We start from the raw sequence: 43,078 nt of genomic DNA, 5'->3' as shown, positions 1-43,078 counted from the left end.
GCACCGGGGCCGGCAATCGCGCTGTCGCGCAACGGCCGAATATCAACCGGGCGCGCGTCGGTGCGCGGCCGAATCCGGGCGGAGCACGTGCCCAGAGCATTCGCGCGGGCGGCGGTTTTCGCGGTGGCGGCGCGGCGCTTCGCGGCGGCGGCTTCCACGGTGGTGGAGGATTCCATGGTGGCGGAGGACGACGACGGTAATTGGGATCGTGCTGACGCGATAGAGAGCAGCGGGCTCAACGAAGGGTCAGACGATACTGAAATTTTTGAAGCCAGGAGTGTCGAATGAGTGACAAGACTTTGGCGGCCGGGAATTCGCAATCGCGCGAGTGAAAGAAACATGTCAGATCTCGCTACCAATCAGCAGCCATCGGCGGCGAAGTTGGAAAGCTCCAAGCATTCGACTGCTCGCGATGCCTTGTTCGATCTCAAGGCTCGGATCGGAAAGGCAGTGCTCGGCCAGGATCATCTGGTGGAGAGCATGCTGATCGGGCTGCTCGCGAACGGCAATCTCTTGATCGAAAGCCTGCCGGGACTTGCAAAGACCCGGGCGGTCAAGACGCTCGCAAAAAACCTCGCAGCCGATTTGTCGCGCGTGCAGTTTACGCCGGACCTGCTGCCATCGGACGTGACCGGCGCGGAAATCTACTTTCAAACCGACAAGGGCGGTCAGTTCCAGTTCCAGAAAGGTCCGATCTTCGCCAACCTTGTGCTTGCCGACGAGATCAATCGTGCGCCTGCCAAGGTCCAGTCCGCGTTGCTTGAAGCGATGGAAGAGCGGCAGGTGACGGTCGCGGGCAAGACCTACAAGATGCCAGATCTCTTCATGGTGCTGGCGACCGAAAACCCGATCGAGCAGGAGGGCACCTATCCGCTCCCCGAGGCGCAGCTTGACCGCTTCCTTATGCATGTCGTGATCACCTATCCGGACGAGGCCACGGAAGGCGATATCATCAAGCTGAACCGTGAGGAGAACGCGCAGAAGCCGAAGGGCCATGCGGCGGAGCCGCCAGCGGTGCCGCAGCAGGCCGTTTTCGATGCGCGCGGCGAGATCGACGGCGTCTTCGTCTCGGACCTGGCGCAGAAATATATTGTCGACATCATCTACGCCACGCGGTTTCCGGGTCGGTACGGCGAACCCTTGGGCAAATGGATCCAGGTCGGTGCCAGCCCGCGCGGCAGCCTTGCGCTGGATCGCTGCGCCCGCGTGCGTGCCTGGCTCGACGGCCAGGAATTCGTCACGCCCGACCATGTGCGTGCGGTGATGCACGACTGCCTGCGGCACAGGCTGATCCTCAGTTACGAAGCGGTCTCGCAAGGCATCAATGCCGACCAGGTGATCGACAAGATCACCGAACTTGTCTCAGCCGCGTGAGGGCGCCATGGCCGACGTGACAGTCAGCATGCCGGGTGTCTACGTCAGCTTCGATGATCTGCTCGCGCTTGAATACCGCGGACGCAAGGTCTCGTTTCTGCCGCGTCAGTCGGTGCGCAGCCTGTTGTCCGGCCGCTTCGCCTCTCGCATGCGGGGGCGCGGGCTCAACTTCGAGGAGATCCGCGACTATCGTTCCGGCGACGATGTCCGCTCGATCGACTGGAAGGTGACGGCGCGCCTGCAGAAGCCGCATGTGCGCGTCTTCAACGAGGAGCGCGACCGGCCGGCACTCCTGGTCGTCGATCAGCGGCTGTCGATGTTCTTCGGCAGCCGGCGCGCGATGAAATCGGTTGCAGCCGCCGAAGCGGCTGCGATCAGCGCCTGGCGCATTCTTGGCGCCGGCGATCGGGTCGGAGCCATCGTGTTCGACGACCGCGAATTCGTTGAATTCCGTCCCCGGCGCAGCCGCTCGACCGTACTGCAAATCCTGATGGCGATCGTTGCGCATAACCGGTCGCTCGGGGTCGGCCGCGGCTTGTCTGCATCACCATCGATGCTGAACAAGGCGCTGCAGCAGGCGCTGCGGCGCGCTCTGCACGATGCGGCGGTCATTATCATCAGCGACTTCGACGGCGCGGATGAAGAGACGCGCAAGATGATCGGCGCAATGGCCCGCCACAACGACATCGTGGCACTGCTGGTGCACGATCCCCTGCAGAGCGACCTGCCGGCCACAGCCAGCATGACGGTGACGGACGGCGAGCTGCAGATACATCTGGAAGTAGGGCGCGAAGGCGTCCGCCAAAACATCTCGCAGGCGCTGCAGGAGCGGCTCAAGGACGTGTTTGCCTGGACGCGGGAGCTTGGCGTCCCGGTGCTGCCGCTCAGCGCTGCCGAGGATACGGCCCAACAGCTTCGCCACCTGCTCGGTGCCCTGCCGAACCGCAGCGGACGCCGCGGCCATGCTCAGAGGGGGGCGAGCATTGGCTGACGCGCAAACCAAACAGGGCGATCCGCTCGCGGGCTTGATCGATATTCCGCTCCCGCAGGAAGTAAGTCTCTGGCCGCAGACCTGGCCGTTGCGCGTCGCAATCGCGCTGGTCGCGGTGTTGGCTCTGCTGGCAATCTGGCGGTTCGTGCATCAGTACCGCGCTAATCGATACCGGCGCGAGGCGCTCGCCGAACTGGACGGTATACGGCGTGCGGCAGACGCAGCGCCGGACCAGGTTGCGATGCGGTTGAGCGTGCTCGTGCGCCGAACGGCGCTGGGGGCCTTTGCGCGCGAGGCCGTCGCTCCGCTCGCCGGCCCGGCGTGGCTCGCGTTTCTCGACCGCAGTTATGGCGGACAGGAGTTCTCGCAAGGCGCGGGACGCTTGCTGATCTCGGCGCCGTATCAACGGACCCCGCCCGATCGCGACCAGCTCGAGGCGCTGGCCGACCTCGTCCATCGCTGGATCAAGGTGCACCATGTTTGAGTTCGCCTGGCCATGGATGCTTGCCTTGCTGCCGCTGCCGATACTGGCGTGGTGGTGGCTGCCGCCATACCGCGCGCGTCAGGCGTCGGTGCAGATCCCGTTCTTCGACCGGCTCGCGGCAGCCACAGGGCAGACTCCGCAACGGGGCGCGGTGGTGCTGGAGCGGCGGCGTGTTCAGATGATCGTGGCGATCCTGATCTGGACATTGATCATCGCGGCGCTGGCGCGTCCGCAGTGGGTCGGTGAAGCCATAACGCGCGAGGTTTCCGCGCGCGATCTCATCCTCGCGATCGATATTTCCGGCTCGATGGAGCAGAGGGATTTTCGCACCGCTGACGGTGCGACCCTCACTCGTCTCGATGGCGTCAAGCGGGTTATCAAAGATTTCATCGCGCGGCGGCGCGGCGATCGCGTCGCGCTGATCCTGTTCGGGACCAAGGCCTACGTGCAGGTGCCGTTTACGCAGGATCTGCAGACTGCGGCGCAACTACTCGAGCAGACCCAGGTCGGCATGGCCGGACAGCAGACGGCGATCGGGGACACTATCGGGCTTGCCATCAAGACGCTGGAGGGAAGCCGCGCAAAGCAGAAGCTTTTGATCCTGCTGACCGACGGCAACGACACGGCGAGCCGTGTGCCGCCCGAACACGCCGCCGACATCGCGCGCCAGAAGGATGTGGCAGTTTACACGATTGGTGTCGGCGATCCCGCGGCCTCGGGCGAGAACCGGGTCGATCTCGGCGTGCTGCAATCCGTGGCGGCAACAACAGGCGGACGCTTCTTCCGCGCCGAGGACGGCGCGCAGTTGCAGGCGATCTATGCCGACATCGACCGGCTCGCACCCGCAAAACTCGACGCGTTGTCGTGGCGCCCGAAGCTGCCGCTGTTCCAGTGGCCGCTTGGTGCTGCGGTCGTTCTAGGGTTGGCGTTGTGGCTGGGCCTGTGGCTGACCGGCGAACGGGAACGGAAAGGAGCGCTTCGTCATGCATGACGCAGCCGGCATTCCGTTCCACCTGTTGCGGCCAATGTGGCTGCTCGCGCTTATTCCGGTCGCGGCGATCTTCGCCATGCTGCTCCGGCGGCAGGACCCTCGAGCGCAATGGGCCGGCGTGATCGCGCCGCATCTCCTGCAGCACCTGATTGTGCGGCCGGGCCAAGGGCGCGGCGTTAGCCCGCTCTACCTCGTGACGGCTGGCATGGTGCTCGGCATTGTCGCCCTATCGGGACCGACCTGGCGGCGCGAACTGCCGCCTTTCGTCGAGGACAAGGCGCCGCTGATGATTGTGCTCGCCTTGAGCACGTCGATGGACCAGGCCGATGTCGCGCCTACGCGCCTCGAAAGGGCCAAGCAGAAAATCCGCGATTTGCTCGGCGTCCGCGCCGGCGCCCGAAGCGGACTGATCGCCTACGCCGGCACCGCCCACCTCGTGATGCCCCTGACCGACGACCGTTCGGTTACAGAGCCGTTCCTGGCGGCGCTTGCGACCGGCCTGATGCCTGGGGACGGAAAGAATGTCACAGCCGCCGTTGCGCTCGCGACCCAGTTTCTCGCAGCCGAGCCGGTAGCAGGTACCATCCTTGTCGTGGCCGATGACCTCGACGAAGCCGCGATCCGTCAGGCAGCCGGCCGCAACGGCGTCGCGATGTTGAGGATGGCGCCGGCACAAGCCGGGGAGGGGATGGGCCTCGGCTCCGACGTCGTGCACGTCAGTGTGGACGGCTCTGACATCCATGCGATCGAACGCCGGATCGAAAGCCGCTTCCAGTCAGCGCAAGGCGATGCGTTCGGCATGCAATGGCGCGACGAGGGCTATTGGCTGCTGTTTCCGCTCGCGCTTCTTTGCCTGCTCTGGTTCCGGCGCGGAACGACGGTGGCGTGGGCGGTCGCGCTGGTGGTCGCATTGCATGCATTGCCGGCGAAAGCACAGGAACGGCCGCACCGCTTTGCGGATTTGTGGTTGACGCCGGACCAGCAGGGACGGATTGCGTTCGATCGGGGCGATTACACCACGGCGGCTCAACGCTTTGACGATCCGATGTGGCGCGGGATTGCCGCATACCGCGCCCTCGACTTCCTGACCGCCGCGCAGGAATTTCGCAAGGTCGATACTGTGGAGGGTCGCTTCGCGCTCGGCAATGCCGAAGCGCAGAACCATGCCTGGGAAAAGTCGATCAAGGCGTATGACGAGGTGTTGAAGGCGCAACCCGGCCATCTCGCGGCAAAAGCCAATCGTGCGATCGTCGCCGCTCTTTTCGAGGCGCAGGAGGAAAAACGCCGCAAGCAGGAGCAGGACGACAGCGCGCCGCCGGACCAAAAGGCGGATGAGATGCGCGTCGACCCCAAACAGAAGGGCGGCAAGCGCATTCAGGTCAGGCCGGAAGACGTCACCACGGCCGGCGCCGCAGAAGCCTGGATGCGCGCGGTGCAGACAACGCCGGCGGATTTCCTCAAGCTGAAGTTCGCGATCCAGGCGACCGGTGCGTCGAGCGCAGGGAGCAGGCCATGAAACGCGCCTTCGCCATGGCGATCTGTGCCTTTGCAGCGGTAGCGTCGTGCAGCGCATGGGCACAGCAGACCAACGCACCCAAGCCGATCCTGCAAGTGACTCTCGATCCTCCTCGCGTCGTGGTCGGGCAGCCCACGACGCTGCGCATCGACGTGCTGGCGCCGAACTACATGACGTCGCCGCCGGAGTTGCCGGGCTTCCAGGTCCGCAACGCGGTGACGCGGCAGTTGCAAAGCGTCAATCTCTCTGAAGAACGTAATGGAGTGGCCTTTGCCGGGGTGCGCTTCGAGTTCACGATCTATCCGCAGGAGCCCGGCGCCTTCGCCATTTCAGATCAGAAGGTGAAAGTGAAGTACGCGGCAGAACCGCCCGCCGCGCGCGAAGAACTGCTTTCTCTGCCGCGCGTGTCCTTTGACGCCTTCATTCCCGATGCAGCGGCCGACTTGGACCCGTACCTCGCTGCCAGACGGTTGACGGTCGAGCAATCCGTCCAGCGTTCGTCGGACCGGCTCAAGGTGGGGGATTCCATCACCCGCACCGTGACGATCCAGGCGGCGGAAACGCCGGCGATGCTGTTGCCGCAAGTGACATTCCTGGCGGTGGAGGGATTGGCCGTCTATCCCGCGCAACCCTCGCTGCAGGACAAGACCGAGGGGCGAACCGACGCGCTGACGGCGACGCGGACGGATTCCGCGACCTACATTCTGCAGCAGCCCGGCGACTATGCGCTGCCGGCGATTGATGTGCGCTGGTGGAACGTAGGTGAAGGGCGCGTCGAGACCGCACATCTCGACGCAGTGACGATGCAGGTGGCGCCAAATCCGGCTGTGCAGGCAACCGGGACGAGCGCGCCGAAGGCGCGCCTGAACTGGACCGCCATCGTCGATCTCATTGCGGACCACTGGCTGTTCGCACTCCTTGCGACCCTCGTTGTCGCCGGACTGATCCGGGTCGCGCCTGGAGTAGCGCGAAGGATCGCAGCCTATCATCGCCGCCGACGGCAGGCGTATGAGCAGTCTGAGGCCTTTGCCTTCAGCCGATTTCGCCATGCGGTCCGTCGCGGCGATGCCAAGGCCGCTTATTTTGCCATGCTTCATTGGCTGCCGCATGTTGGCGCGGCAACACCGGACCACACGGTCGAAGCCTTCAAGGTGGCTGCAGGGGACCCCGTGCTGGACCGGGAGATCGACGCGATCGAAGCCGAGCTGTTTGCAGCACGACGCGACGCAGGCCGTTGGTCGCGGCATCAACTGCTGCACCGGGTGAGTGCCGCCCGACGAAAATTGCGACCGCGCGCAGGGCGCAGGAGCAATATGCGCTTACCCCAGCAACTGAACCCGGTCGGTCCTTCGAGCAGGTCCGTCCACGGGGGCAGAAAGCCGGCCCGATGAAAGGAGCATGCGAAGCCAGATCAAACACAGCACAAAATCCAGATCATGAGAACGAGTGACCCAGAGTAGCCAAGGAGCGTCGAATGAGTAGTCAGAAGAATTGGCACAACGACATCGTCACCGATACCAAGTGCAGTGGCAAAGCAGCCATGGACCGCCGTGCGTTATTGGTCGGCTCGTCATCCCTTGTAGCGGCAGCAACGCTGACATCGCAAGCACTCGCGCAGGCCCAGAAGGCCGCGCCCGCTGCGGCCCCAGCAGCACCAGCGGCCCCGGCGGCGCCAGCTGCCGGCCGTAGGCCGAACATACTCGTCATCTTCGGCGACGATATCGGCATTCCGCAGATCAGCGCCTACACGATGGGTATGATGGGATATCGCACGCCCAACATCGACCGCATCGCGCGCGAGGGCGCCATCTTCACGGATGCATACGGACAGCAAAGCTGCACAGCCGGCCGTGCCTCCTTCATCCTGGGACAGGAGCCTTTCCGGACCGGCCTCCTCACCATCGGCATGCCCGGAGATCCCCATGGTATCCAGGATTGGATGCCGACCATTGCCGACGTCATGAAGACCCAGGGTTATGCTACTGGCCAGTTCGGCAAGAACCATCTCGGTGACCGAGACGAACATCTTCCCACCAAGCACGGCTTCGACGAGTTCTTTGGAAACCTCTATCATCTCAACGCGGAAGAGGAGCCGGAAGGCTACTTCTATCCGAAGGATCCGAACTTCCGTAAGCAGTTTGGCCCACGCGGCGTCATCAAATCGTCAGCGGATGGAAAGATCGAAGACACGGGTCCCTTGAACACGGCGCGCATGCCGACCGTGGACGAGGAGTTCCTGGGTGCCGCCAAGGACTTCATCGGTCGCCAGGCCAGGGCAAATCGGCCGTTTTTCGTCTGGTTCAATGCGACGCGAATGCACATCTTCACGCATTTGAAGCCGTCATCTCGTGGCAAGACCGGCAAAGGCATTCACGCTGACGGCATGGCGGAGCACGATGGAATGGTCGGTGAGTTGCTCCAGCAGCTCGACAATCTTGGCATCGCCGACAACACCATCGTCCTTTACACGACTGACAACGGCGCTGAAATCGCTCTGTGGCCGGACGGAGCCATGACGCCGTTTCATGGCGAGAAGGGTACGACATGGGAGGGCGGCTTCCGCATCCCGATGATGGTGCGATGGCCGGGCGTGGTGAAGCCGGGGACGCAATACAACGAGATCATCTCGCTGATCGATTGGTTCCCGACGCTTTGCGCAGCGGCCGGGATTCCGGACATCAAGGAAAAGATGAGGGCGGGATTTGCCGGGACAGGCGGCAAGAGTTTCCGCGTTCATCTCGATGGCTATAACTTCATGCCGTTCTTCAAGGGCGAGACCCAGACGCCACCCCGCGATTCGATCTACTATTTCGATCAGGGGGGCAATCTCAATGCGATCCGCTGGAACGACTGGAAGCTCAGCTTTGCCACTGCATCGAAGGGAAACATCGCGACCGCGACCCGCGAAGTGCCGTCATGGTCGCTGATCGCCAACTTGCGCATGGACCCTTACGAGCGCGGCATGGAGGAAGGAGGAGGAGCGGTAAATTTCCTTGCCCAAAACATGTGGCTGATCGTGCCTGTGCAGGGAAAGATCAAGGAGTTCTTTTCCGATTTCGATCAATTCCCGTATCAGGAAGGCAGTTCGCTGAACGCGAGCGGCATAAATTATGGAATGCTCCGGCAGCAGGCAGCCATGAAGCGGCTTAGTGAAATCGAGCGCCTCAAGCCGAAGTAATGCGGATAGCCAAGGAGTGACGAAAAGTAGAAAGGACGATTGCCATGATGGTTCGGTTCAATGCTCTGTTGCTGGCGTTCTTTGCCGCCATCTCCGTTGTGGTGGCGCAGCCGGTGGACCATCTGGCGTCGTGGAATGACGGCGCGGCGAAAAAGGCGATTACCGATTTCGTCGCGCGCGTCACCACGCCAGGCGGCGCGGATTTCGTTCCGCCCGAGGAGCGCATCATCGGCAGGCGGCCGATCCTCGCGTTCGGGAATTCGGACGGCGATCTGCAGATGTTGGACCACGGCGGGGCCGGGCGCGCGCTTTGCGGGCATCGTGCATCACACTGATGCTGTACGCGAGTACGTCTACGACCGGCAATCGAAGATCGGCAAGCTGGATAAGGCGTTGGACGAGGCCAGGGCAAAGGGCTGGACCGTCGTCGACATGAAGCAGGACTGGAAAAAGGTGTTTGCGTTTGAGCCGGAGGGAGGAGCGAAATGAAGCGAGCTGTCGTTGCTCTTGCGTTGCTGGGTTTGGCTGGATCGGCATTCGCGCAGACACCGCAGAGTGATCGCCTCAAGCACAGCCGCGCGGTCGAAGCGGTCATCTGGGGCATGCCGGCGGTGAACTTCGACCGCATGTTGCAGGCGGCCGTTGCCAACGGTGCGAAGCCCAACCAGGTGATTTACTGGTCGCGACCCCTGAACTGGCAGAACCAGACGCTCACGCCCAATCCGGACACGATCTACCTCAACCCGTTTTACGACACGCGCTCCGGTCCGGTCGTGCTGGAGATCCCGCCTGCCGAGGGCGACGCGGTGATCGTCGGCAGCGCGGACAATGCATGGCAGAACGCGCTGGAAGATGTCGGTCCGGCGGGCGCCGACAAGGGCAAAGGCGGCAAATATCTGATCACGCCGCCCGGATATAAAGGCGGACCGCTGGACGGATATATCCATCTGCCGTCGGACACGTATCAGGGGTTCGTGATCCTGCGCTCGAACTTCAAGAGCCGCAGCGACGCCGACATCGCCGCTGCGGTCGCGTACGGCAAGCGAATCAAAATCTATCCGCTGGGCGGCAGTCCTGAGGGAACGGTCTATGTCGACGTTTACGACAAGCCGTTTGACGCGACGATCCCTTATGACTGGCGCTTTTTCGAATCGCTCCACCGCTTCGTACAGGTTGAGCCGTGGCTGGAGCGCGACAAGGTGATGATCGACCTGCTCCAGTCGATCGGCATCGAGAAAGGCAAGCCGTTCAATCCTGATGCGAAGACGAAGACGGTCTTCGAGCAAGCCGCGCGTGAGGCACGGGCTGAGATCGACTTGCGTTACGCCGGGCTGTTCGTCCCTCCGTATTTCAACGGAACGCACTGGGCGGTGCCGGCCTCGGCGAGCGTGGTTGAAGGCATGGGTACTGGATTCGCCGATCCCAACAGCTATCCCGTGACCGGCCGTGCTGTCTCGTACGCGATGGGATACTTCAGCGCCAAGCGCCTTGGGGCGGGGCAATTTTACCTCATGTCGATTCAAGACCGCGACGGGCGTCAACTCGACGGACAGCAGACCTACCGGCTGACCGTGCCGGCGAACGCCCCGGTGACGCAGTATTGGTCGGCGACAGCGTACGACCGCGAGACGCACGCGCTGATCCGTGAGACGTCGCGATCCAGCCGCGCCTCGAACAGCCCGGACGTGCGGAAGAACGCCGACGGATCGGTGGACATCCACTTCGGCCCGCGGGCACCAGCCGGGAAGGAAGCGAACTGGGTGCCGACGAACGGCCGCGATTTCGAAGTGCTGTTCCGCCTGTACGGTCCGGAGAAACCGCTGTTCGAGAAGACGTGGGTGCTGCCGGACATCGAGAAGGTCTCGCAGCAGTGATTGAAAGGAGCGAAATCATGAAAGCCATTCGCACCTCCATCTGCCGCACCTCCATCTGCGTCTGCGTGGTCGCGGCCCTAGTTGTGGCAACTTCCCCCGCACTCGCGCAAGTGCCTTCGGGGGACGCTGTACCGGTCACCGCTGACAACTTTAATCGCGCCGAGTCTCATATGTATTTCGCGTCGGCGATCAAACAGGCCGGCGGCATCGGCAAGTTCCACCATCACCGTGAGGTCATGCCGATCGACAAGCAGACCGTGATCCGCGCCAATCGCGACACAATGTATTCGGCGGCGGTCTTCGATCTCGATGCCGGGCCGGTGATGATCACGCTGCCCGATCCGTCCAACCGCTTCATGTCCATGATCGTGATTGATGAAGATCAGTACGCGTTGGCTACCGTCTACGCGCCGGGCAGTTTCACCTACTCGAAGGACAAGGTCGGCACGCGCTACGTGATGACGGGAATCCGTACTTTCGTTGATCCCGCGAATACGAAAGACATCGAACGGGCCCACGCCTTGCAGGACGCAGTCAAGGTCAGCCAGGTCAGTTCTGGCCGCTTCGAGGTCCCAAACTGGGATCAGGCAAGCCAGAAAAAGGTGCGCGAGGCGTTGATTGTTCTTGCCAGCACAATTCCCGACACCAAGCGCATGTTCGGACCCAGGGATCAGGTCGACCCGGTGCGGCATTTGATCGGAACCGCCACCGGCTGGGGTGGCAATGCCGAGAAGGACGCGACCTACCTTACCGTCGTGCCGACCGACAATGGCGGCAGGACCATCTATAGGCTTACGGTGAGGGATGTGCCGGTCGACGGCTTCTGGTCGATCAGCGTGTACAACGCGAAAGGTTACTTCGAACCGAACCAGTACAACGCATATTCGCTCAACACCGTCACCGCGAAGAGGGGCGCGGACGGTTCGGTCGCCGTTCAGTTTGGCGGATGCGACGGCATCATTCCCAACTGCCTGCCAACCACGCCTGGTTGGAATTATTGGGTGCGCCTTTATCGCCCGCGCGCTGAGATCTTGAAGGGCGAGTGGAAATTCCCGGAACCACAGGCGGTGAACTGAGGAATGATGCCATGAGCGGCCTCGCCATCTTCGCCTGGATCGTTCTGATCATCCTTGCCGCCAGCATTGTCGGCGTAGTCTGCATCATGGGCTGGCTACCGGGGCACATAGCGAAAGGCCGCGGCCATCCCTGGGCGCAGGCGGTCACGGTGGCGGGCTGGATCACGCTACTCTTCGGCTTCGCGCTGTGGCCGATTGCGCTGATCTGGGCCTATGTCGATATTCCCCGGGCGCGCGAGGAGACACGGCCATGATGATCGCACTGATGGCGGTCTATCTCATCCTGCTGTTTGCGATCGTGCGGCTCGGGATCGTGCGCTTCAATCTGTTCTGGAAGACATCGCCTTTCATCGTGCTGCTGCTGCTCAACCTCGGCCTGTTCATTCCCATGGGCTGGGGCGCGCCGCAGGGCCCAGCGCTGGTCGTGCGCAACGCGGTTTCGATCGTGCCTGACGTCGCAGGAGAGGTGGCCGAGGTTCCCGTCGTTGCCAACACGCCGCTGAAAGCGGGCGACGTGCTGTTCAGGATTGATCCCACGCCATACCAGGCACAGGTCAAAACGATCGAGGCGCAGCTAAAGCTGTCCTCTACGCGCCTTTCCCAGATGACGCAGCTGTTCGAGCGCGATGCCGGCCGTGGTTTCGACGTCGAGCAGCGGCAGTCCGAGGTGGACCAGCTCAAGGGGCAGCTTGAGGCGGCGCATTGGAACCTTGACAAGACCACCGTTCGCGCGCCGGCCGATGGTTATGTGACCAATCTCGCGCTGCGCAAGGGCGCGCGGGTCGCTAACCTGCCGCTCTCGCCGGTGATGGCATTCATCGATACGTCGGGCACCATTATCGGCGTCGAGATCAACCAGATCGATGCGCGCTATGTCGAGCCGGGGCAGGAGGTCGAGGTAACCTTCAAGTTCGCGCCGGGCCAAATCCATAAGGGCAAGGTCGAAAGCGTCCTGCAGGCGATCGCTACGGGGCAGACGCAGACGTCAGGCACGGCCGTCATGCCAAAGGCGATCGAGGCCGCTCCCTTCGTGGTGCGCATCAAGCTCGACGATGCTGAGGTCGCCCGCAACCTGCCGGCCGGCTCGGCGGGGACGGCTGCGATCTACACCGATCATATGAAGCCGACCCATGTGATCCGGCGCGTGATCCTGCGCCAGATCGCGATCGTCAACTACGTCAATCCGTTCTAACCTACTTCAGGTGACGCGGCCCGCGCGGCGTCGCCGGTTGCTCCGGGGCGGCTGGCGTAAAGCTCAAGGTCGCCATGAATGTGGAGTTCGTCGGCCGGTTCTCGGTGTAGATGTCCACGTAGCCGCGCAGGTTCAGATAACCTGTGTATCCCTGCCAGGCGGGAAAGAAGAAACCGATCTGTGGGCCGATGCCGATCGCCGTGCCCTTGTTGTCGCCGAGCCTGGCGCCGGTGCCGCTGTCGCCGGTGACCTGTTGATAGACATAGCCGACGAGGCCCGCGTGAACGGTCTTGCCGATGAACTGCGAGGCCGCGAAGTCGGCATGGAAGTCGATGCCGTTGCGGTAATCCAGAGCCGTATTTGTGCCGTTGAAGCTGAAGCCCGCGACCACCGAAAACTCCTGGCCAGTCTTCGGGTTGAGATAGGTGTAGCCGCCACCGGTATCGACCGAGACAAAACCGGGACTTAGATTGGCAAGGCGGGTGGAATCGTAGGTTCCGGTCGGGATATTGCCGAAGACGTAGGTCATGAAATTATTGACGCCGAAATTCCATTTCAGGGTGCCGATGTAATACACGTCGCCCCAGGTGACTCTGTTGTCGAAGGCCGAGCCGGAAATCGTGTTGCCGCGTGGCCCCGTCAGCGTCGCGTTGATATCGACCCCGATATTGCCGGGCACTGTCGCCGCACCGATCGTCAGCTGGCCGCCGAGCACAGGCGTTGCGAAAGTGTAGGTCGGCAGAAAGACGCCGACATCAGCCTTTGCATGCAGGCCGGCAACGATGTTGGCATTGTTCTGGAGGGCCCTGCCTCCGCCGGCTACAGCGTCAAGATGAATATACTGGAAGGTATAGCTCATCCCGGGCTGACCGGGCACCGCGGAGAGGCTACCCATGGTGCCTGGCAGCCAGAACCCGATGCCGCCGTTGTCAGCCTTTGCAGCAGCCGGCACCAGAGCGATCGTTCCGAACGTCACGGCAGCGAGAGCTGGTTGCGACCATCGGCCCATCATTCGGATTCTCCGGGGAGCGCCAAGTGATTCAGCGCATTTTAGGAGCAGGCAAGGCTGCTTGTTCGCCTCTTTTTTGATTGGCCGGCGCTGCCGTAAACTTTTTCCGGTAGTGACCTATCCGTCACGCCACCAAACCGGGCAGGGCATTCGGTGCCGCATTCTGGGACAGCGAATATGCAGTTTGTGCCAATGCGTCAGTTTGCTCTTTCGAATCAGTTTCTGCGGTCGGCATAGCGGGGCTATCCTGTCGTCGCAGGTTACAGGATTTTCCGCTGACATCGTCTCGAGGATGGAGCCGGAGATCGAGAGATGACCAACCACGGTCCGGTAGAGCCGCGCAAGCTTCGTATCGGGTTTCGCACTTCCATCGTCACGCTGTTCGTGGCCGTGGTGCTGTTTGTCGGATTGACGCTGGTCTATCTCAGTTTTAGCCGCGTCTCGCTGATCACGCAGACGGCGGCCAGTACCTTCATCGCCAAGGTGGCGCAACTCGGTGCCGGCCGCATCGATTCGAAATTCAGCACCGTGCGCGACAGTCTCGATATCCTTGCAGGCTTGCCGTCAATTCAATCGGCGGAAATCGAGGACAATTCGCGGCTCTACGGCCTGATGGCCTCGATGCTGCGCAACAATCCGCAGATATTCAATCTCTATGTCGGCTACGAGGATGGCTCATTCCTGGAAATGGACGTGATCGACCGCGCCAGGCCGGCCTTCCGCGCCAGCCTCGGCGTGGATGAAGACGCCGCCTTTCGCGTAGTCATCATCTCCCGCACCGGCAACGCGCCGTCGTCGCCCGTCACATTGTTCCTGTCGGAGAACCTGATCCAGGTCGCGGAGATCAAGGGACCGACTGGCTATGACCCGCGCCAGCGCCCCTGGTATGTCGAAGCGTTCAAGGATGAGAAGACGCTGCTGACCGGGCCGTATGTGTTCTTTGCCACCGGCCAGCCCGGCTACACCCTGCGCACGGTGCTGAAGGAGGGACGCCGCGGCGTAGTGGCGGCCGATCTCCTGCTCAATCGTCTGGAGGAAATGCTGTCCGATCAAAAACTCGGCAATTCCGGCCTCGCTTTCCTGTTCAACGATTCTGGGCGGATTGTCGGCCATCCCGAGATGAGCCGGTTGATGGAGGAAATTCCCGAACGCGGCGACGAACTGCCCCGTATGAGCGCCATCAAGCCGCCTGGTGTTTTGCAAGCGGTAGGGGCGTGGCGAAAAGGCGGCGCTTCGCAGCAGTTCTTTGCGGACGAGGCCGGACGCGCCTATGTGGCCGCTTTCCACGGCATCGAGACGGCGGGCAATGCCAATATCAAGCTCGCGGTGATCGCGCCGCTCGACGAGTTCTTCGCAAAGATCATCTCGGAGCGTACCGGCCTGTTTGCGCTGGCGCTGGGCTTTGTGCTCGGCATGCTGCCGCTCGCCATCTGGCTCGGCTCCATGCTGGCGCGGTCGCTGCGCAATCTCGCACAACAGACCGACGAGCTTCAGCACTTTCAGCTGGCGGATCGTCCGCGCCTGCACTCGGCCATCGACGAGATCGACGAACTCGGCCGCTCGGTGTTCGCGATGCGGACGGTGATCCGCAATTTTTCGAGCTTCGTGCCGCGGCCGATCGTGCGCCAGCTCATCGAGTCCGGCGCGTCGATCGAGCTCGGAGGAACGCGGCGGGAGATCACCGTGCTCTTCACCGATGTCGCCGATTTCACTGCCAAGACGGAAAAGGCGGACCCATCGGAGGTCATGATCTTCACGTCGCGCTATTTTGCGGCACTCTCCGAGACCATCATGAAACATCACGGCACGATCGACAAATTCATCGGCGATGCCGTGATGGCGTTCTGGAACGCGCCTGATGACGATCCCGATCACGTCGTCCATGCTTGCGAGGCCGTGCTTGCCTGCGTGAAGCGCAACAACGAATTGAATGATGAGTTCCGCAAGACCGGATGGCCTGCCTATGGCACCCGCTTCGGCCTGCATGTGGGTGACGCCGTGGTCGGCAATGTCGGCTCCTCCGACCGCATGAACTACACGGCGCTCGGCGCCAACATCAACCTCGCGGCGCGTCTGGAGGGGCTGAACAAGAATTACGGGACGCGGGTTCTGGTCAGCGCCGCCGTGAAGGAACGCGTCGAAGGACGCTTTGCCTTCCGCAGCGTCGACGAGATCAAGCCGAAGGGCTTTGCGGAGGCCGTACGGATTTTTGAACTGCGTGGCGAAACCGATGGCTCTGCGGAGGATGCCTTCTGTCAGCGCTGGGAAATCGTCTATGCCGCGATCTGGCAGGATCGGCCGGCTGCGGCGCTGGTCTGGATCACCGATTTCCTTGCACAGTATCCCGGTGACGGCATTGCGCAATACCACGCCGAACGGCTGCGGACGGAGTTGCAGGGGACCCACCTTGTTTCGGCCGGAGCGATGCGATGACTCGCGTGCTCCGCCCCTTGGACAGGCGTCAGATGCTGGCCGCCGGGCTGGCGGCTGGCGTCGCCTTTGCTGCTCCCGCGATCGCGCAGTCCAGGATGCGGGTTCGGCTGGGGTACCTCCATGTCGTCGCCGTCGACGGCCAGATTTTGACCGGCCTTGACCGCGGCGCGTTCGACAAGCAGGGCATCGACTTCGAGTTAGTCGAGCGTAACACCGGCCCCGAAGTATTCGAAGCCATGGCACGCGGGGAGGTGGACGTGCTGTCCGCCGGCGGAGTGATCTCGAACTATCTGGCACTCGGCGCTGGCCGCGCCTTTCTGATCAACGATATCGAGGTCGCGACCGCGCAGCTCTGGGTGCGGCCGGACCTCGGGGTGAGAACGTTTGCCGACCTTCGAGGCAAGCGTGTAGCAACGACCACGCAGACTACGGCCCACATCTTCCTCGACCGTGCCCTGCGCGCCAATGGCCTTGGCCTGACCGATGTTGAGGTGATCAACAGCAGTATGCCGCAGGCCGTCGGCGCATTCATTGCCGGGGAGGTGCCTGCCGTCGCCTTGTGGGTGCCCTTTAATCTCAGCGTACGCGACAAGCTGCCTAGTGCCATCAAGCTGGTGGATGCCTCCGCCTTCTATCCGCAGTCGGCGGTGATCGGCGGCTGGGTGGCGCGGCATGAATACTATGCCGCCAATAAGGACGTACTACAGCGGATTATCCGAGGCTGGGCGGAAGCCAACGACTACATAGTGCGTAATCCGAAGGCCGCGGCCGAGGCGCTGCAACAGCGGCACTACCAGCAGGCATCGATCGCCGACATCACCGAAGCGCTCAAGGCGCAGAAGATGTTCTCGTCGCGGGAATGGAAGCGGCTCTATTCCGATGGGACAGTCATCAAATGGCTCCAGCAGGTCAGCGATTTCTTCATGGCTGATGCAGGCGTGACGACGGCGACGCCGGCCAAGGATTACTTCGATCCTAGTTTGTACTTAGCAACAGTGAATTAGCAAGCAATCTGGTGCGGTATCCCAAAGGCGATGAAAACTGACGAGGGTCAAATCTGCATTCGGACCCCCCTCGGTTTTTTCGCGCTCAAAAATGGGCGAAAAAGACGGTTCGAAATTCGTCAATCGTATCAGGGGGATCTCAGATCGAGTCGTTCTCAAAACGAAATCGAGTCGTTCTTAAAGCGGAAATCGAGTCGTTCTCAAAGTGTCCGCACACACGAGCGAAGGCTGGTGGGCCCGGCAGGACTCGAACCTGCAACCAGACCGTTATGAGCGGAAAGTTCTAACCATTGAAGCCGTGCCCGCGGAGGGAGGGTACCCGCTCCAGTCCAGACATACGTGGCGCTGAGTCCAGCTTGGGTGGCAGAAGCCCAAACTTATATGGCGTCCTACAAAAACTGGCGCGCCAGCGTAGACGAAACTGATAACTACGTCTCCGCTGGAGCACTATGATATTGCAGCCTTCGGACCGCGGAGGTCACCGCGAGCATCCCAAGCTCGCCAAAGCTAATACGACTGATTGCGCTTTGGCTGAGGGAGCCACAACCTCGATCGCCGTCCAAATTGGTCGCAGGTCGCCGAGCGCTTGGCTGAGGCGCACCAACTCGTGGCTCGCAAGAAGGCGCGTGCAAAGACAACTGCGCGGCGCAAGCGGCGCTGGTAGGGTCATCCCGCCTAACGCTTTGGTTTCCTCTTGCACGCCGCAAGTCGATCCGCTATATACTGAACCATATGGTTCAGTATAACGAAACCCGCCTCGACGCTTCGTTCGCCGCGCTGTCGGACGCGACCCGGCGCGGCGTGCTGGAGCAGCTCGGCCGTGCCGACGCTTCGATCACGGACCTCGCCGAAAAATTCCACATAACGCTCACGGGCATGAAGAAGCACGTCAGCGTTCTCGAGCGGGCAGGGCTCGTCACCACGGAAAAGGTCGGGCGCGTGCGGACGTGCAGGCTAGGGCTGCGCGCGCTGGAAGAAGAAGCCGCCTGGATTGAGCGCCACCGCGGGCTTTGGAGCGCGCGCTTCGATGAGCTGGACAAAGTTGTCGAGGAATTGAAACGCAAGGAGAAGGCCGATGGCCGAAAAAAAACACGCTAGCCCCGCCGGCGCCACGACAGTGGAGCGCAAATCCGACCGCGAACTCGTCGTGACGCGCACCGTCAATGCCCCGGCGCACATCGTCTTCGAAGCGTGGAGCAAACCCGAATTGTTCAAGCGTTGGTGGGTTCCGAAGTCGGCGGGCCTGTCGCTGCTCTCGTGCGACATGGATGTGCGCACCGGGGGCGCGTATCGCCTCGTGTTCCGCCATCCGACCTCCGATCAACCGATGGCGTTCTTCGGCACGTACAGAGAAGTGACGCCGCACAAGCGCCTCGTCTGGACGAACGAAGAAAGCGATCAGGGCGCCGTGACCACGGTGACGTTCGAAGAAAAAGCCGACAAGACGTTGGTCACCCTACACGAACTCTACCCCACAAAAGCGGCCCTCGACGAAGCCCTCGCCGGTTCGGCGGAAGCCCTGCCCGAACAGTTCGCGCAGCTGGATGAGTTGCTCGCAGGCAGATCGTGACCACACCGCGGCCACCGCTCATCGGCCGCCTCGCCATTTCGCGTACTCGGCAAGGCGACGGCTTGGGGGCGCTGCTGCTCGCCGATGCGGTGCAGCGCGCATACGCCAGCGCGGAGACGGTCGGATCATCGATGCTGGTGGTCTGCCGATGCGCTCGATCGAGAAGTTGCTCGCGCGATGACGAACCGCAGCCAATAGATCACCGATGACCTGATCGCAGATGCTCCGGCCACACCCGCGCCGAAGGCGGCGCTCCATCTGCGTGTATCAACCGGCCGACAGGCGGAAAGCGACCTGTCAATTCCGGATCAACGCCGGCAGATCGGAGCCTATCGCGCGGCGAAAGGCTGGGAGGTGGTGTCGGAATTCGTGGAGCCGGGAAACACCGCCACCGATGATCGGCGGCCTTCATCCAGGCGATGATCGACGCCGCGCTTACCAGGCCGCCGACATTCACGCTCATAGTTGTCCATTCATTCTCGCGCTTCTTTCGCGATCAATTCCAATTCGAGTTCTACGTGCGGAAGCTTGCCAAAAATGGCGTCCGCCTGATCTCAATTACGCAAGACCTCGGAGACGATCCGATGAGCGTGATGATGCGGCAGATCATGACGCTGTTTGACGAGTATCAGTCGAAGGAGAATGCCAAGCACACCTTGCGCGCAATGAAGGAGAATGCGCGGCAGGGATATTGGAACGGCGCGCTTCCGCCGCTTGGCTATCGGATCGTGGCGGCGGAGCAGCGTGGTGCAAAGATCAAGAAGAAGCTCGAGATCGATCCGATCCACGCCGAAACTGTCCGACTGGTTTATCGGCTCGCGCTCAAGGGTGAAGGCGATAGTGGGCCGATGGGAATCAAGTCGATCACTAACCACCTAAACGCCCGCAATATCCGAACGCGCGATGGCGGTAAGTTCGGCATTGCATCGGTGCATCAGATCCTCACCCGCACGACCTATATCGGGCAGCACCGCTTCAATACGCGCGATCACAAGACCCGCAACGCCAAGCCCCAGGCAGAGCATGCGGTTATGGAAGTGCCGCCGATCATCACGGAAGCCGAGTTCAAGGCCGTGCAAGCAGCGCTGAAGGCGCGCAGCCCAAAATGGATGCTGCCCCGCGCTGTCAGCGGCCCAACGTTGCTAACTGGAATATGCTTTTGCGCATCATGCGGTGGGGCCATGACGCTGCGGACACGCAAAGGCGGCCAATATCGCTATTACACCTGCTCAACCAAGGCCCGTCAGGGCAAATCGGGCTGCAGCGGTCTGACAGTGCCGATGGACAAGCTAGAGCGGGCGGTGGCCGATCATCTCGAATGGCGCCTACTCGACCCACAGCGTCTGACGGCGATGATGGACCAGGTGCTGGAGCGCCGGCAGGAATGGAATGAGCATCGGCGCGGACACATCGCCGAACTCCGCAAGCGCGTCGCCGAGGCTGAAGCGAAACTGAAGCCGCCTCTACGAGGCGATCGAGAACGGCGTCATCAACGCTGCCGATCCTTCGCTTAAAGATCGGATCGCGGAACTGTCCGCTATCCGCGACCAGGCGCATGCGGATGCCGAGCGCGCAGCCGCAGCGCTTGAACGTGTTGGTCCGATCATCACTCCGGAGAGCCTTCGCCGTTTCGCGCTAAGCGCGCGGCGCAAGCTGCGAAACGAAGATGGAACATACAGGCGGGACCATCTGCGGGCGGTTGCCCAGCGCGTTGAGGTCGTCAGTCCGACCGAGATTCGCATGCTCGGCACGAAAACCGAACTGCTCCGGACACTTGTCGCTGCTGCTGGCGTAGAATCGGCGGCTGCTGGCGTTCGCAGTTTTATACCGAAATGGCGCACCCGACACGATTCGAACGTGTGGCCTTCGCCTTCGGAGGGCGACGCTCTATCCAGCTGAGCTACGGGTGCTTCTTGCTTACGCAGTGCTTACGCGGATTTCGCGTATGAGTTAACCTCAACGCGGGGCCCTCGCAAGCCATTGCAGTACAATACGCTTTCTTCCTCACTTTTCGCACCAGCTGTCTTGACACTTGCCTTCGGAGGGCAACGCTCTATCCAGCTGAGCTACGGGTGCTTCGCCGGTTCATTTAGCCGATTGGCCGGGCAGGGGCAACCGGCCCTTTTCGGGGGTGGGGAGACGAAGGCGGCATGACGCCGGCCGCGTCCCCTGCAAAATTCCGATCCGTCGCGGCGAATTGGTGCTAGTCTTGACGCGTTGATCTTCTAGACCATGGATGGGGACGTCCGATGTATAAGAAGGTTCTTCTCGCCTATGACGGTTCGGTCGAGGGGCGGCGCGCGTTGCGGGAGGGCGCAAAGCTCGCACAACTCTGCCGTTCCGAGGTCTTTTTGCTCGCCGTCGTCGAGGTCTCCTCGATCATGACGCCCGAGGCCGGGCTTACGATCCCGATCGAACTGCAGACCGAGGATTACAAGGCCATCCTGAACGAAGGCGCCGAGCGCCTGAAGGCGCTGGGATTTACGCCGACCACGCGGCTTGAGGTCGGCGATGCCGGGCAGAAAATCGCCGAGGTCGCCGAAGAGATCGGCGCGCATCTCGTCGTCGTCGGCCACCGCCCGCAGGGGGCGCTGGCGCGCTGGTTCGGCTCGATCGGCAGCTACCTGGTCAAGCGGCTGCGCTGCAGCGTGCTCGTGGCCCAGACCGAGATCAGCGATTCCGAGTTCGAGCGGCTGAAGCCGGCGGAAACAGTGGCCTCCGGATAATCCGTGACCGCTTCGAACCTAACTCGCGGGAACGATGATCTTGCCGATCGGCCACAGCGCGATGCCGGCAAGCTTGAGATGCGCCCAGGCAAAGGGAATGCCGATAATCGTCACGGCCAGCACGACCGCCGTGATGACATGCCCGAGCGCCAGCCACCATCCCGCCAGCACCAGCCAGATGATGTTGCCGATCACCCCGAGCGGCCCGGTGCCGATATCTTCCTGGCCCGTATAGGCGTCGCGCGAGATCGCCGTGAAGCCGAACGGGAACAAGGTGTAGGCCGCGATATTGAATGCGGCCCGCGCCCAGGGAATGCCGATGATCGTGATCGCCATGACGACGGCGGCAACCAGCCAGCCGAACGCCATCCATGCGCCGCCGAGCACGATCCAGATGATATTGAGAAGCAGTGAGACCGGTGACATGCTTAAGGACTCTATCTTGCCGTGGGCGCGATGGAAATCGAAAACCGCCCTGCAACCGGAACCCGATTGCTCCGGCTTTCGCAACCGCTAAACTCGTCTGCCAAAGGACCAGGCAACAAGCGTCGACGGGGAGACACGTTCATGCGTCCGCTCGAATTCGGCTGGTATTTGCCCACGCATGGCGACACCACGGCCTATGGCCTGATGGAAGCGCAGATTCCGGGCTCGCCCGAGCTGTGCGACCGTGTAGTGCAGGCGGCGGAAAAGGCCGGCTTCGAGTATCTTTTAATCCCGGTCGGCTCGGTGTGCTGGGAGGCGTGGATCACTGGCGCGTTCATGGCGGCGCGTTCGTCGTCCATCAAGCCGCTGATTGCGGCAAGACCAGGCTACATCAACCCGGTGCTGCTGGCGAAAATGATCTCGACCTTCGACCAGATGTCGGGCGGGCGCATCTGCATCAATCTGATCGCCGGCCAGAACGAGAGCGAGGTCGAAGGCGAGGGCGTGCGCTACCCCAAGGAACAGCGCTACGAATTGATGGAGGAGGAAGTCTCGATCCTGAAGGCGCTGTGGACGACGCGCGGGCCGGTAAACTTCGAAGGAAAATTTCACAAACTGTCCGGCGCCCATATCAGGCCGCGCCCGCACCAGCAGCCGTTTCCAAAATTCTATCTCGGCGGCGGCTCGCGCCAGGCCTGGGAATTGTCCGCCAAGCATTCCGACGTGCATCTGTTCTGGGGCGACCTGCCGGAAAAGATCGCCTCGAACATTGCCGAGATTAGGGAGATGGCACGCGCGCATGGCCGCGAAAACGACATCGGCTTCGGCATGCGGCTGCAGGTGATCTGCCGCGAGAACGAGGCGGACGCCTGGGAGGCCGCCGATCAACTGGTGCGGCATGCGACCGAGCGACAGAAGCAGGAAATGAAAACGCTGTACAACCGCTCGGAGGCGAATCTGCGCGTGCAGCAGCTCGCCCGCGAGCATGGCGATCTGCTATTGCCGCATCTGTGGACCGGCATCACCAAAGTCCGCCCCGGCGCCGGCATCGCCGTCGTCGGAAATCCCATCCAGTGCGCCGACACGCTGCAGCAATTCATCGATGCCGGCTGCCATTCGTTCTGCCTGTCCGGCTATCTGCATGACGAGGAGGCCGAGCGCTTTGGCCGGCTAATCCGGCCCATTCTCGCCGAAAACAATCGCGGCCGATGGGCGGCGTAAGGCAGGGCGGCGGCCCTCATGCTGCAGTGCACCGACGAGGCCGCTTGCGGCGGCGAATAGCCCCCTGCGCTCGGGCACAGTCTTTATATCGCTCGCGGTGATGTGTGCCCGGCGCTAGAGTTGGGCCGTTTCAACCGGGTACCGCCAAATGGATGGATCGAGCTCAATACTTGCGTTGGGCTCCGCCTCGGAGGACTTCGCGCTGTTTCGAACGCTCAGTTCCGAACAGCGGCTGAAGGCACTCAACGCGATGGTCCGCCAGGATCTGGTGCGCGGACAGATGCTGGTCGCGCAAGGCGGGCCGTCGGATTCGCTTTTCCTGGTGCTGCATGGCGCGCTAGCGGTGCGCAAGACCGGCTATCTCGAACCGATCGCCGAGCTTCGGGCCGGCGAACTGGTGGGCGAGATCGGCTTCTTCGCCAATGTCCCGCGTACCGCCGACGTGATCGCCATCCGGGACACCAGCGTGCTGGCGTTGACGCGTCCGGCCTACCAGAAGCTCGTCGAGGAAGCCCCCGCCATCGTCGAGGCGCTGCTCGCGGCGCTGGCGCGGCGGTTCGCCAAGGAGACCGCGCGCATCGCGCCGTTCCGCACCTCGCCGAAGGCGCGAACAGTGGCGCTGATCGACGGCGGATTGGAGCCGCTGCCGGGCGCTTTCGATCGCCGGATGCGCGAGGCACTGGCCGCGACCCATGCCGAGATCGTCGACGCCGCCCGCCTCCAGGCGATATTTCCCGGCCGCGCGCTCGATGCGCACGACGTCACCGAATGGCTCAACAAGCTCGAACACACGGCGCCGCTGGTGGTTTATCTCGGCGGCCGCGAGGCTTCGCCCTGGGCGCGCAAGGCCATCCGTCAGGCCGACATGGTCGTGTTCGCGTGCCGCGGCGATGCGCCGGCGGCAGCATTGACTGATATCGAGGCCTTCGCCTGCGAGGTTCATCCCGTTTCGGCCAGACGCCTCGTTCGCATTCATGACCGGCGAAGCGGCGAGGTCTCTGGCACTGCGGCCTGGCTGGCCCGGCTGCCGGCCTTCATGCATCACCATGTCGCCCTCGAAGACCAGGTCGACATCGACAGCCTGGTCCGCTTTCTGTGCGGCCGGGCGGTGGGCTTCGTCGCCGCCGGCGGCGGCAGCTTCGGAACCGCGCATGTCGGTATCTACAAGGCGTTTCGCGAACGCGGCCTAATGTTCGATATCTTTGTCGGCACCAGCGTCGGCTCCGCCATGGTGGCCGGCTTCGCCAAAAATCTCGAAGCCGAGCATCTCGAGCGCGGGACGCACGAGATCTTCGTCAGGAGCAGGAGCTTTCGGCGGCCGACCTGGCCGCGCTACTCCCTGCTGGATCACAAGGCATTCGACCGCGCGCTGGCGCAACAATACGGCCACGACTGCCGGATCGAGGATTGCTGGCGGCCCTTCGCCGCCGTCGCCACCAATCTTTCGACCCACAATCTCGAACTGATCCGGACGGGGCCGCTCTGGCAGGCGGTGCGCGCATCGAGTGCGATTCCCGGGCTGCTGCCGCCGTTCTACACGGCGGAGGGCGCGATGCTGGTCGATGGATGTCTCATCGACAACGTCCCGCTGGCGTCGATGCACCAGCTCAAGAGCGGTCCCAACCTGGTGGTGCATTTCGGCGAGCCGGCGGCGGAGATGTTCGACGTCGACTATGCATCGCTGCCGGGCCGGTTCGAGCTGATCGCCGCCATGCTGACGCCGTTCCGCAAGAAGCTGCTGCCCGCGGCGCCGAGCGCGGTGAACGTGCTGTGGCGAAGCCTGGTGGCACATCAGCGCTACGATACTTTGCCGGTCGGGCCGTTCGATACGGTGATGCGGCCGCCGCTTCCGCTCGATATCGATGTGACGGATTTCGATCGCCACACGGAAATCTTTGAAGCTTCCTACCTCTGGGCCAAGGAGGCTATCGCGTCGCTGGAGGCGGGAGGCAGTTCGGCCATCGCCGCCATACTCGGCACCGGGGCGTTGGAGCGGCGTCAGGCGACGGCTGTCGCAGCCTCCAATCGCGCGGCCAGCAATCGCCTCGTCTCGGCCGCCGGCTTCGGTGCGCTGAACAGATAATCCTGCATCTGGGTGCAGCCGAGCTGGCGCAGCATCTCGCAAGCTGCTGCGATGTTCACCACCACCTGCCTAGCGGCGATAGCCACCGCTGCGCGAGTAGGCGGCGCGGGTTTCCGGCGCGGGGCGGCTGACGAGGCTGGCGCGTGCCTCGCTGGCGCGCGGGGTCGCCAGCTTGAGGTCCTCGAGGAAAATCGGCCTTGAGAAGTAGTAGCCCTGGGCGTAGCGGATCTTGGTCGCGGCCTGCAGATAGGCCAGTTCCTCGAAGCTTTCGAGCCCTTCGGCGATTACGGTCATGCCGAGCGCTTCGCTCAAGGATTCGATCGCCCGCAGGATGCCCTGGCTGCGAGGGCGCTTATGGATGTCGGTGATGAAGGAACGGTCGATCTTGATTTCATCGGCGGTGATGTCGGCCAGCGCCGACAGCGACGAATAGCCGATGCCGAAATCGTCGATCGAGATCCTGACGCCGAGATTGCGGAAGATCGGCAGGATCTCGTCCTGGAAATGGGTCTTGGTCACGAACGCGTCTTCCGTCACCTCGATCATGAAGCGCTTTGGAAAGCCGGTGGCCTCGATCGCCTGGGCGAACGGCCGCATGAATTCGGGATTGCCGGCCTGCTTGGCCGCAACGTTCATGCTGATCGTGGTGTCGGGGCCGAAGGTCTCGTTGATCAGGTCGATCGATTTGACGATCTCGGCCAGCACCAGGTGGGTCAGTTCGTCGATCAGGCCCAGTTCGGTGGCAAGATTGATGAAGGTGCTGGGGGCCTGAATCAGCCCCTCGTCGTCGCGCAGGCGCACCAGCGCCTCGACGCCCGTAACCTCCTGGGTCCGGATATTGACCTTGGGCTGGAAGGCGCAGCAAAAGCGCTTTTCCAGGATCGCCAGCCGCAGCGATTGCTCGATCTTCATCCGCGCCAGCGCCTCGCGCTCCATGCTGCCGTCGAAGAACGCCGCGGCGCCCTTGCTGCCGTTCTTGACGCGATACATCGCGATGTCGGCGTTCTGCCGCAGCACTTCATAGCTGCGTCCGTGCTCGGGATAGAGGCTGACGCCAATCGAGGTCGAGGCGAATATCTCGGATTGGTCGATGAAGAACGGCGCCTTCAGCCGTTGCAGGATGAAGTGAATGTACTCTTCGACCTCGGCGTCACTCTGGATCGGGTTGAGCACCAGCACGAACTCATCACCGCTGATCCGCGACAGGATATCGGATTCGCGCAGGTCCAGCCCCAGCCGCTTGGCCATCTCCACCAGCAGCGCGTCGCCGACCGGGTGTCCGTAATAGTCGTTGATGTGCTTGAAATTGTCGATGTCGAGAAACGCCAGCGCGAAACGGCCCTGTCCGTTGTCGTACTTCAGGAGACTGTTGACGCGATGCTCGATCACGCGCCGCGTCGGCAAGCCGGTCAGCTCGTCATAATAGGCGGAGCGGAACAGGTGATCCTCGAACGCCTTCTGTTCGGTGATGTCGGTCGAACTTGAGATCAGCAAATTGCGCCCTGCGACCTGGATGGGCCGATGCGAGGTCAGAAACACCTGTTTGCCCGGACCGCCGGCAATGGCTTCTTCCACCACGGCCGGGCGGCCCGTGCGCAGCAATTCGAGACAGGTTTCACGGCGATCGCTCAGTTGCGAGGCCGACGGCGCCGCGGCGGCCGCCTCCAGGATGGCGGTCGCGGCATCGTTCATCAGAACGAACTCGCCGTGCTCGTCCTGAACCGTCACGCCGGCCGGAAGCAACCTGAAGACATCCCGCAGGATGTTCAGTTCGGATTCAAATATGCTTTCATCGCTGGCCTGCGTCGCCGCTGCGTGAAAGTCGTGCTTGTTGGGACTATGCATGCACGGAGACTGGCAAAGTCCCTTGTAGCATTGGTTAAGCGGAACTCCGAAAAACCGTAACAACCGTAGAAGTCAGCGATTTCTAGCGGCGTTGGACTTGATCGTCATTAACAGAGTGTCAACGCCGAACGAGAGACAGCTAAGACGAATTTCCATTGCGCGCTTTGGGCGCACGACGGACATTTTGCATCGGGGCAAGGTGCGGCAAACCGGGAAACGCTCAACTCGCAGGAACCCGGCATTGCATCGTGCAATGCACGCCGGTCTTCAGGAAGCGTACTTCCGTCTTGCCGTCGAACGCGCGAAGCGCCGATTGCAACAGCTTGGTGCCGAAGCCCGGGGGACCGACGTTTTCGATCACGGGACCTTCGGTTTCATCCCAGGTGACGTTGAGGCGATCCTCCGACATCGACCACGACACCTGCAACAGCCCGCGGGCCGAAGAAAACGCGCCGTACTTGCCCGCATTGGTGGCCAGTTCATGAAAGATCAGCGCCAGGCTGACCGCCAGCTTGGCCGGCAGGAACAGCGGATCGCCGTTCAGATTGAACCGGACATGGCCATATGGCCCGAGTTCGGAATGCAGCATATCCTTGATGTCGCAGCCGCTGCCGTCCAGCCGCGCGATCAAATCGTCGGTCGCCGACAGCGCGCGGAGGCGGCGATCGATGCTGCCCCAGATCTGCGGCTGATCCTGCAGGACCTGGTGCAGCACGGCGTGGATCGTCGAGGTCTTGTTCTTGAGGCGGTGCTGCAATTCCTCGACCAGCAGCTTGCGGTATTCCTCTTCCTGGATCAGACGTTTCGAGACTTCCCGTTGTTGAGCCACGATCGTCCGGTAATGTTCGACCCCCCAGATGGCGACACCGCAAACCGCCCAGAACATCAGCAGCAGCGCAAACCGTGCGGAATCGGCGGCCGCGCTGCTGAAATTGACGGTAACGCCGAGCGCGCCTCCCGCGATGGCCGTAGCGATCCCGAGCCGGGCACCACCGACGGCGGCGGCCAGGAACACGGCCGGGAAATAGGGCGTAAAGAATACGTCGGGACGGATTTGGGCTATCCCCCACCGGGCGATTGTCGACGCGGCGAGACAGCCGGCCACGAAGGCCGTACTGAAAACCAGCGAGGGCTGGGCGATTCCCTGCCACCCGCGCCTGAATTCGTCGATCAATTTCTTCATCGGAGTTGTCACTTCACGTGATCAGCGAATCCAAAATAAGGCCGATCATAGCGAAAGTGGGGGATTTCTGAGCCGCCGTTGGCGGCAAAGCGGGCCGAACGTCGGTGATCGCTGTGGAACAAGTCAGCTTGCCTTGTCGGCGTGGGACGGGAATATTGGCGTCAACGGATATCGATGGGGGTAACGAGATGGGACGGCTGGACGGCAAGGTTGCGGTGGTTACCGGTGCGACGAGCGGCATTGGATTGCACACCGCGGAGCTATTCGTCGCCGAAGGCGCAAAAGTCGTGGTCGCCGGGCGCCGCGCGCCGGAGGGCGAGGCATTGGCAAAAAAGCTCGGCGCCAATTGCATCTTTCGCCAGACCGACGTCACGGTGGAAGAGCAGATGAAGGCGCTGATCGCCCTTTCGGTGGAAAAATTCGGTCGTATCGATTGCCTGTTCAACAATGCCGGCGGTCCGGCGCAGACCGGCGGCATCGAAGGCCTCGAGGTCGAGCGGTTCGACGCCGCGATGGCGACGCTGGTGCGCAGCGTGATGCTCGGCATGAAACACGCGGCCCCGCATATGCGGAGGCAGGGTTCCGGCAGCATCATCAACAACGGCAGCATCGCCGGCAATCTCGCCGGCTATTCGTCTTCGATGGTCTACAGCGCGGCGAAGGCCGCTGTCATCCACCTCACCAGATGCGTGGCGATGGAACTAGGCGAATCCAACATTCGCGTGAATTCGATTTCTCCCGGCGCGATCGCGACCGGCATTTTCGGCAAGGCGCTGGGCTTGTCGGTGGAGGCCGCCGAAAAGACGCCGGCCGTGATGCGCGAGGTCTACAAATCGGCGCAGCCGATCCCGCGCGCCGGCTTGCCGGAGGATATTGCGCAGGCCGCGCTTTTCCTGGCGAGCGACGAATCCTCCTTCATCAACGGCCACGATCTGGTGGTCGATGGCGCCATGATCGGCGGCCGCAACTGGAGCCAGCAGCAGCAGGGCTATGTCACGCTGAAGAAGGCGTTCGATCAGGGCGCGGGGTAATCCGCCCTTACCCGTCATTGCGAGCAAAGCGAAGCAATCCATCTATCCGCGAGCAAGAAAGCTGGATTGGTTCGTCGCTTTCGGTCCTCGCAATGACACGGCGGGAAATTGCAAGGGAGAGACGCAAATGTCTGCAACATGCCGCTTGTCACCGATATCGGAAGGCCGTCCATTCTACCTCGCCATCGTCGCCGGCCTCGCCTGCGCCTTCGTCATCGGCAAGACGTTGCCGTCGACCATGGACGCGGTCTCGGCGATCATCGAACCGCTTTGCGCGAACAGCGTTTCGTCGGGCTCCGCGCAGGATGTGGTCGAGCCGATCTCCTCGCACGCGCTGCCAAACGTGCCCGGCAAGCGCGTGACCATCGTGCGCGTGTTCTACGGCCCCGGCGGCTTCACCCGCGCGCACCGGCATGCCGGCTCGGTCACCGCCTATGTGACCAAGGGTGAAATCCGCTCGCAATTGGCCGGCGGTCCGATTGAGACGTTTGGGGTCGGCCAGTCGTTCTTCGAGCCGCCGGGCGCCGTGCATCTGGTCTCGGCCAATGCCAGCAACACCGAGCCGGCGGAATTGATCGCGGTGTTCGTGGCCGATGAGGGCGCGCAGTTGACGACGTTTGTGGATTGAAGGCGTCAGACCTCATCCTCTGAGGAGGACGTCTTCGCGCGTCTCGAAGGATGCAGGCCACATGCGGGCCTCATGGTTCGAGACGACGGTATGCGCCTCCTCACCATGAGGGTTGAGTTGAGCGTCGCGCGGCGCTCGACCTCACACCGCCTTCACCACCACCCGCAGCCCATCCCGCGGCTTCGGGATCGGCCACATCTGCCAGTCCGCCTTGTAGCCGGGCTCCACGGACACTTCCAGATTCTGCAGGAAGTGCCGCGCAAAAGTCTTCGCCTGCATATAGGCGAAGTGCAGGCCGAGGCACATATGCGCGCCGCCGCCGAACGGCACCCAGGCGAAGCGGTGGCGGGTGCGCTGCGCTTGGTCAGAGAAACGCAGCGGATCGAACTTATCCGGCTCTAGCCAGATATCCGGCATATGGTGCGTGAACAGCGGGTTGACGCCAACCAGCGTGCCGGCGGGAACGTCGTACCCCCTAAACGAAAAGTCGCGCACCGCGCGGCGCGGCATCGACGGCACCGGCGGCTTCATTCGCAGCGCTTCCTTGAACGCCATTTCCGACAGCGGCATCTTCTCGAGATTGTCGATGCTGGAGGGATCGTTGGCCTCGATGCCGAGGCCTTTGACTTCCTCGCGCAATTGCTGCTGCCATTCGGGGTGGGCGGCAAGCTCGCCGACAAAGGAGGTCAGCGACGATGTCAGCGTGTCATGCGCCGCCATCATCAGAAAACTCATGTGGTCGATGATGTCTTGGGTCGACAGCAGCGCGCCGTCCTCGTGCGTTGCCTGGCACAGTTGCGAGAATAGGTCATCGCCGCCGCCCCGCGCACGGCGGATCGGAATCTGCTCGGCGAAGTAGGCAACGATCCGCCTGCGGCCTGCAACGCCGCGGCCCATCTGCGTGAACGGCAGCGGCCGCCGGATCGGCGCCACGGCTGCGGCCACCATGTCGATGAAGGCGCGGGTGATCTCGTCGACCTCAGGCCCGATGTCGGCGCCGAGGAACGACGTCGCCGCCAGATCGAGCGTGAGCTGCTTCATCGCCGGATACACCAGCATCTCGCCCGGTTGCGCCTTCCACTGCTTGACCCGCGCGGCAATGCCGCGGTCGAGATCGACGAGGTAGGACTTCATCGGCCCCGACTTGAACGCGACCGACAGCGCGCGGCGGTGCAGGCGGTGCTCTTCAAAATCCAGCAGCATCAGCCCGCGTGGAAACAACTGGCCGAGGATCCGTCCCCAGCCGTGGGTGGAGGAGAACAGGCGTGCCTGGTCGAACAGCACGAGCTCGTTGGCCTCGGGCCCGAGCATCGTCACGCTGGTCTCGCCGAACAGATGGGTGCGGTAGATCAGACCGTATTTGGCGGCCGACTTCTCAATCTGTCCTTTGGGGTCGGCCAGCACCGCCAGCGTGTTGCCGATGAACGGCCAGCCCTCGTCACCGGGAATGTGCCGCAACGCCTTGGGGTTCGGCGGCACCGGGATATTGACGGGGGAAGCCACACTCTGCATCGACATGGCAATTGCTCCGGTTGAGCCTCGCAAATCGCAAATATTATCCACTCTGTTGGCGGCTTTGTCGCGGCCTTAAATGTTGGCGCGCGCCGGTGACGCACCTAGGTAAATACCCCTTTGTTTCGTCGCCACAAGTGCGATGGTTCACAATGCCGCAATCCAATTCGCAGCGCAGGAAACCGTGCAGGAATATTTCGGGAAGACTGCCAGCTCCGTCATTGCGAGGAGCGTAAGCGACGAAGCAATCCGTGCCTCCACGTGCTGCGCTATGGATTGCTTCGCTTCGGTCGCAATGACGGTGATGGGCCGGCGGCTCCTAACGCTTTGCAATCACGCCTTGCGCTTCGCCGCTTCCTTCTGCAGGTCGGGCGCGTTGATGGTCGGGATCGCGACGCGGCCGGGACCGGTATGGGCAAGGGCTGCTGCGGCCTTTTCGTTTTCCATGATTTTCGCCATCACGGCCTGGCCCGCCCGCTCGAACACCGCGCGGTTCTCGATCACGAATTTCTGCGACTCCCGCAGCTTGGCGACATAGCCGTTGATTTCGGGGATGACGTAGCGGGCCACCATGTCCCAGCTCCGGCGCGTGTTCTCCGGATTGGCCCAGTCGTGCACGAAGCCGATGATGCTGCCGACGCCGCCCGAGACCTGCATCAGGTTCTTGATGGTTTTGACCAGATCGTCCGGCGTGCCGATGGTGGAGGCGGCGTTTTCGCCGCCCGCGGTCTTCTCGATCGCATCCTCCGGCGAGGTGAATGGCTCGAGGCCCGGCCGCTGCAGCGTGCGGACGTTATATTCGTTGTGCCAGCGCATCAGGCCAGGGCCGGCCTCGCGCTGCGCCTGTTCGCGCGTCTCGGCGATGTGCCAGGAAAGCAGCACGCGCCAGTCGGAACGGCTCACGGTGGTGCCGGCCTTCTTGGCGGCATCCTCGGCAAAACCCCACTGCGTCGGGAGCGCCATCAGGCCCTGCGTCGACATCGAGCCGAGCGAGATGATGCCAATGCCGTATTTGCCGGCGAGCGTCATGCCCGATGGCGAGATCTGGGAGGCCACCACAAACGGCATGTCTTCCTGCAGCGGCAGCAACTGCAGCGCGGCGTCGTTCATCGTGAACCAGTCGCTCCTGGCGGTGACGCGCTCGCCCTTGAACAGGCGGCGGATGATCGCGATCGCCTCGTCCTGACGGTCGCGCTGCGTCATCGGGTCGATGCCGAGCGTGTGCGCATCGGAGGCCAGCGCGCCCGGGCCGGAGCCGAAGATCGCGCGGCCGCCGGTCATCCAGTCGAGCTGCACCATGCGCTGCGCGACGTTGTAGGGGTGGTGATAGGGCAGCGAGATCACGCCGGTGCCGAGCTTGATGCGCTTGGTGCGCTCGCCGGCAGCCGCCAGAAACATTTCCGGCGAGGCGATCATTTCCCAGCCCGAGGAATGATGCTCGCCGCACCAGAACTCGTCGAAGCCGAGCGCGTCGATCTGCTCGACGAAATCGAGATCGCGGCGGAACTGCAGCAGCGGATTTTCGCCGATCGGATGATGCGGGGCAAGGAAGGCTCCGAATTTGAGACGCGCCATGGGGTTTTCTCTCCGGATTTATTGTTCTTCTGCATTGCTCGGGACCAAGTTACGAGGTGGGCCGCGGCAAGGCAATCCTAGCACCCCGCGGCCAGCGCATGGTGGTCGCGCAGCGTTCGCCGACTTGCCGTCGCCCGGAATTCCGCGCCGGGGCGGAATGGATGCCACAGGCGGACCTCCAGCCAAGGCTGGGCAGGAAAGATCGCTTACCTCCCGAGTAATCGCTGAGATGACCGAAGCCTGAGATCATCCGGCGCAAAGCTTCCCGGACAAGGCCCGTTCTCATGCATCAGATCGTCTCGCATCCCGTCGATACTTCGCGCCGCTGGTGGGTGCTTGCGACCGTCGTCGCGGCGCAATTCATGTTCGGGGTCGACGCCTTCATCGTCAACGTCGCGATCCCGACCATTGCGGCCGAGCTGCACGCGAGCGCGGCGCAGATCGAGGCCGTCATCGCGATCTACCTGATCGCCTATGCCACACTGGTCGTCACCGGCGGGCGGCTCGGTGATATCTACGGCACGCGCAACGTGTTCATCGCGGGCGTGGCGGGCTTCACCGTCACCTCGCTGTGGTGCGCGCTGGCGCAATCCGGCCCTGAATTGATCGCAGCACGGCTGGCGCAGGGCGCGACCGCGGCGTTGATGGTGCCGCAGGTGCTTGCCACCATTCACTTGCTGTTCGCGGATGGCTCGCGTGCCCGCGCCTTCGGCATCTATGGCATCGTGCTCGGGCTTGCCGGTGCGGCCGGTTTCCTGCTCGGCGGCCTCCTGGTCACGCTCGATCTCGCGGGGCTCGGTTGGCGCGCGGTGTTTTTCGTCAACGTGCCCTTTGGTGCGATCATTATCGCCGCAGCCTGGAAGACTATGCCGATGGTGCCTCGGCGCGCCGCCACGCGGCTCGATATTCCCGGCGCCATCGTGCTGTTTCTCGGCCTGCTATGTCTGATCGGCCCGCTGCTGTTCGGCCATGATCTGCACTGGTCGCCCTCGGTCTGGCTGGTGATGGCGGTGGGCGCAGCCATCGTCGCCGGCTTCCTGCGGCTGGAGCGCGCGGTCGCTCGCCGCGGTGGCATGCCGCTGATCGATCTCTTGCTGCTGTCGGACAAGGCGTTCATGCGCGGCCTTGTTGCCGTGTTCTTTTTCTTCTTCGCCAATTTGTCGTTCTATCTCGTCATGACAATGTACATGCAGAAGGGACTGCAGATTCCGCCGCTGCAGGCTGGTCTCGTCTTCCTGCCGTTGGCGCTGACCTTCATGATCGCTTCGCGGCATAGCGGAATGCGCGCCAAACATCGCGGCACGCTGGTGCTGATCGAGGGCTGCGCGGTGCAGGTTGTGGGCCTTGCGGCGCTGGTAGCCGTCATCGAATCGATCGAGGCGCCATCTGCAATGATGCTTTCGCTGGTGCTCACGATCTTCGGTTACGGCCAGGGGCTCGTGATGGCGCCATTGTCGAGCGCCGTGCTCTCGACCGTGAAGCCGGCAAGCGCCGGCGCGGGCTCCGGCATGTACGGCACGACAGCGCAAATCGCCAACGCGGCCGGCGTGGCGGCGATCGGCGCGGTGTTCTTCGCAATCGAAGCTACCCAGTCGAATCGGCTGGCGCTGCTTGCCGCGTGCGCGCTGTTTGCGTTGTCGATTATCGCCTGCGCCGCATTCCTGACATGGATGCGTCGGATCACGGGATGACAAATTAACGTCAATTGCCAAAATTTGATTGTGGGGAATGACAGTGCACGGTCTTTCTATTTTGCAGTGCAGCAACTATCTGTGCACGGTAGCGTTAAGAACAATCGCCAAACACAATCGCCCAGGAGCCATAGTTGTCGCTCGCGAAGAACGTCGAATTCTTGCGCCATTTCCCGAAGCTGAACGGGTTCAATGGCTTGGGAATCTATGGCCGAACCGCTCCTCCGTCGGGACGGACTCCGCTCGTCGAAATCTCAGGATTCGGCACCAATCCCGGCGCGCTCAAGATGTTCGCCTATGTGCCGGAGCAGTTGCCGCGCGCGTCCGCGCTCGTCGTCGTGCTGCACGGCTGCGGCCAGACCGCGGCAGGATATGATTTCGGCACCGGCTGGTCGACGCTTGCAAAGCGCTACGGCTTTGCATTGCTGATGCCCGAGCAGCAGGCCGCGAACAACGCCAACACCTGTTTCAACTGGTTCACCCCGGGTGACATCGCGCGCGGCCGCGGCGAGGCCGCGTCGATCCGGCAGATGGTCGCGCGGATGGTCGCCGATCACAAAATCGATTCGCGCCGGATCTATGTGACCGGGCTTTCCGCCGGCGGCGCGATGACATCGGTGATGCTGGCGGCCTATCCGGAAGTGTTCGCGGGCGGCGCCATCATCGCCGGCCTGCCGTACGGCATTGCCAGCAATGTCCGGGAAGCGCTCGGCGGCATGATGCAGTCGACGTCGCGCCCCGCCGGCAAGCTGGGCGATCTCGTGCGCAAGGCGTCGAAGCACAAGGGACCGTGGCCGAAAGTGTCGGTGTGGCATGGCAGCGCCGACCGCACCGTCAACCCCGCCAACGCCAATGAGATCGTCAAGCAATGGCTCGACGTTCACGGCCTGCCGGCAGCGCCGATGTCGGCGGGGGATGTCGACGGCCATCCGCGCGAAGTCTGGTGGAATGAAGACGGCGAGACCATCGTCGAATCCTACACCATCACGGACATGGCCCATGGCACGCCGTTGGGGCTCGCCGGCAATGATGAGCCCTATGGCGCGGAAGGCGCGTTCCTGATCGAGGCGGGAATTTCCTCGTCCTACCACATCGCTGATTTCTTCGGCCTGACCGAGCGCGTCAGCGAGGCTGCAAAGCCAGTCGTCAAGGCGCCGGTCACTCCGTCGGCTGCAACGGCATCCCTGCAGTCGTCCGATCTCGCTGCCACGCTCTGGTCGCGGGCCAACAAGCCGGTTCGCCAAACCAAGCCGGTGCCGCGCGAACCGAAGCGCCGGGGCATCGATGTCGGGGCCGTCATCAGCCGTGCGCTGACGGCTGCGGGGCTGATGAAATAGCCACTCCCGCCTTCAGCCCAGCGAAATTAAATTCCGATCTCGCCGGTCAGGAACGGATTGGTCAGGCGTTCCTGGCCGATGCTGGAGCCCGCGCCATGGCCGCAGATAAAGCCGACATCGTCGCCGAGCGGCAGCAGCTTTTCCTTGATCGAGTTGATCAGCGTGGCATGGCTGCCGCCGGGCAGGTCGGTGCGCCCGACCGAGCCGTTGAACAGGACGTCGCCGACATGGGCGAAGCGCAATTGCTTGTTGAAGAATACGACGCTGCCCGGTGAATGGCCGGGGCAATGCAGGATGTCGAAGGTGAGATCACCGATCGAGACCTGATCGCCTTCATCGAGCCAGCGGTCTGGCCCGAAATTGCGTACCCCCGTCATGCCGAAGCGCTCGCCGCTGCTTACGACATTGTCGAGCAGGTATTTGTCGGCGATATGCGGGCCTTCGATCTTGACCTGCAGCGCATCGCGCAGGTCGGCCGCGCCGCCGACATGGTCGATATGGCCATGCGTCAGCCAGATCTTTTCGACTGACACGCCGGTCTGCTTGATCGCTTCCAGAATTTTGGGAACGTCCCCGCCGGGGTCGATCACGACGGCCTTCTTGGAAGGCTCGTGCCAGATGATGGTGCAGTTCTGCTCGAACAGCGTCACCGGCACGATCATCGCGCCGGCCTTCGCCTGGGTGTCGGTTTTATCATCCATGGCAGGCACCATATTCTACCTTGAAGAGGGGTCAACACGGGCGGGAACCGATATGGGATCCGTTCCAGTCCGTGATAGGGTTTGCACGGAAGGATATTTAGTGACGAAAGACGGAAATCGCATCGGCGCGGACCGTGATTTCGGCCGGGATGCGCAGGTCATGAACCAAGCCTCCAAATCGCCGCTCGGCGGGGCCCGAACGACGGCGCGGGCGTTTTTTGTCAGCGATCGCCTCAATACGTCGGGCCTCGAGCGCGGCGACGTGCTGGCAACGACGCCGCTGGCATTTCGCGTCAATGAAAACGGTGTCGCGGTCCTGTTTCGCTATGGCGTGGTGGTCCTGATCGGGCTGAACGCGCTGGAAGAGGAGGAATTCCTTCGCGGCCTGGATCACCGCATGACCGGGAAGTTTGCGCGACGCGACGAGGAAATCGCAATCATCGAGCTCTCCCCGGAAAAGGAGGACCAGATTCCACCCGGCGGGCCGATCTGCCTGCAAAGCCTGTCGCCTGACCGGCTGATCCTAATTTGCGAGGCGCTGGCGAAGAGCGTCGTCCTGGCCCGGCATGAACGCGAGGTTGCCAGCGTCTTTGATACGACCGAACCGGTCGCGCGGGAGCTGGCGCAGAGCGGGCGTATGCGCGGCAGCCGTCGTTCGATCCTGAAAAACATCGGCGGCGCGCTTCTGGTACGGCATCGGGTGTCCGGGCCGGTCGAAGTGGAAGAGAAACCCGACGTGCTCTGGGACAAGCCGCATCTGGAGCGACTGTATGCCCGGCTGGAGGACGAGTACGAACTCAAGGAGCGCGCGGAATCGCTGAACGGCAAGCTAGCCGTGATCGCCGAGAGCGCGCAGGTGTTGACTGACATCATCGACACGCGGCGCTCGCTGCGGCTCGAGGTGATTATCGTGCTCCTGATCCTGTTCGAGGTTCTGGTGACAATCTATCAGCTCGCCATGGGCCGGCATCCCTGAGCTCTGTCGTCATTCGGGCAACAAACTCCCGTCGTCCCGGCCAAGCGAAGCGCGAGCCGGGACCCATAACCACGGCGTGTATTGTTGCACGAAGCTGGAGCTTCAGCTTGGCGCAACAACTCAGATCGGTGGTTATGGGTCCCCGCGTTCGCGGGGACGACTCGTTGAGAGAGTTTGGTACGTGAACAACTCACCGCTTGATCTGCGCCTTCAGCGTATCCTCGACGACGCGGTCGAACGAGGACGCTTTCGGCGTCGCCTTGGCGCGCAGGTCGGACAATTGCTTGGTCTTACCCTCGGTACGCTTCTGCAGGTATTTCGGCCCATAAGGGATCACGGTGCCGTTGATCTCCCGCTGCAGGATGATGATCTCCTCGTCGAACGGCGTCTCGATCAAGACCACCTCTCCGCCGTCCTGCGGGATCGGAATGAAGCGGCCATTGCCGTTCTGGGCGATATCGCGCCAGATCCGCGCGGTATCCTGCGCGTTGCCGGCCAGCACCGCATTGACGATGATGTCCTTCTGCTTGGCGACCGACAGCGTCACCGGATATTTGGTGTCCTGCGCGTAGTCCATGTGCGGCGGTGCGTCGCCGACCAGGAATACGATCCGCCTGGTGTCGCCGCCGCTGGTCCATTGCAGCTTGTTGACGGCGACGTCGAGCGCCTCGTTGACGCTTTCCGGCCAGTCGCCGCCGCCGCGGGCTTTCACCTCCAGGAGGTGGGCGTAGAGATCCTGGATGTCGGTGGTGAGTTCAATCTTCCTGGTCACGTAGTCGTCGCCGATGTCGCGGTAGGCGACGAGACCCATGCGGATGTCGGCGTCGGGATTGGAATCGACGATCGCGGTTGCGATCGACCAGATCTTGCGCTTGGCTCCTTCGATGAGGCCGCCCATCGAGCCCGTGGTGTCGAGCACGAACGCGACTTCGACGGCGGGTTTTGCGATGGCGGATGAAAGGCCGGCAGAGAGGGGAAGGGTGGCGAGAGCGAAGGCAAAAGCAGGGGCAGCGATGCGGTGCATCGTCGGATCTCCTCCAGTGTTTTGTCCCTCGGAACCAAGGTTCCCTTGGCTTCGCGGTGCGCTGAAGTCCAAACCAAGGCGGGCCATTGACAAATTTGCGGCCGGCTCGGCGACGGGGCGTCTGTTGGACGGTCCGAAATCGGTTAAAGTTCGAGCATGGAATCACCCGCCCGCCAGATCAGCCTCGTACCCCCAGCGGACCGCCGCCAGTCGGAGGCAGCGCTGGCGATCGCGCGCGGTACGGCGCGGCTGTTACGATCGCTGGGGTTTTCCTGCGTCAGGGAGCTGCCGCTGCCGTCGGGCCGGCGTGCCGACCTGGTGGCGTTGAATGAGCGCGGCGAAATCTGGATCGTCGAGATCAAGTCATCCGTGGAGGATCTGCGCGCCGACCAGAAATGGCAGGATTACCGGATGCATTGCGACCGGCTGTTCTTTGCCTTCACGCAGGATCTTCCTTGCGAGATATTCCCGGAGGATACCGGCCTGATCATTGCCGACGCCTATGGCGCCCACCTGCATTGCGAAGCGCCCGAGCATCGCCTGCCGGCGGCTACGCGTAAATCGATGACGGTGCGTTTTGCCATGGCCGCCGCCCTGCGCATCAATCGCCTGGTCGATCCGCAAGGGCATGGGGAGTTTTAGCTCGGGAGTTTCGGTGGTCGACCCTCATCCTGAGAGCGCGGAACGCGCGTCTCGAAGGATGTGCGGCCCGGCTCGTGCCCGTCGTCCTTCGAGACGCGCGCAAGAGCGCGCTCCTCAGGATGACGGGGATAGGGCTAGGCCCGCCGCGAAACTCCACGACGGCATCTGGCCGGTAAGCTGCCCTCTCCGCACACGATCAGCGTGTGTCCAGCACGTCATCCCTAACGTTTGGCTCGGTCCTCCCAGTCCTCCCACTCTACATCATGGACTTCCAGGTAGCCGGAAACGGCTGCGCCGATGGTTGGGAAAAAGCAATTCTCGCCAAGCTGCGCCAATAATCCGAATTTCTTCAGCCTGTCCTTTACGGGATCCTTGAGTTCGGCAAAACAAAGCTCGATACCCTGTGCGTGCAACGCCTCGTCCAATTCGACGAGCGTATCGCCGGCGGTGACATCCACATTGGTGACCGGCTCCGCCGCAACGACCAGCCAGCGTACGGGCGTCGGCGATTTCGCAACCGCGGCCAAAGCGCGCTCCTTGAAGAATTCAGCGTTGGCGAAGAACAGAGGCGCATCCCACCGGAACAGAACCAGCCCGGGGATCTGGCGTGCATCCGGATATCTCGTGATGTCGTGATAACCTTTCACGCCGTCGGCGCGGCCGAGTACGGCGGAGTGAGGGCGCCAGGCGTCCCATAGAAACTCGGCAATGGCGATAGCGATTGCCAGACCTATTCCCGGAATCACGCCGAGCGCGACGACGCCGGCAAAGCAGACGACCGATAGCCAGAACTCCCATGGCTGAATCCGGAATATCCGCTTGAGGTCGGTGATCTCAATCAAGCTGATCGCCGCAGCGATGACGACGGCGGCGAGCGCAGCGTTGGGCAAATACTGAAGGAGGTTGGGTGCCACCAGCAGAAGGAAAGCGATGGCAAGCGCGCCAACGATGCAGGTCAGTTGAGTGCGGGCGCCGGCGGCCTCTGCAACAGGCGTGCGCGAACCGCTACTGCTGATCGGGAAACCCTGAAAAAAGCCGGTTGCCAGATTGGCGGCGCCGAGCGCCACCATTTCCTGGTTGGGATCAACGTGATCGCCCAATCGTGCGGCATAGGCTCGCGAAAGCACGCTGGTATCAGCAAAAGATACCATCGCGATCGCGCAGCCGCCGATCAGCACCGGGACTATATCGGCGGCGCCGATCCAGGGAACGGTGAAACCCGGCAGACCCTGCGCAAGGGGACCCAGAACTGTTACGCCGTAACGCGCCGCAAGATCCAGCGCAGCGACGGCGGCCGTTGCCCCGACCACTGCAATCAGAATGCCAGGCAGCCGTTTATATTGCTGGAGCAGCAGGATAACCGTCAACGTGCCGAGCCCAATCCCGAAGGCTATCCAGTTGGTCTTCCCTTCAAGGATTGCGCCGGCGATCGTCCACAAGCTCCGCAAAGAGCCTTCGCTTTCGATCGAGAAACCGAACAGCTTTGGCAACTGGCTGATCAATACGGTCAATGCAATTCCGTTCATGTAGCCGTAGCGTATCGGCTTGGAGAGAAGCTCGGTCACAAAGCCCAGGCGCGCGATGCCTGCCAGAATGCAAACCGTCCCGGAAACGATTGCCATCATGGCGGCCAAGGTTGCAGCGCGGACGGGATCGCCGCCCGACAACGGAACGACAACGCCAAGGATGATGGCGGCAAGAGCCGAGTCCGGTCCCAGGACGAGGATGCGGCTTGGCCCGAACAATGCGTAGACAAAGAGTGGTATGATCGTTGCGTACAGACCGTAGATGCCGGGCAAGCCCGAGGCCTCCGCGTAGGCAATGCCAACCGGGATCAGCATGGCCGACAGCACGAGCCCGGCGAGGACATCATGCCTGAGCCACGCCGCTTCATATCGACGGAGGGTGCCCAGACCTGGCAGCCAGCGGATCGAGTGCTTCATTGCCGGTCACTCCCAAGCCCGGCCGAGATTCAAACACACTCGTCATGCCCGGACTTGATCCGGGCATCCATCGATCTTCGCAACAAAGGTCGTTGGAGATGGATTGCCGGGTCAAGCCCGGCAATGACCGGGTGCTACCGCGGCGCGCGCTTGGCCAGAATGCGCTGCAAGGTGCGGCGGTGCATGTTCAATCGCCGTGCGGTTTCGGAGACGTTGCGGTTGCACATTTCGTAGATGCGCTGGATGTGTTCCCAGCGCACGCGATCCGCCGACATCGGATTGGACGGCAGTTCGGATTTCTCGGTGCCGCTGGCGAGCAGCGCGGCGACCACGTCGTCGGCGTCGGCCGGTTTCGAGAGATAATCCACCGCGCCCATCTTCACCGCGGTGACGGCGGTGGCGATGTTGCCGTAGCCGGTCAGCACGATGGTGCGCGCATCGGGGCGCTTGCGCTTCAGCGCCGACACCACGTCGAGCCCGTTACCGTCGCCGAGCCGCAGATCCACCACGGCGAAGGCCGGTGCGGCCTTGTTGATCTGCGCCAACCCGTCGGACACGGTGTCGCACGATGTTACCGCGAAGCCGCGGGTTTCCATCGCGCGCGACAGGCGCTCCAGAAACGGCTTGTCGTCCTCGACGATCAGCAGCGAGCGGTCGGCGAGATCGTTTAGTTCGGCGATGGCGTTCAAGTCGGCTATCCCCCGGTTGCGGATATAAAGGATATGGCGTGGCAATTTTGCGCTGCCAAGGCCCCCTGGGCCGATCGGTTCCCTTTCCCCAAGGCCTGGGGCGGTCCTAATCCGCTGGCCCGGCAGCACTTTCCTCGGTTTCGAAGCGGACGCGGGGCCAGGCGATCTGCACCACGGCGCCGTGATCGGGAAAGGTCCGGTTGGAAAAGGAAACCCGGGCGCCGGTACGCTCCAGCAGCGTGCGGGCAATGAACACGCCAAGGCCGAGGCCGGCGCGTTCGCGATGGGCCTCATCGGCGCTGCGGCGCCTTGATAAATAGGGTTCGCCGATCCGTTTCAGCATATCCGGCGCAATGCCCGGACCATCGTCCGAAATGATGATTGCGACCGTATCCGCGTTCCACCACGCGTTCACCTCGACCGTCGTCCGCGCGAAGTCGACGGCATTCTCCAGTATATTGCCGACGCCGTAGAGAATCGCCGGGTTCCGCGCGCCGACCGGTTCCCGCGTGGCTGCGACAGCAAGCCGCACCTTGATCGCGACGCCGAAATCGCGATGCGGTGCCACCGCTTCCTCGATCAGCGTCGACAACGGCATGCGGTCGAACGGCGCGCCGGACGAAGAAAGCTGGGTGAGCTTGGCCAGGATGTCGCGGCAGCGCTGCGCCTGCTCGCGTAGGGTCTTCAGATCGGAGGCCAAGGGGTCGTTGTCGTCGACGGTCTTTTCCAATTCCCGTGAAATCAGGAAAATCGTCGACAGCGGCGTGCCGAGTTCATGCGCGGCGGCCGCCGCAAGTCCGTCGATCTGGGTCAGATGCTGCTCGCGCGTCAGCACCAGTTCCGTCGCGGCCAGCGCATCGGAAAGCTTCCGCGCCTCCTCGGTCGCCTGGAACGCATAGAGGCTGGTGACGCCGATCGCGAGCACGATCGAGAGCCAGACGCCGAACAGATAGATCGGCGGCAGCACCAGCGGGTCTTCGCTGTCCCAGGGCAGAGGCAGATGGAAGAACACCAGCGCCGAGGCGCAGGCGACCGCGAGCAGGCCGAGTCCGACCGTCATCCGGATCGGCAGCACCGTCGCCGAGATCAGGACCGGGCCGAGGAACAGAAATGAAAATGGATTCTGCAGGCCCCCGGTCAGGAACAGCAGCGC

At 62.7% G+C, this 43,078-nt stretch carries 37 protein-coding genes, 1 tRNA gene and 2 pseudogenes; 28 read left to right on the top strand and 12 right to left on the bottom strand.

What is annotated here, in order from left to right:
* The 13 genes and pseudogenes from CP49_RS46225 to CP49_RS22610 form a co-directional block, all read left to right on the top strand.
* Positions 1–288: hypothetical protein (locus tag CP49_RS46225; RefSeq protein WP_210183104.1), on the top strand; the 288-nt coding region annotated here is incomplete at its 5' end.
* Between the two features lie 51 nt (positions 289–339).
* Positions 340–1,374, top strand: coding sequence for an AAA family ATPase (locus CP49_RS22665; RefSeq protein ID WP_082646172.1), 1,035 nt, complete (start codon positions 340–342; stop codon positions 1,372–1,374).
* Between the two features lie 7 nt (positions 1,375–1,381).
* A complete protein-coding gene (locus tag CP49_RS22660; protein WP_057852405.1) occupies positions 1,382–2,365 on the top strand; it encodes a DUF58 domain-containing protein in 984 nt (327 codons plus the stop codon).
* On the top strand, positions 2,358–2,849 hold the full coding sequence (locus tag CP49_RS22655) for a DUF4381 domain-containing protein (protein WP_197423187.1): 492 nt from the start codon (positions 2,358–2,360) through the stop codon (positions 2,847–2,849). Before CP49_RS22660 ends, CP49_RS22655 begins: the two co-directional genes overlap by 8 nt.
* Entirely contained in the window at positions 2,842–3,840 is a 999-nt protein-coding gene (locus tag CP49_RS22650; RefSeq protein WP_057852403.1) for a VWA domain-containing protein, read from the top strand. The genes CP49_RS22655 and CP49_RS22650 overlap by 8 nt, the downstream gene beginning before the upstream one ends.
* The gene (locus CP49_RS22645; RefSeq protein ID WP_057852402.1) at positions 3,833–5,356 is read left to right on the top strand and encodes a VWA domain-containing protein; all 1,524 of its coding nucleotides are present in this window, start codon (positions 3,833–3,835) and stop codon (positions 5,354–5,356) included. The genes CP49_RS22650 and CP49_RS22645 overlap by 8 nt, the downstream gene beginning before the upstream one ends.
* Positions 5,353–6,747, top strand: a complete 1,395-nt coding sequence (locus CP49_RS22640) for a BatD family protein (protein WP_057852401.1) — start codon at positions 5,353–5,355, stop codon at positions 6,745–6,747. Before CP49_RS22645 ends, CP49_RS22640 begins: the two co-directional genes overlap by 4 nt.
* Positions 6,748–6,896: 149 nt before the next feature.
* Positions 6,897–8,534 carry an arylsulfatase gene (locus CP49_RS22635; RefSeq protein WP_245310818.1) on the top strand — a complete coding sequence of 546 codons (1,638 nt, stop codon included), beginning with the start codon at positions 6,897–6,899 and terminating at the stop codon, positions 8,532–8,534.
* 221 nt (positions 8,535–8,755) lie between these two features.
* Positions 8,756–9,023: pseudogene (locus tag CP49_RS47655) on the top strand (haloacid dehalogenase-like hydrolase); the annotation flags it as partial.
* 113 nt (positions 9,024–9,136) lie between these two features.
* Positions 9,137–10,408 carry a DUF1254 domain-containing protein gene (locus tag CP49_RS22625; RefSeq protein ID WP_338060371.1) on the top strand — a complete coding sequence of 424 codons (1,272 nt, stop codon included), beginning with the start codon at positions 9,137–9,139 and terminating at the stop codon, positions 10,406–10,408.
* Between the two features lie 17 nt (positions 10,409–10,425).
* Positions 10,426–11,484 (top strand): DUF1254 domain-containing protein, encoded by a 1,059-nt coding sequence (locus tag CP49_RS22620; protein WP_082646171.1) that lies wholly within the window; start codon positions 10,426–10,428, stop codon positions 11,482–11,484.
* Positions 11,485–11,495: 11 nt separating this feature from the next.
* Positions 11,496–11,738 (top strand): DUF3302 domain-containing protein, encoded by a 243-nt coding sequence (locus tag CP49_RS22615; protein ID WP_057852397.1) that lies wholly within the window; start codon positions 11,496–11,498, stop codon positions 11,736–11,738.
* On the top strand, positions 11,735–12,676 hold the full coding sequence (locus tag CP49_RS22610) for an HlyD family secretion protein (protein WP_057852396.1): 942 nt from the start codon (positions 11,735–11,737) through the stop codon (positions 12,674–12,676). The genes CP49_RS22615 and CP49_RS22610 overlap by 4 nt, the downstream gene beginning before the upstream one ends.
* 1 nt (position 12,677) lies before the next feature.
* Here the strand turns inward: CP49_RS22610 and CP49_RS22605 are convergent, their stop codons facing one another.
* Positions 12,678–13,688 (bottom strand): SphA family protein, encoded by a 1,011-nt coding sequence (locus CP49_RS22605; RefSeq protein WP_057852395.1) that lies wholly within the window; start codon positions 13,686–13,688, stop codon positions 12,678–12,680.
* 309 nt (positions 13,689–13,997) lie between these two features.
* On the opposite strand from CP49_RS22605, the gene CP49_RS22600 reads away from it, so the two are divergent.
* From CP49_RS22600 to CP49_RS22575, 6 genes are all read left to right on the top strand, one after another.
* Positions 13,998–16,118 (top strand): adenylate/guanylate cyclase domain-containing protein, encoded by a 2,121-nt coding sequence (locus CP49_RS22600; protein WP_057852394.1) that lies wholly within the window; start codon positions 13,998–14,000, stop codon positions 16,116–16,118.
* 32 nt (positions 16,119–16,150) lie between these two features.
* Entirely contained in the window at positions 16,151–17,122 is a 972-nt protein-coding gene (locus tag CP49_RS22595; protein ID WP_245310817.1) for an ABC transporter substrate-binding protein, read from the top strand.
* 732 nt (positions 17,123–17,854) lie between these two features.
* Positions 17,855–18,220, top strand: coding sequence for an ArsR/SmtB family transcription factor (locus CP49_RS22585; protein WP_057852392.1), 366 nt, complete (start codon positions 17,855–17,857; stop codon positions 18,218–18,220).
* Positions 18,198–18,692, top strand: coding sequence for an SRPBCC family protein (locus CP49_RS22580; RefSeq protein ID WP_057852391.1), 495 nt, complete (start codon positions 18,198–18,200; stop codon positions 18,690–18,692). The genes CP49_RS22585 and CP49_RS22580 overlap by 23 nt, the downstream gene beginning before the upstream one ends.
* A gap of 198 nt (positions 18,693–18,890) precedes the next feature.
* Positions 18,891–19,115 (top strand): recombinase family protein, encoded by a 225-nt coding sequence (locus CP49_RS48955; protein ID WP_338060372.1) that lies wholly within the window; start codon positions 18,891–18,893, stop codon positions 19,113–19,115.
* Positions 19,112–20,206: a recombinase family protein gene (locus CP49_RS22575; RefSeq protein WP_057852390.1), complete on the top strand. Its 1,095-nt coding sequence runs from the start codon at positions 19,112–19,114 to the stop codon at positions 20,204–20,206. The genes CP49_RS48955 and CP49_RS22575 overlap by 4 nt, the downstream gene beginning before the upstream one ends.
* Before the next feature lie 319 nt (positions 20,207–20,525).
* Here the strand turns inward: CP49_RS22575 and CP49_RS22570 are convergent.
* Positions 20,526–20,602, bottom strand: a tRNA-Arg gene (locus CP49_RS22570).
* A 339-nt stretch (positions 20,603–20,941) separates the two neighbouring features.
* Between CP49_RS22570 and CP49_RS22565 the strand changes: the two genes are divergently transcribed.
* On the top strand, positions 20,942–21,418 hold the full coding sequence (locus CP49_RS22565) for a universal stress protein (RefSeq protein WP_057852389.1): 477 nt from the start codon (positions 20,942–20,944) through the stop codon (positions 21,416–21,418).
* Between the two features lie 18 nt (positions 21,419–21,436).
* Here CP49_RS22565 and CP49_RS22560 read toward each other — a convergent pair whose 3' ends face one another.
* Positions 21,437–21,844 (bottom strand): YccF domain-containing protein, encoded by a 408-nt coding sequence (locus CP49_RS22560; protein ID WP_057852388.1) that lies wholly within the window; start codon positions 21,842–21,844, stop codon positions 21,437–21,439.
* A 141-nt stretch (positions 21,845–21,985) separates the two neighbouring features.
* On the opposite strand from CP49_RS22560, the gene CP49_RS22555 reads away from it, so the two are divergent.
* Together CP49_RS22555 and CP49_RS22550 are read left to right on the top strand one after the other, a co-directional pair.
* On the top strand, positions 21,986–23,065 hold the full coding sequence (locus tag CP49_RS22555; protein ID WP_057852387.1) for an LLM class flavin-dependent oxidoreductase: 1,080 nt from the start codon (positions 21,986–21,988) through the stop codon (positions 23,063–23,065).
* Positions 23,066–23,213: 148 nt separating this feature from the next.
* Complete coding sequence (locus tag CP49_RS22550) at positions 23,214–25,148, top strand: patatin-like phospholipase family protein (protein ID WP_057852386.1); 1,935 nt, start codon at positions 23,214–23,216, stop codon at positions 25,146–25,148.
* A gap of 69 nt (positions 25,149–25,217) precedes the next feature.
* On the opposite strand, the gene CP49_RS22545 is transcribed toward CP49_RS22550, so the two are convergent.
* A complete protein-coding gene (locus CP49_RS22545; protein ID WP_057852385.1) occupies positions 25,218–26,993 on the bottom strand; it encodes a putative bifunctional diguanylate cyclase/phosphodiesterase in 1,776 nt (591 codons plus the stop codon).
* Positions 26,994–27,213: 220 nt separating this feature from the next.
* Positions 27,214–28,176, bottom strand: coding sequence for a sensor histidine kinase (locus CP49_RS22540; RefSeq protein ID WP_057852384.1), 963 nt, complete (start codon positions 28,174–28,176; stop codon positions 27,214–27,216).
* Positions 28,177–28,364: 188 nt separating this feature from the next.
* Here CP49_RS22540 and CP49_RS22535 point away from each other — a divergent pair, with 188 nt between their 5' ends.
* Entirely contained in the window at positions 28,365–29,207 is an 843-nt protein-coding gene (locus tag CP49_RS22535; RefSeq protein WP_057852383.1) for an SDR family NAD(P)-dependent oxidoreductase, read from the top strand.
* A gap of 127 nt (positions 29,208–29,334) precedes the next feature.
* Positions 29,335–29,835 (top strand): cupin domain-containing protein, encoded by a 501-nt coding sequence (locus CP49_RS22530; protein WP_057852382.1) that lies wholly within the window; start codon positions 29,335–29,337, stop codon positions 29,833–29,835.
* Positions 29,836–29,976: 141 nt separating this feature from the next.
* Here CP49_RS22530 and CP49_RS22525 read toward each other — a convergent pair whose 3' ends face one another.
* Both CP49_RS22525 and CP49_RS22515 read right to left on the bottom strand, forming a co-directional pair.
* Positions 29,977–31,353 (bottom strand): cytochrome P450, encoded by a 1,377-nt coding sequence (locus CP49_RS22525; protein WP_057852381.1) that lies wholly within the window; start codon positions 31,351–31,353, stop codon positions 29,977–29,979.
* A gap of 327 nt (positions 31,354–31,680) precedes the next feature.
* Positions 31,681–32,922: an LLM class flavin-dependent oxidoreductase gene (locus CP49_RS22515; protein WP_057852379.1), complete on the bottom strand. Its 1,242-nt coding sequence runs from the start codon at positions 32,920–32,922 to the stop codon at positions 31,681–31,683.
* A gap of 284 nt (positions 32,923–33,206) precedes the next feature.
* On the opposite strand from CP49_RS22515, the gene CP49_RS22510 reads away from it, so the two are divergent.
* Together CP49_RS22510 and CP49_RS22505 are read left to right on the top strand one after the other, a co-directional pair.
* Complete coding sequence (locus tag CP49_RS22510) at positions 33,207–34,613, top strand: MFS transporter (protein ID WP_057852378.1); 1,407 nt, start codon at positions 33,207–33,209, stop codon at positions 34,611–34,613.
* A 134-nt stretch (positions 34,614–34,747) separates the two neighbouring features.
* Complete coding sequence (locus CP49_RS22505; RefSeq protein ID WP_057852377.1) at positions 34,748–35,950, top strand: extracellular catalytic domain type 1 short-chain-length polyhydroxyalkanoate depolymerase; 1,203 nt, start codon at positions 34,748–34,750, stop codon at positions 35,948–35,950.
* 26 nt (positions 35,951–35,976) lie between these two features.
* On the opposite strand, the gene CP49_RS22500 is transcribed toward CP49_RS22505, so the two are convergent.
* The gene (locus tag CP49_RS22500; protein ID WP_057852376.1) at positions 35,977–36,651 is read right to left on the bottom strand and encodes an MBL fold metallo-hydrolase; all 675 of its coding nucleotides are present in this window, start codon (positions 36,649–36,651) and stop codon (positions 35,977–35,979) included.
* Positions 36,652–36,811: 160 nt separating this feature from the next.
* Here CP49_RS22500 and CP49_RS22495 point away from each other — a divergent pair, with 160 nt between their 5' ends.
* Positions 36,812–37,627, top strand: a complete 816-nt coding sequence (locus CP49_RS22495; RefSeq protein WP_057852408.1) for an RMD1 family protein — start codon at positions 36,812–36,814, stop codon at positions 37,625–37,627.
* A gap of 241 nt (positions 37,628–37,868) precedes the next feature.
* Here the strand turns inward: CP49_RS22495 and CP49_RS22490 are convergent.
* Positions 37,869–38,651, bottom strand: a pseudogene (locus CP49_RS22490) (vWA domain-containing protein); the annotation flags it as partial.
* A 156-nt stretch (positions 38,652–38,807) separates the two neighbouring features.
* Between CP49_RS22490 and CP49_RS22485 the strand changes: the two are divergent.
* Entirely contained in the window at positions 38,808–39,293 is a 486-nt protein-coding gene (locus tag CP49_RS22485) for an MmcB family DNA repair protein (protein ID WP_057852375.1), read from the top strand.
* Positions 39,294–39,514: 221 nt separating this feature from the next.
* Here CP49_RS22485 and CP49_RS22480 read toward each other — a convergent pair whose 3' ends face one another.
* The 3 genes from CP49_RS22480 to CP49_RS22470 form a co-directional block, all read right to left on the bottom strand.
* Entirely contained in the window at positions 39,515–41,236 is a 1,722-nt protein-coding gene (locus CP49_RS22480) for a SulP family inorganic anion transporter (RefSeq protein ID WP_057852374.1), read from the bottom strand.
* A 134-nt stretch (positions 41,237–41,370) separates the two neighbouring features.
* Positions 41,371–41,925, bottom strand: a complete 555-nt coding sequence (locus CP49_RS22475) for an ActR/PrrA/RegA family redox response regulator transcription factor (RefSeq protein ID WP_057852373.1) — start codon at positions 41,923–41,925, stop codon at positions 41,371–41,373.
* A 106-nt stretch (positions 41,926–42,031) separates the two neighbouring features.
* On the bottom strand, positions 42,032–43,078 hold a 1,047-nt coding region (locus CP49_RS22470; protein ID WP_245310816.1), incomplete at its 5' end, for an ActS/PrrB/RegB family redox-sensitive histidine kinase.

It is taken from the genome of Bradyrhizobium valentinum (assembly GCF_001440405.1).
GTDB lineage: Bacteria > Pseudomonadota > Alphaproteobacteria > Rhizobiales > Xanthobacteraceae > Bradyrhizobium > Bradyrhizobium valentinum.
Note: the sequence above shows the minus strand (reverse complement) of the source record. Positions and strands in the feature narration are given on the sequence as shown.

What these genes read in the sequence shown, in the direction of transcription:
- CP49_RS22530 (WP_057852382.1), top strand. Translation starts at nt 29,335, where the DNA reads ATGTCTGCAACATGCCGCTTGTCACCGATATCGGAAGGCCGTCCATTC.
- CP49_RS22545 (WP_057852385.1), bottom strand. Translation starts at nt 26,993, where the DNA reads ATGCATAGTCCCAACAAGCACGACTTTCACGCAGCGGCGACGCAGGCC.
- CP49_RS22595 (WP_245310817.1), top strand. Translation starts at nt 16,151, where the DNA reads ATGCTGGCCGCCGGGCTGGCGGCTGGCGTCGCCTTTGCTGCTCCCGCG.
- CP49_RS22485 (WP_057852375.1), top strand. Translation starts at nt 38,808, where the DNA reads ATGGAATCACCCGCCCGCCAGATCAGCCTCGTACCCCCAGCGGACCGC.
- CP49_RS22660 (WP_057852405.1), top strand. Translation starts at nt 1,382, where the DNA reads ATGGCCGACGTGACAGTCAGCATGCCGGGTGTCTACGTCAGCTTCGAT.
- CP49_RS22560 (WP_057852388.1), bottom strand. Translation starts at nt 21,844, where the DNA reads ATGTCACCGGTCTCACTGCTTCTCAATATCATCTGGATCGTGCTCGGC.
- CP49_RS22610 (WP_057852396.1), top strand. Translation starts at nt 11,735, where the DNA reads ATGATGATCGCACTGATGGCGGTCTATCTCATCCTGCTGTTTGCGATC.
- CP49_RS22600 (WP_057852394.1), top strand. Translation starts at nt 13,998, where the DNA reads ATGACCAACCACGGTCCGGTAGAGCCGCGCAAGCTTCGTATCGGGTTT.
- CP49_RS22605 (WP_057852395.1), bottom strand. Translation starts at nt 13,688, where the DNA reads ATGATGGGCCGATGGTCGCAACCAGCTCTCGCTGCCGTGACGTTCGGA.
- CP49_RS22635 (WP_245310818.1), top strand. Translation starts at nt 6,897, where the DNA reads ATGGACCGCCGTGCGTTATTGGTCGGCTCGTCATCCCTTGTAGCGGCA.
- CP49_RS22500 (WP_057852376.1), bottom strand. Translation starts at nt 36,651, where the DNA reads ATGGATGATAAAACCGACACCCAGGCGAAGGCCGGCGCGATGATCGTG.
- CP49_RS22565 (WP_057852389.1), top strand. Translation starts at nt 20,942, where the DNA reads ATGTATAAGAAGGTTCTTCTCGCCTATGACGGTTCGGTCGAGGGGCGG.
- CP49_RS22550 (WP_057852386.1), top strand. Translation starts at nt 23,214, where the DNA reads ATGGATGGATCGAGCTCAATACTTGCGTTGGGCTCCGCCTCGGAGGAC.
- CP49_RS22540 (WP_057852384.1), bottom strand. Translation starts at nt 28,176, where the DNA reads ATGAAGAAATTGATCGACGAATTCAGGCGCGGGTGGCAGGGAATCGCC.
- CP49_RS22495 (WP_057852408.1), top strand. Translation starts at nt 36,812, where the DNA reads ATGAACCAAGCCTCCAAATCGCCGCTCGGCGGGGCCCGAACGACGGCG.
- CP49_RS22650 (WP_057852403.1), top strand. Translation starts at nt 2,842, where the DNA reads ATGTTTGAGTTCGCCTGGCCATGGATGCTTGCCTTGCTGCCGCTGCCG.
- CP49_RS22555 (WP_057852387.1), top strand. Translation starts at nt 21,986, where the DNA reads ATGCGTCCGCTCGAATTCGGCTGGTATTTGCCCACGCATGGCGACACC.
- CP49_RS22640 (WP_057852401.1), top strand. Translation starts at nt 5,353, where the DNA reads ATGAAACGCGCCTTCGCCATGGCGATCTGTGCCTTTGCAGCGGTAGCG.
- CP49_RS22645 (WP_057852402.1), top strand. Translation starts at nt 3,833, where the DNA reads ATGCATGACGCAGCCGGCATTCCGTTCCACCTGTTGCGGCCAATGTGG.
- CP49_RS22580 (WP_057852391.1), top strand. Translation starts at nt 18,198, where the DNA reads ATGGCCGAAAAAAAACACGCTAGCCCCGCCGGCGCCACGACAGTGGAG.
- CP49_RS22620 (WP_082646171.1), top strand. Translation starts at nt 10,426, where the DNA reads ATGAAAGCCATTCGCACCTCCATCTGCCGCACCTCCATCTGCGTCTGC.
- CP49_RS22480 (WP_057852374.1), bottom strand. Translation starts at nt 41,236, where the DNA reads ATGAAGCACTCGATCCGCTGGCTGCCAGGTCTGGGCACCCTCCGTCGA.
- CP49_RS22515 (WP_057852379.1), bottom strand. Translation starts at nt 32,922, where the DNA reads ATGGCGCGTCTCAAATTCGGAGCCTTCCTTGCCCCGCATCATCCGATC.
- CP49_RS22535 (WP_057852383.1), top strand. Translation starts at nt 28,365, where the DNA reads ATGGGACGGCTGGACGGCAAGGTTGCGGTGGTTACCGGTGCGACGAGC.
- CP49_RS22525 (WP_057852381.1), bottom strand. Translation starts at nt 31,353, where the DNA reads ATGTCGATGCAGAGTGTGGCTTCCCCCGTCAATATCCCGGTGCCGCCG.
- CP49_RS22625 (WP_338060371.1), top strand. Translation starts at nt 9,137, where the DNA reads ATGCCGGCGGTGAACTTCGACCGCATGTTGCAGGCGGCCGTTGCCAAC.
- CP49_RS22575 (WP_057852390.1), top strand. Translation starts at nt 19,112, where the DNA reads ATGATCGACGCCGCGCTTACCAGGCCGCCGACATTCACGCTCATAGTT.
- CP49_RS22585 (WP_057852392.1), top strand. Translation starts at nt 17,855, where the DNA reads ATGGTTCAGTATAACGAAACCCGCCTCGACGCTTCGTTCGCCGCGCTG.
- CP49_RS22665 (WP_082646172.1), top strand. Translation starts at nt 340, where the DNA reads ATGTCAGATCTCGCTACCAATCAGCAGCCATCGGCGGCGAAGTTGGAA.
- CP49_RS22510 (WP_057852378.1), top strand. Translation starts at nt 33,207, where the DNA reads ATGCATCAGATCGTCTCGCATCCCGTCGATACTTCGCGCCGCTGGTGG.
- CP49_RS22615 (WP_057852397.1), top strand. Translation starts at nt 11,496, where the DNA reads ATGAGCGGCCTCGCCATCTTCGCCTGGATCGTTCTGATCATCCTTGCC.